This window comes from Streptomyces sp. URMC 129, from assembly GCF_051386415.1.
In the GTDB taxonomy this organism is placed as follows: domain Bacteria; phylum Actinomycetota; class Actinomycetes; order Streptomycetales; family Streptomycetaceae; genus Streptomyces.
Map to the genome: position 1 here is coordinate 1 of NZ_JBPQTQ010000043.1, position 41,337 is coordinate 41,337.

General features: G+C 73.0%; 38 protein-coding genes. 24 read left to right on the forward strand and 14 right to left on the reverse strand.

Annotation, left to right across the window (positions count from 1 at the left end; all coding sequences use genetic code 11):
- The first annotated feature begins 187 nt into the window (after positions 1-187).
- Both sucC and sucD read left to right on the forward strand, forming a co-directional pair.
- Positions 188-1,363, forward strand: coding sequence for an ADP-forming succinate--CoA ligase subunit beta (sucC, locus tag ACSNOC_RS11540; RefSeq protein ID WP_436747255.1), 1,176 nt, complete (start codon positions 188-190; stop codon positions 1,361-1,363).
- A 36-nt stretch (positions 1,364-1,399) separates the two neighbouring features.
- On the forward strand, positions 1,400-2,290 hold the full coding sequence (gene sucD / locus ACSNOC_RS11545) for a succinate--CoA ligase subunit alpha (RefSeq protein ID WP_436747256.1): 891 nt from the start codon (positions 1,400-1,402) through the stop codon (positions 2,288-2,290).
- A gap of 84 nt (positions 2,291-2,374) precedes the next feature.
- Here sucD and ACSNOC_RS11550 read toward each other — a convergent pair whose 3' ends face one another.
- On the reverse strand, positions 2,375-3,031 hold the full coding sequence (locus ACSNOC_RS11550; RefSeq protein WP_436747257.1) for a sigma factor-like helix-turn-helix DNA-binding protein: 657 nt from the start codon (positions 3,029-3,031) through the stop codon (positions 2,375-2,377).
- A gap of 109 nt (positions 3,032-3,140) precedes the next feature.
- Between ACSNOC_RS11550 and ACSNOC_RS11555 the strand changes: the two genes are divergently transcribed.
- Complete coding sequence (locus tag ACSNOC_RS11555; protein WP_436747258.1) at positions 3,141-4,583, forward strand: cell division protein PerM; 1,443 nt, start codon at positions 3,141-3,143, stop codon at positions 4,581-4,583.
- Between the two features lie 757 nt (positions 4,584-5,340).
- Here ACSNOC_RS11555 and ACSNOC_RS11560 read toward each other — a convergent pair.
- Both ACSNOC_RS11560 and ACSNOC_RS11565 read right to left on the reverse strand, forming a co-directional pair.
- Positions 5,341-5,481 carry a hypothetical protein gene (locus ACSNOC_RS11560; protein WP_436747259.1) on the reverse strand — a complete coding sequence of 47 codons (141 nt, stop codon included), beginning with the start codon at positions 5,479-5,481 and terminating at the stop codon, positions 5,341-5,343.
- 5 nt (positions 5,482-5,486) lie between these two features.
- Positions 5,487-5,975 (reverse strand): hypothetical protein, encoded by a 489-nt coding sequence (locus ACSNOC_RS11565; RefSeq protein ID WP_436747260.1) that lies wholly within the window; start codon positions 5,973-5,975, stop codon positions 5,487-5,489.
- Positions 5,976-6,107: 132 nt separating this feature from the next.
- On the opposite strand from ACSNOC_RS11565, the gene purN reads away from it, so the two are divergent.
- Together purN and purH are read left to right on the forward strand one after the other, a co-directional pair.
- The gene (purN, locus tag ACSNOC_RS11570) at positions 6,108-6,743 is read left to right on the forward strand and encodes a phosphoribosylglycinamide formyltransferase (RefSeq protein WP_436747261.1); all 636 of its coding nucleotides are present in this window, start codon (positions 6,108-6,110) and stop codon (positions 6,741-6,743) included.
- The gene (gene purH, locus ACSNOC_RS11575; protein ID WP_436747262.1) at positions 6,740-8,341 is read left to right on the forward strand and encodes a bifunctional phosphoribosylaminoimidazolecarboxamide formyltransferase/IMP cyclohydrolase; all 1,602 of its coding nucleotides are present in this window, start codon (positions 6,740-6,742) and stop codon (positions 8,339-8,341) included. Before purN ends, purH begins: the two co-directional genes overlap by 4 nt.
- On the opposite strand, the gene ACSNOC_RS11580 is transcribed toward purH, so the two are convergent.
- A complete protein-coding gene (locus ACSNOC_RS11580) occupies positions 8,313-8,624 on the reverse strand; it encodes a hypothetical protein (protein ID WP_436747263.1) in 312 nt (103 codons plus the stop codon). The two genes, purH and ACSNOC_RS11580, sit on opposite strands and share 29 nt — an antisense overlap.
- 100 nt (positions 8,625-8,724) lie before the next feature.
- Positions 8,725-9,462, reverse strand: a complete 738-nt coding sequence (locus tag ACSNOC_RS11585) for a DUF4234 domain-containing protein (protein WP_436747264.1) — start codon at positions 9,460-9,462, stop codon at positions 8,725-8,727.
- Positions 9,463-9,782: 320 nt separating this feature from the next.
- Between ACSNOC_RS11585 and ACSNOC_RS11590 the strand changes: the two genes are divergently transcribed.
- Together ACSNOC_RS11590 and ACSNOC_RS11595 are read left to right on the forward strand one after the other, a co-directional pair.
- A complete protein-coding gene (locus tag ACSNOC_RS11590; RefSeq protein ID WP_436747265.1) occupies positions 9,783-10,640 on the forward strand; it encodes a bifunctional methylenetetrahydrofolate dehydrogenase/methenyltetrahydrofolate cyclohydrolase in 858 nt (285 codons plus the stop codon).
- Between the two features lie 47 nt (positions 10,641-10,687).
- Positions 10,688-11,089 carry a DUF3017 domain-containing protein gene (locus ACSNOC_RS11595; RefSeq protein ID WP_436747266.1) on the forward strand — a complete coding sequence of 134 codons (402 nt, stop codon included), beginning with the start codon at positions 10,688-10,690 and terminating at the stop codon, positions 11,087-11,089.
- Between the two features lie 19 nt (positions 11,090-11,108).
- On the opposite strand, the gene ACSNOC_RS11600 is transcribed toward ACSNOC_RS11595, so the two are convergent.
- The 3 genes from ACSNOC_RS11600 to ACSNOC_RS11610 all read right to left on the reverse strand — a co-directional run bounded on the left by ACSNOC_RS11600 (position 11,109) and on the right by ACSNOC_RS11610 (position 14,495).
- A complete protein-coding gene (locus ACSNOC_RS11600; protein WP_436747267.1) occupies positions 11,109-12,008 on the reverse strand; it encodes a glycine betaine ABC transporter substrate-binding protein in 900 nt (299 codons plus the stop codon).
- A gap of 118 nt (positions 12,009-12,126) precedes the next feature.
- Entirely contained in the window at positions 12,127-13,116 is a 990-nt protein-coding gene (locus ACSNOC_RS11605) for a malate dehydrogenase (protein WP_436747268.1), read from the reverse strand.
- 158 nt (positions 13,117-13,274) lie between these two features.
- Positions 13,275-14,495 carry an NADP-dependent isocitrate dehydrogenase gene (locus tag ACSNOC_RS11610; RefSeq protein ID WP_436747269.1) on the reverse strand — a complete coding sequence of 407 codons (1,221 nt, stop codon included), beginning with the start codon at positions 14,493-14,495 and terminating at the stop codon, positions 13,275-13,277.
- 126 nt (positions 14,496-14,621) lie between these two features.
- Between ACSNOC_RS11610 and trpS the strand changes: the two genes are divergently transcribed.
- The 3 genes from trpS to ACSNOC_RS11625 all read left to right on the forward strand — a co-directional run bounded on the left by trpS (position 14,622) and on the right by ACSNOC_RS11625 (position 17,267).
- Positions 14,622-15,638, forward strand: a complete 1,017-nt coding sequence (gene trpS / locus ACSNOC_RS11615) for a tryptophan--tRNA ligase (protein WP_436747270.1) — start codon at positions 14,622-14,624, stop codon at positions 15,636-15,638.
- A gap of 43 nt (positions 15,639-15,681) precedes the next feature.
- Positions 15,682-16,257 (forward strand): 2'-5' RNA ligase family protein, encoded by a 576-nt coding sequence (locus ACSNOC_RS11620; protein WP_436747271.1) that lies wholly within the window; start codon positions 15,682-15,684, stop codon positions 16,255-16,257.
- 92 nt (positions 16,258-16,349) lie between these two features.
- Positions 16,350-17,267: a YihY/virulence factor BrkB family protein gene (locus ACSNOC_RS11625; RefSeq protein ID WP_436747272.1), complete on the forward strand. Its 918-nt coding sequence runs from the start codon at positions 16,350-16,352 to the stop codon at positions 17,265-17,267.
- Here ACSNOC_RS11625 and ACSNOC_RS11630 read toward each other — a convergent pair.
- Positions 17,161-18,381, reverse strand: coding sequence for a D-alanyl-D-alanine carboxypeptidase family protein (locus ACSNOC_RS11630; protein ID WP_436747273.1), 1,221 nt, complete (start codon positions 18,379-18,381; stop codon positions 17,161-17,163). The genes ACSNOC_RS11625 and ACSNOC_RS11630 overlap by 107 nt on opposite strands.
- A gap of 167 nt (positions 18,382-18,548) precedes the next feature.
- Here ACSNOC_RS11630 and ACSNOC_RS11635 point away from each other — a divergent pair, with 167 nt between their 5' ends.
- The 4 genes from ACSNOC_RS11635 (at position 18,549) to ACSNOC_RS11650 (ending at position 22,978) form a co-directional block, all read left to right on the forward strand.
- A complete protein-coding gene (locus ACSNOC_RS11635; protein WP_436747274.1) occupies positions 18,549-19,895 on the forward strand; it encodes a metallophosphoesterase in 1,347 nt (448 codons plus the stop codon).
- Between the two features lie 172 nt (positions 19,896-20,067).
- Positions 20,068-20,364 carry a carboxypeptidase-like regulatory domain-containing protein gene (locus ACSNOC_RS11640; protein WP_436747275.1) on the forward strand — a complete coding sequence of 99 codons (297 nt, stop codon included), beginning with the start codon at positions 20,068-20,070 and terminating at the stop codon, positions 20,362-20,364.
- A gap of 107 nt (positions 20,365-20,471) precedes the next feature.
- Positions 20,472-22,112 carry an ABC transporter substrate-binding protein gene (locus ACSNOC_RS11645; protein ID WP_436747276.1) on the forward strand — a complete coding sequence of 547 codons (1,641 nt, stop codon included), beginning with the start codon at positions 20,472-20,474 and terminating at the stop codon, positions 22,110-22,112.
- 23 nt (positions 22,113-22,135) lie between these two features.
- Positions 22,136-22,978, forward strand: coding sequence for a hypothetical protein (locus ACSNOC_RS11650; RefSeq protein ID WP_436747277.1), 843 nt, complete (start codon positions 22,136-22,138; stop codon positions 22,976-22,978).
- Between the two features lie 11 nt (positions 22,979-22,989).
- On the opposite strand, the gene ACSNOC_RS11655 is transcribed toward ACSNOC_RS11650, so the two are convergent.
- Positions 22,990-24,357 carry an FAD-binding oxidoreductase gene (locus ACSNOC_RS11655; protein ID WP_436747278.1) on the reverse strand — a complete coding sequence of 456 codons (1,368 nt, stop codon included), beginning with the start codon at positions 24,355-24,357 and terminating at the stop codon, positions 22,990-22,992.
- 96 nt (positions 24,358-24,453) lie between these two features.
- On the opposite strand from ACSNOC_RS11655, the gene ACSNOC_RS11660 reads away from it, so the two are divergent.
- Positions 24,454-25,221: an SAM-dependent methyltransferase gene (locus tag ACSNOC_RS11660; protein ID WP_436747279.1), complete on the forward strand. Its 768-nt coding sequence runs from the start codon at positions 24,454-24,456 to the stop codon at positions 25,219-25,221.
- On the opposite strand, the gene ACSNOC_RS11665 is transcribed toward ACSNOC_RS11660, so the two are convergent.
- Genes ACSNOC_RS11665 through sdhC form a run of 4 tightly spaced genes read right to left on the reverse strand, consistent with a single transcriptional unit; the run spans position 25,218 to position 28,630 of the window.
- On the reverse strand, positions 25,218-26,003 hold the full coding sequence (locus ACSNOC_RS11665; protein WP_436747280.1) for a succinate dehydrogenase iron-sulfur subunit: 786 nt from the start codon (positions 26,001-26,003) through the stop codon (positions 25,218-25,220). The genes ACSNOC_RS11660 and ACSNOC_RS11665 overlap by 4 nt on opposite strands.
- Positions 26,003-27,757 carry a succinate dehydrogenase flavoprotein subunit gene (gene sdhA / locus ACSNOC_RS11670; protein WP_436747281.1) on the reverse strand — a complete coding sequence of 585 codons (1,755 nt, stop codon included), beginning with the start codon at positions 27,755-27,757 and terminating at the stop codon, positions 26,003-26,005. The genes ACSNOC_RS11665 and sdhA overlap by 1 nt, the downstream gene beginning before the upstream one ends.
- Positions 27,758-27,782: 25 nt before the next feature.
- Positions 27,783-28,244 carry a succinate dehydrogenase hydrophobic membrane anchor subunit gene (locus ACSNOC_RS11675; protein ID WP_436747282.1) on the reverse strand — a complete coding sequence of 154 codons (462 nt, stop codon included), beginning with the start codon at positions 28,242-28,244 and terminating at the stop codon, positions 27,783-27,785.
- 5 nt (positions 28,245-28,249) lie between these two features.
- Complete coding sequence (sdhC, locus tag ACSNOC_RS11680) at positions 28,250-28,630, reverse strand: succinate dehydrogenase, cytochrome b556 subunit (protein WP_436747283.1); 381 nt, start codon at positions 28,628-28,630, stop codon at positions 28,250-28,252.
- 221 nt (positions 28,631-28,851) lie between these two features.
- Here sdhC and ACSNOC_RS11685 point away from each other — a divergent pair, with 221 nt between their 5' ends.
- The 9 genes from ACSNOC_RS11685 to ACSNOC_RS11725 all read left to right on the forward strand — a co-directional run bounded on the left by ACSNOC_RS11685 (position 28,852) and on the right by ACSNOC_RS11725 (position 40,614).
- A complete protein-coding gene (locus tag ACSNOC_RS11685; protein ID WP_436747284.1) occupies positions 28,852-30,444 on the forward strand; it encodes a beta-N-acetylhexosaminidase in 1,593 nt (530 codons plus the stop codon).
- 251 nt (positions 30,445-30,695) lie between these two features.
- On the forward strand, positions 30,696-31,265 hold the full coding sequence (locus ACSNOC_RS11690; RefSeq protein ID WP_436747285.1) for an RNA polymerase sigma factor: 570 nt from the start codon (positions 30,696-30,698) through the stop codon (positions 31,263-31,265).
- Between the two features lie 265 nt (positions 31,266-31,530).
- Positions 31,531-33,114 (forward strand): acyl-CoA mutase large subunit family protein, encoded by a 1,584-nt coding sequence (locus ACSNOC_RS11695; RefSeq protein WP_436747286.1) that lies wholly within the window; start codon positions 31,531-31,533, stop codon positions 33,112-33,114.
- A gap of 194 nt (positions 33,115-33,308) precedes the next feature.
- Positions 33,309-34,667, forward strand: a complete 1,359-nt coding sequence (locus ACSNOC_RS11700; RefSeq protein ID WP_436747287.1) for a DUF6716 putative glycosyltransferase — start codon at positions 33,309-33,311, stop codon at positions 34,665-34,667.
- 97 nt (positions 34,668-34,764) lie between these two features.
- Positions 34,765-35,970: a cytidylyltransferase domain-containing protein gene (locus ACSNOC_RS11705; RefSeq protein ID WP_436747288.1), complete on the forward strand. Its 1,206-nt coding sequence runs from the start codon at positions 34,765-34,767 to the stop codon at positions 35,968-35,970.
- Positions 35,967-36,899, forward strand: a complete 933-nt coding sequence (locus ACSNOC_RS11710) for an N-acetylneuraminate synthase family protein (protein WP_436747289.1) — start codon at positions 35,967-35,969, stop codon at positions 36,897-36,899. Before ACSNOC_RS11705 ends, ACSNOC_RS11710 begins: the two co-directional genes overlap by 4 nt.
- A gap of 46 nt (positions 36,900-36,945) precedes the next feature.
- Positions 36,946-38,001 carry a hypothetical protein gene (locus tag ACSNOC_RS11715; RefSeq protein WP_436747290.1) on the forward strand — a complete coding sequence of 352 codons (1,056 nt, stop codon included), beginning with the start codon at positions 36,946-36,948 and terminating at the stop codon, positions 37,999-38,001.
- Between the two features lie 198 nt (positions 38,002-38,199).
- Positions 38,200-39,405, forward strand: coding sequence for a M20 family metallopeptidase (locus tag ACSNOC_RS11720; RefSeq protein WP_436747291.1), 1,206 nt, complete (start codon positions 38,200-38,202; stop codon positions 39,403-39,405).
- Positions 39,406-39,564: 159 nt separating this feature from the next.
- A complete protein-coding gene (locus tag ACSNOC_RS11725; protein ID WP_436747292.1) occupies positions 39,565-40,614 on the forward strand; it encodes a BMP family lipoprotein in 1,050 nt (349 codons plus the stop codon).
- Positions 40,615-41,337 lie beyond the last annotated feature (723 nt).

Sequence of the window (41,337 nt, forward strand, 5' to 3'; positions counted from 1 at the left end):
GTGTCTGTGCGGGGCGGCGGGCGGGCGGGGACTGTGACGGGTCTCACCGTGCGGGTGTGACCCACGATTTATGACCCTTCCCGACCCCCCGATACGCTCGTCTCCGGACTTGCCGCGTGCGCGCGGCCTCGCGGCACGCCCACCGCTGTTAACGATCCGCGATACCACTGATGAGGGACGGACGCGCGTGGACCTGTTCGAGTACCAGGCGAGGGATCTCTTCGCCAAGCATGGCGTACCGGTGCTGGCCGGTGAAGTCATCGAAACCCCCGAGGCGGCGCGTGAGGTGACCGAGCGACTCGGTGGTCGCGCGGTCGTCAAGGCGCAGGTGAAGACCGGTGGGCGCGGCAAGGCCGGTGGTGTGAAGCTCGCCTCCGACCCCGAGGACGCCGTCGAGAAGGCACGGGCCATCCTCGGGATGGACATCAAGGGCCACACGGTCCACCGGGTGATGCTGGCCCAGACGGCCGACATCGCCGAGGAGTACTACGTCTCCTTCCTCCTCGACCGCACCAACCGCACCTTCCTCGCCATGGCCTCCGTCGAGGGCGGCATGGAGATCGAGGAGGTCGCGGCCAACAACCCCGAGGCGCTGGCCAAGATCCCCGTGGACGCCATCGACGGCGTCACCGAGGCCAAGGCCCGCGAGATCGTGGCGGCGGCCCGCTTCCCCGCCGAGATCGCCGACCAGGTGGTCGACGTCCTCCAGAAGCTGTGGACCGTCTTCATCGCCGAGGACGCGCTGCTGGTCGAGGTCAACCCGCTGGTCAAGACCGGCGACGGCCGGATCGTCGCCCTGGACGGCAAGGTGTCGCTGGACGCCAACGCCGAGTTCCGCCAGCCGGACCACGCGGCCCTGGAGGACAAGGCCGCGGCCAACCCGCTGGAGGCCGCCGCCAAGGAGCGCGGGCTGAACTACGTGAAGCTCGACGGCGGCTCGGTCGGCATCATCGGCAACGGCGCGGGCCTCGTGATGAGCACCCTGGATGTCGTCGCCTACGCGGGCGAGAAGCACAACGGCGTGAAGCCGGCCAACTTCCTGGACATCGGCGGCGGTGCCTCCGCCGAGGTGATGGCCAACGGCCTGGAGATCATCCTGGGCGACCCCGAGGTCAAGTCCGTCTTCGTGAACGTCTTCGGCGGCATCACCGCGTGCGACGCCGTGGCAAACGGCATCGTGCAGGCCCTGGAACTGCTGAAGTCCAAGGGCGAGAACGTCACCAAGCCCCTGGTCGTCCGGCTGGACGGCAACAACGCGGAGCTCGGCCGGAAGATCCTGACCGACGCCGCCCACCCGCTCGTCGAGCAGGTGGACACGATGGACGGAGCGGCCGACCGCGCCGCCGAGCTGGCTGCCAAGTAAGGCCGAGCAGGCCGAGTAAAGGAAACCCACACCACCATGGCTATCTTCCTCACCAAGGAAAGCAAGGTCATCGTCCAGGGGATGACCGGTTCCGAAGGCCAGAAGCACACCAGGCGCATGCTGGCGGCCGGCACCAACATCGTCGGCGGCGTGAACCCCCGCAAGGCGGGCCAGAAGGTCGACTTCGACGGCACCGAGGTGCCGGTCTTCGGCAGCGTGAAGGAGGCCGTCGAGGCCACCGGCGCCGACGTGACCGTGATCTTCGTCCCGGAGAAGTTCACCAAGGACGCGGTCATCGAGGCGATCGACGCCGAGATCCCGCTGGCCGTCGTGATCACCGAGGGCATCGCGGTCCACGACACCGCCAACTTCTGGGCGTACGCCGGGAAGAAGGGCAACAAGACCCGCATCATCGGCCCCAACTGCCCCGGCCTCATCACGCCGGGCCAGTCGAACGCGGGCATCATCCCGGCCGACATCACCAAGCCGGGCCGCATCGGTCTGGTCTCGAAGTCCGGCACGCTGACGTACCAGATGATGTACGAGCTGCGTGACCTCGGCTTCAGCTCCTGCGTCGGCATCGGCGGCGACCCGATCATCGGGACCACACACATCGACGCGCTGGCGGCGTTCGAGGCGGACCCGGACACCGACCTGATCGTGATGATCGGTGAGATCGGCGGCGACGCCGAGGAGCGTGCGGCCGACTTCATCAAGGCCAACGTCACCAAGCCGGTCGTCGGCTACGTGGCGGGCTTCACCGCGCCCGAGGGCAAGACGATGGGCCACGCCGGCGCGATCGTCTCCGGTTCGGCCGGTACGGCGCAGGCGAAGAAGGAGGCCCTGGAGGCCGCCGGGGTGAAGGTCGGCAAGACCCCCTCGGAGACGGCGCTCCTGGCCCGCGAGCTGCTGGCCGCCCAGGCCTGACGCGGTCCGCGCCCCGCGCGGCGCGTCCGCGTTCCGTGTCCGCCCGCTCTTCCCGGGTTCCCGGGGAGGGCGGGCGTCCGGCGTTCAGCGGGCCAGCAGCGGCGCCGCCGCCGTGGCGGCCAGGGCCAGCGCCGCCGCCCAGGCCGCCCAGGCGACCAGGGTCCAGCGGCGCATGGCGCGTTCGCCGCGGGCGCGGATCGCCCGCGCCGGGCGGGGGCGGACCGGCCGGGCCGCCGCCGGGCCGGTGAGGAGCCCGGCCACGACCGGGCCCCGCCCGTCGTCCCAGGGCGCCAGCGCCTCCCGCGCGTGCCGCACGCGGCTCGCGGCGGCGGGCGTGGTCGCCTCCGTCTCCGCCGCCGTCTCCGGCAGCGGCAGCCCGAGCCCGTCGTGCAGCAGCAGCGCGCGGCGGTAGCCGGGCGGCAGGCCGAGCAGGGCCTTCAGCGGCGGCCGGTCCTCCGGCGGGACCGCGCGCAGGCTCCCGCCGCGCCGCCCGGGGAGCAGCCCGTGCCACGGCGAGAGCGCGTACTCGTACGCCGCCGCCCGCACCCACCCCGCCGGGTCCGGGTCCACCGCGACCTCGGGCCACCGCTGCCAGGCGAGCAGGAACGCCCGGAGCACCGACCGCTCGGCGAGCCGGTGCCGTCCGCACAGCAGGAACGTCTGCCGGGTCAGCGACACGACGTGCGCGGCGTAGAGCCGGTCGAACGCCGCCGCCGGGTCGCGGGCCGGGTCCGGTCTCACCACCGCACCGTCGGACCGTAGGAGAAAAGGGACATAGTCCTATCATGGGCGACACAGCGGAGAAATCCCGTTACCCGCCGTGCTGGGGTGTTGTTGGCAGCATGGCGGCGTGCGACACCCTCTCCGATGGTTCCTGGAAGGGCTGCTGGCCGCCGGTCTCGGGCTCGGCGCGCTCGCCGCGCTCGTCCTGGTGCTGTGGACCCTCTCGCCCTACCCCGACAGCGGCGCGGGCGGCGCCCTCCGCATCGCCGCCGACCTCTGGCTCCTGGCCCACGGCACCGAACTGCTGCGCGCCGACACCCTCCACGGCACTCCCGCGCCGGTCGGGCTGACCCCGCTGCTGCTGTGCGCGCTGCCCGGCTGGCTGCTGCTGCGGGCCGTCCGGGTCGTCGACTGGGGAACGGAACCGGCCGGGGCCACGCGCGCCGCCCTGTGGATCACCGGGGGCTACCTGCTCGCCGGGGCGGTGGCCGTGCTGCATACCCTGCCCGCCCCGATCGACGCCCGGCCGCTGAGCGCCGCCTGGCACCTGCCGGTGTTCGCGCTCGCCTGCACGCTGGCCGGGGCCTGGTCGGCGGTCGGGCCGCCCGCGCTCCGCCTCCCGTTCCGGCCGCCGCCGGGGCTGCCGGCCGCCTTCGACCGCCGTCGCGTCCTGGCCGCCGCCCGCGTCGCCGCCGGCGGCACCGCCGCGTACTGCGCCGCCGGGGCGCTGCTGGTGGCGGGCGGGCTCGTGCTGCACGCCCACGCCGCCCAGGACGGCCTCGGGGAGCTCGGCGGCGAGTGGTCGGGCCGGCTCGCGGTGCTGCTGCTGACGCTGGCGCTGGTCCCCAACGCGGCGGTGTGGGCGGCGGCCTACGGCCTGGGCCCCGGCTTCACGCTGGGCGCGGGCAGCGCGGTCGCGCCGCTGGGCGTCGGCGGCGAGCCGGAGCTGCCGCCGTTCCCGCTCTTCGCCGTGCTGCCGTCGCAGACCCCGCAGGGTCCGTCGCTGTGGGCGGCGGCCCTCGTTCCCGCGGCCGGGGTGGCGGCGACCGCCTGGTGCGCCGCGCGGGCCGCCGTGCCCGTGCGCGGTGAACGGGTCACCGCGTCGGGCTGGCAGGGCACCGCGCTCACCGTGCTGCTCGCCGCCTGCGGCACCGGCGCGGCCCTCGGCTGCCTGGCCGCGCTGGCCGGCGGGCCGCTGGGCACGGGCGGACTGGCCGAGTTCGGCCCGGACGGCCTGCTGGTCGCCCCGGCCGCCGCCGGGTGGACGGCCGTTCTCGGCACGCCGCTCGCCCTCGCGCTGCGGGCCCGGCGGCTGCGCCGCCCCCGGTGGCTGCGGCAGTGGATCACGGCCCGCGCGACCCGGGCCGCCGCCCGCCTGCGCCCGCGCCCCCGCCGGACGGCCGCCCGGCGGACGGCGGAGGCGGGGCGGACGGATCCCTGGCACGCGACGGGCGCCCGCCGAACGCGCTGGGCGGCCCTGCGCAAGACCTCCGGCGCCCTCGTACCCGAGATCCCCCGGCCACCCGGCCACGGCCCCCCACCGGACGGGCCCCCCGGAGACCGGCCCTGAAGCGCGCTGCGGAAGCCGGGCGAGGCACCGTTCCGGCCATGCTCGAAGGCGGCGGCAGGCTGCCCGCGACGTCCCGCCGGAGCCGCGACGCCCCCGGGCCCGCAGGCCGGGCGGTGCCATCAGGCCCGCACGCTCGCCGGGGTGCCGGATCGCCCACGCAGGGGTGCGTAAGCGTGGCGATCGCCCGCACCGTGGGGGTCCCCCTCCCCGGCCCCTGGGCCCGGGGGAGCTGCGGCCCGGTCCGACGCGGCGTTCCGGACACAGCCCAGGGTTCCTCTTCCGGATCGTCGCAGGGCCACGACGCCCCTCGGCCCGGAGGCCGGGCAGTGCGCCGGGCGCGCATGCGTGGCGATCCGGCCCCTGGCCGGTCGCCCGCACCGTGGGGGTCCCTTCCGGGGGCCGGGCGGTGCCCCTGGGGGCGCACGCTCGCCGGGGTGCCGCATCGCCCGAGCCGGCCCCGGACGAGGACGATCCGGCGCCTGGCGGTCGCCCGCGTCCGGGGGAGCCGCGGGCGGCCGGACGCCCCCTGGAGGACAGGGCCCTGGGCCTGTCTTCCGGATCGTGGGGGCACCTCCCGGACGCCGGTCCGGGGGAGGATCAGGCCGCGGGGTCTGGCTCCCCCGGGTCCCTCGGGGGCCCGGGAGGTACCCCCCCATGCGCCGGCAAGGCGCCGGATCGCAGCTCGTACGGTGGGGGCACCTCCCGGACGCCGGGCTGGGGGAGCGTCGTGGCCCCGCGAAGATCCGGAAGAGAGGCCCTAGTCCTGCTCGCCCAGGACCCGGCGGAGCTGCTCGGGGAGCAGGGTTTCGCACGACTCCCGGGACGGCTCGGTCAACGCGTCGTTCACGCAGTCGAAGTAGTCCTTGTAGACGAGCTGCACGGCGTACGTCGTCGCCACGATCATCAGCGCCGCGGCGGCTTGCCCTCCAGGGCCTCCAGCCGGCGGTTCCTCGGCTCGCCCGCCGGCTTCGGGCCGCCGCGCAGCGCGCTTACGCCCCAGTACAGCGCCAGCGCGCCGAGCAACAGACCCAGCCACTCCCAGCCGAGCAGCCCGCCGAAGACGCCCCACATGCCCGCCAGCACCGCGTACCGCGCGTGCCGCTGCGCCGGGTCGGCCGGATCCCAGCGGCCCCGGCCGCCGGGGCCGCCGCCCTGGCCCGGGCCGTCGCCGTCCGGGTCGCGCCGCGGCTCGCCGAAGGCGCCGCCGTCGCGCTTGGGCTGGCGCCTGCTCCACTGGCTGCCCCACCGCTGGCGCTGGTCGTCCTGGTCGGACGGCTCCGGGTGACGCGGTCGCCACGGCCGGTCGGGCTCTCCCTCGGGCGGCGGCGCGAAGGGGTTGTCCTCCTCGCCCGGCCGCTCCTGCTGGCCGGAGGCACGGCGTCGGTCCGTCATCGTGGTCGTCGAATCTCCCTCATAGGTGCCGGTGACTTCGACCGTACCTGGCCCGCGCCGCCCCGCGGCACGGGGGGATCCGGGCATGCCGGTATCGTTGCCGCAGACCGTCCCCTTAAGGAAGACCCCATCGTGTCCGCTCCCGCCGAGCCTTCGTCCCCGGCACGCGTCGTCGTCCTCGTCTCAGGATCGGGGACCAATCTCCAGGCTCTGCTGGACGCCACGGCCGAGCGCGGCCCCGCGTACGGGGCCGAGGTGGTGGCGGTGGGCGCCGACCGGGACGGCATCGAGGGACTGCGCCGGGCCGAGCGGGCCGGGCTGCCGACGTTCGTCCGGCGGGTCAGGGACTACGGGTCGCGGCGCGAGTGGGACGTGGCGCTGGCCGACGCGGTCTCCGCGCACCGGCCGGACCTGGTGGTCTCGGCGGGCTTCATGAAGATCGTCGGCGAGGAGTTCCTGGCCAGGTTCGGCGGCCGGTTCGTCAACACCCACCCGGCCCTGCTGCCCAGCTTCCCGGGCGCGCACGGCGTGCGCGACGCGCTCGACTACGGCGCGAAGGTGACCGGCTGCACGGTCCACTTCGTCGACGCGGGCGTGGACACCGGCCCGATCATCGCGCAGGGCGTCGTGGAGATCCGCGACGAGGACGACGAGGCCACGCTCCACGAGCGCATCAAGGACGTGGAGCGCCGGCTCCTGGTCGACGTCGTGGGCCGGCTCGCCCGCGACGGATACAGCATCAAGGGACGAAAGGTGTATATCCCGTGACCGCCGAAGAGACCGCCCGCGAGGCGAAGCGGCCCATCCGCCGCGCTCTGGTCAGCGTCTACGACAAGACCGGCCTGGAGGAGCTGGCCCGGGGCCTGCACGCGGCGGGGGTGCGGATCGTGTCGACCGGCTCGACGGCCGGGAGGATCGCCGCCGCCGGGGTGCCGGTCACCCCGGTCGAGGAGCTGACCGGCTTCCCCGAGTGCCTCGACGGCCGGGTCAAGACGCTCCACCCGCGCGTGCACGCGGGCATCCTCGCCGACCTGCGCAAGCCCGAGCACGCCGCGCAGCTCGGCGAGCTGGGCGTCGAGCCGTTCGACCTGGTGGTGGTCAACCTCTACCCGTTCCAGCTCACCGTCGAGTCGGGCGCCTCGCCCGACGAGTGTGTGGAGCAGATCGACATCGGCGGCCCCTCGATGGTCCGCGCGGCGGCGAAGAACCACCCGTCCGTCGCGGTGGTCACCGACCCGGAGCGGTACCCGGACGTGCTGGCGGCCGTCGCGGACGGCGGCTTCACGCTGGCGGAGCGGCGGCGGCTGGCCGCCCGCGCGTTCCAGCACACGGCGGCGTACGACGCGGCGGTGGCCGGCTGGTTCGCGCAGCTCGACGCCGTGGAGGCGGCGGACGCGGAGGGAACGGCCGAGGGCGAGCTGTTCGTGGAGCAGGCCCGGCTGACGTTCGGCCTGGAGCGCGTGCTGCGCTACGGCGAGAACCCGCACCAGGCCGCCGCGCTCTACACCGACGGCAGCGGCACCGGCCTGGCGGCGGCCGAGCAGCTCCACGGCAAGGAGATGTCGTACAACAACTACGTGGACACCGAGGCCGCCCGCCGGGCCGCCTACGACCACGAGGCGCCGTGCGTGGCGATCATCAAGCACACCAACCCGTGCGGCATCGCGGTCGGCGCCGACGTCGCCGAGGCGCACCGCAAGGCGCACGCCTGCGACCCGCTGTCCGCGTTCGGCGGCGTCATCGCCGTCAACCGGCCGGTGTCGGTCGCCATGGCCGAGCAGGTCGCGGACATCTTCACCGAGGTCATCGTCGCCCCGGCCTACGAGGACGGCGCCGTGGAGGTGCTGGCCCGGAAGAAGAACATCCGGGTGCTGCGCTGCCCGGAGCGCCCCGAGGCGGTCACCGAGTACCGGCCGATCGACGGCGGGACGCTGGTGCAGGTCACCGACCGGCTGCAGGCCCCGGGCGACGACCCGGCCGCCTGGCGGCTGGTGACGGGCGAGGCGCTGGACGACGGCGGGCTGGCCGACCTGGCGTTCGCCTGGCGCGCCTGCCGCGCCGTGAAGTCGAACGCGATCCTGCTCGTCAAGGACGGCGCCACGGTCGGCGTCGGGATGGGCCAGGTCAACCGCGTGGACTCGGCCCGGCTCGCCGTCCAGCGGGCGGGCGCGGAGCGGGCGGCGGGGGCGTTCGCCGCGTCGGATGCCTTCTTCCCGTTCCCCGACGGTCTGGAGGTGCTGGCCGAGGCGGGCGTCAGGGCCGTGGCGCAGCCGGGCGGTTCGGTGCGGGACGAGCAGGTCGTGGAGGCGGCCCGGGCGGCGGGGATCTCTCTCTACCTCACCGGGACCCGGCACTTCTTCCACTGACCGAGGACGGGCCGCCGGTCCCGGAGGCCGGCTGGAGCGGGGGCCGGTGCAGGAGGTCGATCACCACCTCGTGCACCACCTCGTGGTCGCGCGGGTCGTACAGCGTGTACGGCCCGCCCTCCGGCGTGTACCACTCGTCGGCGCCCGCGTAACGGACGCGCAAGTGCAGCGCGCCGTCCGCCCCGGCGCTGGTGTGCAGCTCCAACTCGCCGGTGATCACGCCGACTTCCTTGGTCATCACGCCGCCGCGCGGCGCGGTGAAGACCGAGTACCTTTCGCTCATACCGGATATTCGACCACGGACGGGCCGTGATCGCCCCTCAACGCCGCGTCCGCGCGCCGGGCTTGGACCCGTGCGCGCGGACGGCGGCGGAGCGGTGCGGTCAGGCGGCCAGCGGCAGCTGGGTGCCCTCCGGCGGGTTCTGGTAGTGCGTGGTGATCTTGTTCAGCTCGGACTGGTAGTAGATCGCGTGGGTCCCGAGCAGGATGTACAGCAGGATGCCGAGGCCGCCGCTGCACGTCGACGGCAGACCGGCCGCGCGCTGGGCGGCCTGGATCCGGGTGGCGGTGTTGTAGACCGAGACGAACGGCGGGACCAGCAGGTACGCGCCGGGCAGGAACGCCAGCACGCTGACCCCCGGGTTGACCTTGATCCGCTGGTCGAAGAGGCCGATCTCCTTCTGGATCTTGAACCACCACACCAGGCCGTAGATGCCGAGGGTGATGAGCGTCAGGCCCCAGACGCCGAGCGGGTTGCGGATCTTCATCGCCAGGCCGAACCCGGCCGGCGCCACGGGCATGCCGGGCGGCACGGGGCCGGGCGTCGCCGGGTACGGGCCCGGCCGCGGGGCGCCCTGTGGCGGGTACGGACCGGCCGGCGGGCCCGGCTGCGGGCCGCCCTGCGACGGGTACGGGCCGGGACGGCCGCCCGGGTACGGGCCGGGCTGTCCGGGCTGACCCGGCTGTCCGGGCTGGCCCGCCGGGTACGGGCCGGGCTGGGCGCCCTTCTGCAGGCCGGGGCCGGGGACGCCCTGCGGCGGGTACGGGCCAGGCTGCTGCCCGCCCTGCGGCGGCACCGGTCCCTGCGGCGGCGGGCCGGGGGGCGTCTGGTAGTTGCTCACGTCTGTGGGCTCCTCGTGAATCGTGTGCTTCTGTCCGGGCCATGGGGGGACGGCCGGGGCCGCGGTCCGCGGCCGGGCTGTTGAGGGGCCTGGAAGGCGGGGCTGGGGACGTGTGCGTGACGACGCCGTACCGCGCGCGCTTTCCCCCCGGGTCGGCCCAGCGCGTCATTTGATCCTTTCGCCGGCCCCGCTGTCCACCCGGGCGGGAGGACTGTGGCGAACCTGCAACATGTCGCGACACGGGCCCCCGTGGCACGAGCGCCGGGGGGACGCCGGGGGCTGATTGGTGACCCGGGCCCGTCATCCGCGAGGATGGGGGCATGAGCGCCCAGATTCTCGACGGCAAGGCAACCGCCGCCGCGATCAAGTCCGATCTGTCCGTCCGGGTCGCCGCCCTCGCGGAGCGCGGCGTGGTCCCCGGTCTCGGCACGCTGCTCGTCGGGGACGACGTCGGCAGCCAGAAGTACGTGGCCGGCAAGCACCGCGACTGCGCGGCCGTCGGGATCGCCTCCATCCAGCGGGCGCTGCCCGCGACCGCCACGCAGGAGGAGATCGAGGCCGTCGTCCGCGAGCTGAACGAGGACCCGGCGTGCACCGGGTACCTGGTGCAGCTCCCGCTGCCGCGCGGCATCGACGTCAACCGCGTGCTGGAGCTCATCGACCCCGCCAAGGACGCCGACGGGCTGCACCCCACCAACCTGGGCCGCCTGGTGCTGGGCGAGCCCGCGCCGCTGCCCTGCACCCCGAACGGCATCATCCACCTGCTGCGCCACCACGGCGTGGAGCTGGCCGGCGCCCACGTGGTGGTGGTCGGCCGCGGCGTCACGGTGGGCCGCTCCATCCCGCTCCTGCTGACCCGGCGCACCGAGAACTCCACGGTGACCCAGGTCCACACCGGCACCCGCGACCTGTCCGCGCACCTGCGCCGGGCCGACATCGTCGTCGCGGCGGCCGGGGTGCCGCACCTGGTGAAGCCGGAGGACGTCAAGCCGGGCGCGGCCGTCCTGGACGTCGGCGTCAGCCGCGACGAGCACGGCAAGATCGTCGGCGACGTGCACCCGGGCGTCGCCGGGGTGGCCGGCTGGCTCTCCCCGAACCCTGGTGGCGTCGGGCCGATGACCCGGGCGATGCTGCTGCAGAACGTGGTGGAGGCCGCCGAGCGCGCGGCCGGCGGGTGACGGACGGGACCCGGGAGGAACCGGGGAAGGAAGGGGAGCGGCGGTCCATGGGGGCGAACGGCACGGCGTGGCGCAGGCGCAGGCAGTACCCCACCCGGTCCACGGCCAGGCCCGAGGGCGGCCGGCGCAGCGCCGGCGGCCACGCGCCGGCACCGATACGCCAGTGGCCCCTGCTCACCGTGCTGGGGGCCACCGTCGCCGGGCTGCTGATCACCCTGGCGGACTTCCGCGTCGGCCTGCTGACCGTGGGCGCCGCGCTGCTCGCGGGCGCGCTGCTGCGCGCCTGGCTGCCCGCGGTGGGCATGCTGGCGGTCCGCTCCCGCTTCACCGACGTGCTGACCTACGGGGTGCTGGGCTGCCTGATCGTGCTGCTCACGCTGATGGCCGAGCCGGAGCCGTGGTTCGAGGTGCCGTTCCTGAGCGACATCCTGCGCTTCTCGGCCGGTTAGGCGGCCGGGGCCGGGCCGGTCAGCCGGCGGGCCGGTCGTCCGCCAGCCAGGAGGCGACGGTGTCCGGGTGTGCGGCCACCCAGCGTTCGGCGGCGGCGGCCGGGGAGAGACCGTCGTGGGCGATCAGCCCGGCCACCGCGTTCTGGTCGTCGGCGGTCCACGAGAAGTTCCGCAGGAACGCGGCGGCCTCGCCGCCCTCGGCGGCGAAGTCCGCGTTGAGGTATTTCCGCAGCTCGATGCGCGGGTAGTAGCCGGGGAGCCGGACCTCCGCCAGTTCCACCTCGGTGGTCAGCCAGTGCGGCTGCCAGAAGTACGCCAGCAGGGGCGTGCCGCCGGTGCCCGCCTCGTATATCTCCTCGACCAGCGCGTCCTCGCTGCCCGCCGCCACCGGCCGCAGGTCGAGCCCCAGCTCCTCGATGACGGCCTCGTCCCGGGTGGCGAACTGCGGGTCGCCCTGGAGGATCCGGCCGCCGAGCAGGTCGGCGAAGTCGTTCAGGTGGCGCCACTGGAGGGCCCGCGGGTGCGCCCGGGCGAACTCCGCGGGGACGAACCAGCCCGCGTGCCCGGTGATCCCGAGCGCGCCGGCGTCCACCACGTCCGCGCGGAGTTCGACGTGCAGCTCCGTCTGCTCCGGCAGCGCTCCCCAGTCCTCCAGGATCGCCTGGATCGCGCCGTCCCCGATCGCGTCCCAGGCCGTCGCCTGGTCGGTCGGGTGGGTCACGGCCTCCACGCCCAGCTCCGTCTCCAGCACGTGGGCGGCGACGGCCGCGTTGGCCTGGCCGCCCGGCCAGTCCGGCATCGCGATGTGGACCGGAGCGGCCTCCGCGCCGCCCGTCACCCGCTCCGCGACGCCGCACGCGCTCGTCGCGACCAGGCACAGGGCGCCCACTCCGGCGAGGAGGGGGTGACGTCGGGACATGGCGGGGCTTTCCTTACGAAGTCCGGGCGGCGGGTGCCGGGCACGCGTGTGGCCCCGGCACGGGCGTGTGCGGGGCCACAGCAGTTTTCCAGATGATCCGGCTTTCCGGGGGAGAAGCTCAGATGAGCCCGAGACCGCGGACGGCGTCGCGCTCCTCGGCCAGCTCCCGCACCGAGGCGTCGATGCGGGTGCGGGAGAACTCGTTGATCTCCAGGCCCTGGACGATCCGGTACTCGCCGTCCGAGGTGGTCACCGGGAAGGAGGAGATCAGGCCCTCGGGCACGCCGTACGAGCCGTCGGACGGGATGGCCATCGAGGTCCAGTCGCCCTCCGGGGTGCCGTTGACCCAGGTGTGGACGTGGTCGATGGCGGCGTTCGCGGCCGAGGCGGCCGAGGACGCGCCGCGCGCCTCGATGATCGCGGCGCCGCGCTTGGCGACGGTCGGGATGAAGTCCTCCGCGAGCCACTTCTCGTCGGCCACGACCTCGGCGGCGTTCTTGCCCGCGACCTCGGCGTGGAAGATGTCCGGGTACTGGGTGGCGGAGTGGTTGCCCCAGATGGTCAGCTTCGTGATCCCGCTGACCGGGACGCCCGTCTTCTTGGAGAGCTGCGACAGCGCCCGGTTGTGGTCCAGGCGGGTCATCGCGGTGAAGCGGTCGGCCGGCACGTCGGGGGCGGCGGCCTGGGCGATCAGCGCGTTGGTGTTGGCCGGGTTGCCCACGACGAGGACCTTGACGTCGTCGGCGGCGTGGTCGTTGATGGCGCGGCCCTGCGGCTTGAAGATGCCGCCATTGGCCTCCAGCAGGTCACCGCGCTCCATGCCCTTGGTGCGGGGACGGGCGCCGACGAGCAGCGCCACGTTGGTCCCGTCGAAGGCGACGTTCGGGTCGTCGGTGATGTCGATGCCGGACAGCAGCGGGAAGGCGCAGTCGTCGAGCTCCATGGCGGTGCCCTCGGCGGCCGGCAGGGCCGGGGTGATCTCCAGCAGCCGGAGCTTCACCGGGGTGTCGGGGCCGAGCAGGTGCCCGGACGCGATGCGGAAGAGAAGCGCGTAGCCGATCTGGCCGGCGGCGCCGGTGACGGTGACGGTGACGGGGGTGCGGGGCATTGTGTCTCCGGATTCGCACGATGACGGCCGGGTCGCTCGGTCACGTGTCCGAGGTCCTCTCCACGGCGAGAGACCCGGGGGGCAGGCTGTCGGGTGCCGTCCCCGGCGCCCCGCCCGGTGGGGCGGGGACGCCCTTTCAGGGACGGCGCGGGGAGGGCTCAGGCGGCGGCGATCTTCTTCTTCAGGTTCTCGTCGAGCGCCGCGAGGAACTCCTCGGTGGTCAGCCAGGGCTGGTCCTTGCCGATGAGCAGCGCCAGGTCCTTGGTCATCTGGCCGCCCTCGACGGTCTCCACGCAGACCTGCTCCAGCTTCTCGGCGAAGCCGGTCACCTCGGGGGTGTTGTCGAGCTTGCCGCGGTGGGCCAGGCCACGGGTCCAGGCGAAGATCGACGCGATGGGGTTGGTCGAGGTGGACTTGCCCTGCTGGTGCTGCCGGTAGTGGCGGGTGACCGTGCCGTGCGCGGCCTCGGCCTCGACGGTGCGGCCGTCGGGGGTCATCAGCACGGAGGTCATCAGGCCCAGCGAGCCGAAGCCCTGCGCGACGATGTCGGACTGCACGTCGCCGTCGTAGTTCTTGCAGGCCCAGACGTAGCCGCCCTCCCACTTCAGCGCCGCGGCGACCATGTCGTCGATCAGGCGGTGCTCGTAGGTGAGGCCCTTGGCGTCGAACTCGGCCTTGAACTCGCTGTCGAAGATCTCCTGGAACAGGTCCTTGAAGCGGCCGTCGTAGGCCTTGAGGATCGTGTTCTTCGTCGACATGTAGACCGGGTAGTTCCGCTGGAGGCCGTAGCGGAACGAGGCGCGGGCGAAGTCGCGGATCGACTCGTCCAGGTTGTACATGGCCAGCGCGACGCCGGAGCCCGGGAAGTCGTAGACCTCCAGCTCGATCGGGTCCGAGCCGTCCTTGGGGGTGAAGGAGAGGGTCAGCGTGCCCTCGCCGGGGATCTTCAGGTCGGTCGCGCGGTACTGGTCGCCGAACGCGTGACGGCCGACGACGATCGGCTGCGTCCAGCCCGGCACCAGCCGCGGCACGTTGCTCATGATGATCGGCTCGCGGAAGATCACGCCGCCCAGAATGTTCCGGATCGTCCCGTTCGGGGAGCGGTACATCTTCTTCAGGCCGAACTCCTCGACCCGGGCCTCGTCCGGCGTGATGGTGGCGCACTTGACGCCGACGCCGTGCTCCTTGATCGCGTTCGCCGCGTCGACCGTGACCTGGTCGTCGGTCGCGTCGCGGTGCTCGATCCCGAGGTCGTAGTACCTCAGATCGACGTCGAGGTACGGAAGGATCAGCTTGTCCTTGATGAACTGCCAGATGATGCGCGTCATCTCGTCCCCGTCGAGCTCCACGACGGGGTTGGCTACCTTGATCTTGGCCATGAGTGCGGTCTGTCCCTCTCCAGCGGCTGGGTCCGGGCATCTCGATATCTCGCCATCAAGATACCCGGACCCAGGGTAGCCTCCCGGGGCGGCGGACCCCCACCGGGCACCTGAGACAATGGCCGCATGGCTGCTGAACGTCCTCGCGTGCTCTCCGGAATCCAGCCCACGGCCGGCTCGTTCCACCTCGGCAACTATCTGGGCGCGGTCCGCCAGTGGGTGGCGCTCCAGGAGACCCACGACACGTACTACGTGGTCGTCGACCTGCACGCGATCACCATCCCGCAGGACCCGCGCGCGCTGCGCGAGGCCACGCGGATGGCCGCCGCCCAGTTGCTGGGCGCCGGGCTCGACCCGGAGCGCTGCACCCTCTTCGTGCAGAGCCACGTGCCCGAGCACGCGCAGCTCGCCTGGGTGCTGAACTGCCTCACCGGCTTCGGCGAGGCGTCGCGGATGACGCAGTTCAAGGACAAGTCCGCCAAGCAGGGCGCCGAGGGCACCACCGTCGGCCTCTTCACCTACCCGGTGCTCCAGGCCGCCGACATCCTGCTCTACCAGCCGGACCTGGTGCCGGTCGGGGAGGACCAGCGGCAGCACATCGAGCTGACCCGGGACCTGGCCGAGCGGTTCAACGGGCGCCACGGGCAGACGTTCACCGTGCCGGGGCCGTACATCCTCAAGGAGGCCGCGAAGATCTACGACCTCCAGGACCCGGCGATCAAGATGAGCAAGTCGGCCTCCTCGCCCAAGGGCATCGTCTGGCTGATGGACGAGCCGAAGACGTCGGCCAAGAAGTTCCGCGGCGCCGTCACCGACACCGGCACCGTGATCCGGTACGACCCGGAGACCAAGCCCGGCGTGAGCAACCTGCTCACCATCTACGCGGCGCTGACCGGCATCGGCGTCGCGGAGCTGGAGGAGAAGTTCGCCGGGCAGCTCTACGGCCCGCTCAAGACCGAGCTGGGTGACGTCTTCGCGGAGTGGGTGGCGCCCTTCCGCGCCCGCACCCAGGAGTACCTGGACGACCCGGCCGAGCTGGACCGCCTGCTGGCCCGCGGCGCCGACAAGGCGCGCGCCGTCGCCGCCCGGACTCTGGCCGACGTGTACGAGAAGGTCGGTTTCCTGCCCGCGGGTGCACACTGAGACCAGGGACGACACCGGTCACGACCACAGGGAGATGGAGCACGTGGGGACCGTCACGCTCGGCGTGTCGATCGCGGTCCCGGAGCCGCACGGAAGCCTGCTTCAGCGCTGCCGTCTGGGCTTCGGGGATGCCGCCGCGGCCGGCATCTTCACCCATGTGACCCTGCTGCCGCCCACCGAGGTCGACGCGGCCTCCCGGGCGGTGATCGACGAGCACCTCGCGGGCATCGCGGCGGGCGCGCGCCCCTTCCGCATGCGGCTGTGCGGCACGGACACCTTCCGGCCGCTGTCGCCCGTGGTCTACCTGCGGGTCGTCGAGGGCGGCCCGGCCTGCGGGCGGCTCCAGGAGCGGATCCGCGAGCGCGGTGGTCCGCTCGCCCGCGAGCTGCAGTTCCCCTACCACCCGCACGTCACCGTCGCGCACGGCGTGGCCGAGGGCGCGATGGACATCGCGCAGGCCGAGCTGGCGGACTACGAGGCCGCCTGGACGGTCAGCGGCTTCTCGCTCTACGAGCAGGGGCCGGGCGGGATCTGGGCGCCGCGCCGGGAGTTCAGGTTCGCGCCCTACCCGCGGCAGCGCAGCCCCCTGCCCCGGCAGTGGGCGCCCGAGGCGGCGTGACCCCACGGGTCCGACCTCACCGGTAGGCTTATCACTCTTCACGGGTGTCAACGGAGGAAAACGGGGCAGATGCCCCTATCGTGGCCGACGTTATGCAGCGACTGACCCGGGTACCGAGGCTCGGACCCGCGGTGGCGTGGTTCTTCCGCAGCCGTGTGTGGCAGGTGTACCAGCACCTGGACGCGCGGCAGTGGACGAGGCTGGCCGCGGCCATCACGTTCACCAGCTTCGTCACCCTCTTCCCCGCCCTGGCGCTCGCGGCGGCCGTCGTCGCGGCGCTGCTGGACGAGGAGCGGCTGGACGACGTCGAGCGGTGGTTCGCCGACCAGGTCCCCGGCATCTCCGACCAGCTGGACCTGGCGGCCTTCTTCGACCACGCCGGGACCATCGGATTCGTCTCGGCGCTGCTGGTGCTCTCCACCGGCGCCAACTGGGTGGAGGCGCTGCGCGGCTGCCTGCGGACGCTGTGGGACCTGCCGGAGCCCGAGGAGAACTTCGTCCAGCGCCGGATCCGGGACGTCGGCGTGCTGGCCGGGCTCGGCGGGGTCACCGCCCTGTCGCTCGCGGCCTCCGGGCTCGGGATGAACGTCCTGCACCAGGTCGGCTCCGGGATCGTCCTCCAGATCGCCGCCTACCTGCTGGCGATCGTGGTCACCTGCCTGCTGCTGGCGTACATGCTCGTCTGGATGCCCGGCGTCCGGCCGCCCCGGCACGCGGTGATCACCGCGTGCCTGATGGGGGCGGTCGGCTTCGAACTGCTGAAGCTGCTGCTCGGCAGCTACCTGACCGATGTCGCCGGCCGGAACGTCTACGGCGCCTTCGGGGTGCCCATCGCCCTGCTGATCTGGATCAACCTCATGGCGAAGCTGCTGCTGGCGTGCTGCGCCTGGACGGCCACCGCCGTCAGTCCGGAGGAGCGGCCCTGCGCCGACGCGCTGGAAGCGGAAGAGGGTGACGACGATGGAACACATACGCACCGGCCGCCAGCAGTACCGCAGTCCCGGCCGTGACGCCGAGCACCAGGACGCCGCTCGCGGAGCCGCCGCCCTCCGATGAGGCCGTCGCGCCGTCGAGCGCGGACTCGTCGCCGGTGTTCTTGCCGCCGTCCACCTCGGTGGTGGCGGGCTCCTCCCCGGGCAGCTCGCTCAGCGGCGGGACCAGCTCCCCGACGGGCTCCACCGTGCCGGCCGCCTCGAAGCCCCAGTCCAGCAGGTCGGCGGCCTCGCGGTAGACGGCGAGGCTGTCGTCGTCCTCGGGGTTCATGACGGTGACCAGCAGCACCCGGCCGGACCGTTCCGCGATCCCGGTGAAGGTGTGGCCGGCGGAGGAGGTGTAGCCGTTCTTGACGCCGGCGATGCCCTCGTAGGGCTCCAGCCCGGGTGCGCCGACCAGGAGCCGGTTGGTGTTCGCGATCGGGTACGACTCGCGGTCCTCGCCCTCCCCGCCGCCGGGGAACTCGGCCTCGGGCGTGGCGGCGTACTCGCGGAAGTCGCTGTTCTGCATGCCGGACCTGGCGAAGAGGGTCAGGTCGTAGGCGGAGGACGTCTGGCCGCGCGCGTCGTAGCCGTCCGGGTTCACCACGTGGGTGTCGCCGGCCTGCAACTCCTCGGCGCGGGCGTTCATCTCGGCCACCGTGCGCTCCTTGCCGCCGTTCATGGCGGTGAGCGCGTACACGGCGTCGTTGCCGGAGACGAGGAAGACGCCGCGCCACAGGTCCTCGACGGTGTACGTCTGGTCGTCCGCGATGCCGACCGCGCTGCTGCCCTCGCCCATCTCCGTGAAGTGCTCCGGCCGGGCCCGGTACAGGTCCTCCCGGTCGAACTTGGGCAGCACCGTGTCCGCGAACAGCATCTTGAGGGTGCTGGCGGGGGCGAGAGGCCAGTGCGCGTTGCGGGCGGCCAGCACCTCGCCGCTCTCGGCGTCGGCGACGATCCACGACTTCGCCGTCAGATCGTCCGGCAGCTCCGGCACCCCGGGGCCCTCGTGGACCTGGGTCCCCGGTCTGCCCAGGAGTTCGCCGCCGACGGTCGACATCCGCCGGGGCGGATCGTCGGCCGCGAAGGCGGGCGCCAGCAGGGTGGGAGTGACGGCGACTATCGCGACAGCGAGCGCGCGAACGGACATCCGAAAAGAGGACGAGCGATTGAACGGCACACCGTGAACTTACCGTTGCCGCCCGGGACCAGGACCAGCGGAGCGGACCAAACCGGTGACCGGCCCGGATCAAACGGGGGACGCGCGTCACGGATACTTGCTGTGGGGGACGACCGACAGCACAAGAGGGGGTCTTCATGCTCATCGGCGCGGCCGTCGTCTTCGCCCTGTTGCTCGGGGGAACGCACTGGTATCTGTGGCGACGCCTGGTGCGCGACGTCTCGTCCCCCGGCGGCTGGTACCGCCGGATCGGCACCACCCTGGCCGTGGCCCTTCCCGCGCTGTCGCTCGTGGCGATCACCGGCCGCGAGACTGGCCTGCCGTTCGGGGCGCTCCAGGTGGTGTCCTGGCCGGGCTACTACTGGCTGGCGATGCTGCTGTACCTGATGCTGGCCCTGGTCCCGGCGGAGCTGCTCCGCTGGGCCCTGCTGCGCCGCGCCGCCGGGCGCCGGGCGCCTGACGCGGATTCAGCCGCCGCGGCGGGCGGGCCGGACACCGCGGACGGGGCCGTCGCCGCGCGGGAGCCCGTCGCGGTCGGTGCCGCCGCGGGGGAGGCCGCCGCGGGGGAGGCCGCGCCGCCGGCCCGGGCCGCGGGCGGTTCCGGGGCGGACGGGACGGTGCCGGCCGCCGCCGGGGACGCCGCGCCGCCGCCGGACGCGCTCAGCCGCCGGCTGCTCGTCTCGCGCGGCATCGCCCTGGGCGCCGGGGTCGTCGCGACCGGGGTCGTGGGGTACGGGGCGTACGCGGCGCGGCGGTTGACCACCAAGCGGGTGGGGGTCACCCTCGCCAAGCTGCCGCGCGCCGCCCACGGGTACCGCATCGCCGTCGTCAGCGACATCCACCTCGGGCCCATCATGGGCCGCGCCCACTGCCAGAACGTCGTGGACCACATCAACCGCACCCAGCCCGACCTGATCACCGTCGTCGGCGACCTGGTCGACGCCGAGGTGGACGACCTGCGGTCCGCCGTCGCGCCGCTGGCCGGGCTGCGCGCCAGGGACGGGGCGTACTTCGTGACCGGCAACCACGAGTACTACCTCGACACCGCCGCCTGGGTGGACCACGTGCGCGAGCTGGGCCTGATCCCGCTGGCCAACGCGCGGGACGAGCTGCCCTGGTTCGACCTCGCCGGGGTCAACGACGCCGACGGCGAGGGCAGCGCCTTCGGCGGGCCCGACTTCGAGGCGGCGCTCGGGGACCGGGACCGGCGGCGGGCCACCGTCCTCATGGCCCACCAGCCCGTGCAGATCCACGACGCCGTGGACTACGGCGTCGACCTCCAGCTCTCCGGCCACACCCACGGCGGCCAGCTCTGGCCGTTCACCTACGTCGCCGGGCTGGCCAACCCCACGCTGGCCGGTCTCGAACGCTACGGCGACACCCAGCTCTACGTCTCCCGCGGCGCCGGGGCCTGGGGGCCGCCCGTGCGGGTGGGCGCCGATCCCGACATCACGGTGATCGAGCTGGCGTCGGCCCAGGCGTGAACCGCCGGGCGGGATCCGCGCGACGCGGGGCGGACCGATCACCTGTCCGGATTTGGTCCCGCGCTTCCTTCCGGGTCAACTATTCGGGCCATTCTGGTGTCCTAGATAACGGCTGGAGAACAAACTGACAGCGTGACGGAAACGCGACCCCGGTGACGGAGGAGTGAGGGGCATGACGGACGAATCCGGGGCGGAAGCCCTCATCATCCGGGGCATGGTGCGCGACTCCCTCGGAGTCGCGCTGCCGCGCGCCGTGGTGACGCTCACGGGCGCGGCGGGGGGCCGGAGCCTGGTGAAGACGCGCAGCGCGGACGACGGCGGCTTCACGGTGACGGCGCCGGGGCACGGCGACTATCTGCTGGTCGCCTTCTTCCCGCAGCTCGGCAGTCAGAGCATCATGATCCGGCTGAACGGCCGCCCCGTCGAGGTGGAGTTCCGCATGGACGTTCCCGGCGCCGTAGTGGACTGATCACGCCACGAGTTGTGGCCGGTCCGTTGTCGCCGCGTCACACGGGGAACAGGGCCCTGTGGTTGGCTGGCCCCGCGACATAGGAGTGGGAGAAGGGCGCGGGGAGAGTGCGACGCATCCGGGCCGGAGCGGCCATAGGCATCGGACTGGCCGTCCTGCTGGTGGCCGGCGCGGTCGGCGGCTGGTGGTTCTTCCGCTCGGGCGACGGAGGCCAGGAGCCGATCGTCGTCGGCAGCACCTCGGCGCCCGCCCTGGTCGATCCGGGCGCGGCCTACGACGCGGGCTCCTGGGCGCTGATGAGCAACCTGTACCAGTCGCTGCTGACCTTCGTGCCCGGCCAGGAGAAGCCGGTGCCCGACGCGGCCGAGAGCTGCGGCTTCACCGACACCGAGCTGACCGTCTTCCGCTGCCGGCTCCGCGACGACCTCACCTTCAGCAATGGCGACCCGATCACCCCCGAGGACGTCGTGTTCTCCTACGAACGCGTCCTCGCCATGGCCGAGCGCGCCCGGCGCGAGGCCGGGGACGACAGCATCCCCGACGAGGACAAGTTCGTCTCCACCGGGCCGGCCGCGCTGCTGTCCACGCTGGAGGCGGTGCGGATCGACGACCGGGACATCGTCTTCGAGCTGAACCAGCCCGACGCCACCTTCCCCTTCATCGTCGCGGGCAGCGCCGGGGCCATCGTCGACCGCGACAGCTACGAGGAGCTGGAGCCGCGCACGGACGGCCAGGTCGTCGGCTCGGGGCCGTATCTGCTCACCGGCTTCGAGCCCGGCGTCCTCGCCGAGCTGGAGCCCAACCCCCGGTACCGCGGCGCCGCCGAGGTCCCCGCGTTCCCCATCACCGTCCGGTACTTCCAGCAGGCGGAGGACGGCACCCCGGCCGAGCGGCTGCTGGCCGAGGCGTGGCAGGCGGGGGAGCTGGACGTGAACGACGGCAGGATGCCGCCCCAGGTGATGGCCGAGATCAACACCAGCGACCCCGACTTCCGTGTCTCCGAGTCCGCCGACGGCACCGTCCGCCTGCTCGCCTTCAACACCCGCGAGGGCGCCCCCATGGCGAACGAGACGGCCCGCCAGGTCGCCGCCACCCTCATCGACCGGGAGGCCATCAGCCGCCACGTGCAGGAGGACACGGTCGAGCCGCTGTACTCCCTCATCCCCGTGGGCTTCACCGGCCATGGCACCCCGTACTACGACCAGTACCGCGACCGCGACCCCGACGAGCTGCGCGCGGAGCTGGAGGAGGCGGGGCTGGAGGTGCCGGTGGCCTTCCACCTCGCCTACTCGCGCGGCGCGGCCAGCAACGAGGAGGCCGATCTCATCGAGCGGCAGCTGGAGGCCGACGGCCTGTTCGAGGTCGAGGTCGAGTACTACGACTGGCACGAGTTCATCCCCACGGTCTACGGGCAGCGGCCGTTCGACGCGTACCTCATCGGCTGGAGTCCCGACTTCCCCGACCCGGCCACGTTCACCGACACGCTCCTCGGCCCCGGCGACACCCTCAACACCGGCTACCACAACGACGTGATCGACGAGCTCATCGCCCGGACGCAGGCCGAGCCCGACCGCGGGCGGGCCGCCGAGGACTTCAGGGTCATTCACGAGCACGCCGCCGACGAGGTCCCGATCATCCCGATCTGGCAGGAGAAGCACATCACCATCAGCCGCCCCGACATCACCGGCATCCAGCATCTGTCGACCAACAGCGGCGTGTGGCGCCTGTGGGAGCTGCGCCGCATCTGACCGGTACGGCAGGATGCGGGGGTATGGCACGACTACGGCACACGATCGTTCTCGAACCCGTCAGCCGCCGCCGCGTCGACGACGCCGTCGCCGTGGTGCACGACATCGCGGAGGGCCTGCTGGCGGGCGGTGAGGGCACCCTGATCGCCGAGGACGGCCGGCCCGTCGTCGAGGTGACGCTCACCGGCGGGGAGCACCTGCGGCCGGGCGCCCGGTACGGGTTCGCCGCCAGCGGCCCGCACCTCACCGAGCTGGAGCTGCTCACCTGGGACCGGGACCGGGAGACCGGCGTCCGCCTCGACGTCACCGAGCCGCCGCACGCGGTGCCGCGGGGCGGCGAGACCTCGGGCGCCCTGGTCTCCTCCGTGGTGCGGCTGCGCAGCGCGGAACGGCCCGAGCACGTCGAGGTGACGGTGGACGCGGCGCTGACCCGCCCGGACGGGCGGCGCAGGCGGCTGCGCTGGTTCACCCTGCACGGCGGGCTCGACCTGGCCCGCTGGTGGGCGGCCGTCGGCACGGACCCCGCCACCCGCGCGACCCGGGCCGTCCCGGGCGCGCCCGCGCTCACCGTGGACGTCCGGCACCCGATACTGCGGGCCGGCGTGCGGGCCGTGCCGCGCGCGGACGCGGCGGACGGCAGGTGGCGGCTCGACGTGGAGATCATGCTGCGCGGCCGGGGACTGGCCCGCCCGGTGGCGGCCGTCCCGCTGCTGGTGACCCGCCGGGTGCTGCACCGGGCCATCGGCCAGGCCCTGGACCGCCTCGCGGACGACTGGCGCGTGGTGCTCCTGCCCGAACTCGACCGGGACCCCGAGGACTTCAGGCGACGGCTGCTGGACGAGCTGTGCACGGGATCCGTGGACTGAGCAGGTGATCCTCAGAGCACCTTGCCGGGGTTGAGGATGCCCAGCGGGTCGAACACCTGCCGGACCGCGCGCTGGAGCTCCAGGCCGACCGGGCCCAGCTCGCGGGCCAGCCACGCGCGTTTGAGCAGCCCGACGCCGTGCTCGCCGGTGATGGTGCCGCCCAGCTCCAGGCCGAGGGCCATGATCTCGTCGAACGACTCCCTGGCGCGCCGCGCCTCGTCCGCGTCGGAGGCGTCGAAGCAGACCGTGGGGTGGGTGTTCCCGTCGCCCGCGTGCGCGCACACGCCGATGGTCAGGCCGTGCCGCCCGGCGATCCGCTCGACGCCCTCCAGCAGGGCGGCCAGCCGGTCGCGGGGCACGCAGACGTCGTCGATCATCGTGGTGCCCTTCACCCGTTCCAGCGCGGGCAGCGCGGCGCGCCGGGCGGCGAGCAGCAGCTCCGACTCGGCCGCGTCGTCGGCCGGGACCACCCCGGTGGCGCCGGCGTCCCGGCACAGCGCGGCCACCGCCGCCAGGTCGGCGCCCGGGTCCGGGGTGTCGAACGCGGCCAGCAGCAGCGCCCGCGTCGACTCCGGCAGGTCCATCCTGGTCATCCGGTTGACCGCCCGCACCGTGGTGGCGTCCATCAGCTCCAGCAGCGCGGGCGTGTGCCCGGCGGCCATGATCCGGCAGACGGCGTCCCCGGCCGCCGCCGCCGAGGGGAACTCGGCGGCCAGCGCCAGGCTCGGCGGCGGCGCCGGCCGGAGCGCGAGCACCGCCCGGACGACGACGCCGAGCGTGCCCTCGGAGCCCACGAAGAGGCGGGTCAGGTCGTACCCGGCGACGCCCTTGGCGGTGCGGCGCCCGGTGGACAGCAGCCGCCCGTCGGCCAGCACCACGTCCAGCCCCAGCACGTATTCGGCGGTCACCCCGTACTTCACGCAGCACAGGCCGCCGGAGCCGGTGCCGATGTTCCCGCCGATGGTGCACTGCTCCCAGCTCGACGGGTCCGGGGGATAGGCCAGCCCGTGCGCGGCCACCGCCTTCGACAGGTCGGCGTTGACGACGCCCGGCTCGACCACCGCGATCCGGTTCACCGGGTCGATCTCCAGGATCCGGTCCATGCGCAGGAGGGAGAGGACGACGCAGCCGTCCACGGCGTTGGCCGCCCCGGACAGCCCGGTCCGCGCGCCCTGCGGCACCACCGGCACCCGCAGCGCGCTCGCGGTCCGCAGCACGTGCCGCACCTGCTCCACCGTGCGCGGCAGCACCACGGCGGCGGGGGCGCCCGCCGGGCAGAATCCGGCCATGTCGTGGGCGTAGGAGGCCGTGACGTCCGGATCGGTGAGGACCGCCTCGGCCGGCAGCCCCTCGCGCAGCCGCGCGACAAGAGTGCTCATACCGTGAGCTTCGCACCCCGCCCGCGAAAAGCCCACGGCGCGAAACGGTGGGAAAACGCCTGGCGGGCGCCGCGCTGGGCGTGCGAGCCTGCTCCGGTGGATCCCTGGGAGCCCTATCGCCGCCACCTCATCACGCACGCCGAGCACCCCGTCGCCGCCCCGCTCCACGACGACGCGGTGGCCGCGCTGCTGGACGCCGCCCTGGCGCACGTGCCCGGCGGCGGCCGGCTGCTCGACCTCGGCTGCGGGGAGGCGCCCTGGCTGCTGCGGGCGCTGGCGACCAGACCCTCGGCGCGGGCGGTCGGCGTGGACCTGTCCGCCGACACGCTGGCCTCGGCGGCCGGGGCGGCCAAGCGGCTCGGCGTCGCCGGACGGCTGGAGCTGCGGCAGACGAGCGCCGGGGAGTACGCGCCGGGCGACCCGTTCGACGCCGTGCTGTGCGTGGGCGCCACGCACGCCTTCGGCGGGCTGCTCCCCGCGCTGGCGGCCGTCGGCCGCCATCTGGCGCCGGGCGGCTGCGCGGTGGTGGGGGAGGGCTTCTGGGAGCGCGGGCCGACCCCGGCCGCGCTGGCCGAACTCGACGCGGACCCCGACGACTACGCGGACCTGGCCACCACGGTGGACCGGGTCGTGGACGCCGGCTGGGCGCCCGTCCACGGCCACATCTCCTCGCTCGCCGAGTGGGACGCGTACGAGTGGCGCTGGACCGGCTCCCTCACCCGGTGGGCCCTGGACCGCCCCGGACACCCGGACGCCCCGGCGGCCCGGGAGACCGTCACCGCCCACCGGGCGGCATGGCTCCGGGGCTACCGGGGCGTGCTGGGCTTCGTGACGCTGGTGCTGCGCCGGGATGAGGCCCCCTAGAAGCGGCGGGTGATGAGGGCCTGCTTGACCTCCTGGATGGCCTTCGTCACCTCGATGCCGCGCGGGCAGGCGTCCGTGCAGTTGAACACCGTGCGGCAACGCCACACGCCGTCACGGTCGTTGAGGATCTCCAGCCGCTGCTCGCCGCCCTCGTCGCGGGAGTCGAAGATGAAGCGGTGGGCGTTGACGATCGCCGCCGGGCCGAAGTACTGACCGTCGCTCCAGAACACCGGGCAGGACGAGGTGCACGCCGCGCACAGGATGCACTTGGTGGTGTCGTCGAAACGCTCCCGGTCCGCGGCGGACTGGAGCCGCTCGCGGGTGGGCTCGTTGCCCTTGGTGATCAGGAACGGCATCACGTCCCGGTACGCCTGGAAGAACGGCTCCATGTCGACGACCAGGTCCTTCATGACCGTCAGACCCTTTATCGGCTCGACCAGGATCGGCTTGGTGCCCACGCCGTTCTTCAGGCTGGCGATGTCCTTGATCAGGGTCTTGCACGCCAGCCGGTTCTTGCCGTTGATCCGCATCGCGTCCGAGCCGCAGATGCCGTGGGCGCAACTGCGCCGGAACGTCAGCGAACCGTCCAGCTCCCACTTGATCTGGTGCAGCGCGTCCAGGACGCGCTCCTTGGGATCGATCCTGATCTCGAAGTCCTGCCAGAACGCCTCGGGCGCCTCCTCCGGGTTGAACCGGCGGATCCGGAAGGTGACCGTGACCAGGTAGTCGTCCGCCGCCGCGCCCGGGGCGCCGGCGGTCTTCTCCAGTGTCGGGGTAGCCATCAGTACTTACGCTCCATCGGCTGGTAGCGGGTCTGGACGACCGGCTTGTAGTCCAGCCGGATCGACTCGTTGCCGTCGGCGTCCACCTCGCGGTACGCCATGGTGTGCCGCATGAAGTTGACGTCGTCGCGGTTCGGGTAGTCCTCGCGGTAGTGACCGCCGCGCGACTCGTTGCGGGCCAGGGCGGAGACGACGAGCACCTCGGCCAGGTCCAGCAGGTTGCCCAGCTCCAGGGCCTCCAGCAGGTCGGTGTTGAACCGCTTGCCCTTGTCCTGGACCGACACGTTGCGGTAGCGGGCGCGCAGCTCCGCGATGTCCTCCAGGGCCTCCTTGAGCGTCTGCTCGGTGCGGAAGACCATGGCGTTCTTGTCCATCGTCTCCTGGAGCGCCTTGCGGATCATCGGGACCCGCTCCTCGCCCGTGGAGTTCCGCATCCGCTCGACCTCGGTGGCCACGAACTTCTCCGGCTCCGGCGGCAGTTCGACGTAGTCGGCGGTGGCCGCGTACTCGGCGGCGGCGATGCCGGCCCGGCGGCCGAAGACGTTGATGTCCAGCAGCGAGTTGGTGCCGAGGCGGTTGGCGCCGTGCACCGAGACGCAGGCGACCTCGCCGGCCGCGTACAGGCCGGGCACGATGTCGGTGTTGTTGGCCAGCACCTCGCCGCGCACGTTGGTGGGGATGCCGCCCATCGCGTAGTGCGCGGTCGGCTGGATCGGGATCGGGTCGGTGTACGGCTCGATGCCCAGGTAGGTGCGGGCGAACTCGGTGATGTCCGGCAGCTTCGCGTCGAGCTGCTCCGGCGGCAGGTGCGTCAGGTCGAGGTAGACGTGGTCGCCGTCGGGGCCGCAGCCGCGCCCCTCGCGGATCTCGGTGTAGATCGAGCGGGAGACCACGTCGCGGGAGGCGAGGTCCTTCATGACGGGCGCGTACTTCTCCATGAAGCGCTCGCCGTCCTTGTTCCGCAGGATGCCGCCCTCGCCGCGCGCGCCCTCGGTGAGCAGGATGCCCATCTTCCAGATGCCGGTCGGGTGGAACTGGAAGAACTCCATGTCCTCCAGCGGCAGCCCGCGCCGGAACGCCGCCGCCTGGCCGTCGCCGGTCAGGGTGTGGGCGTTGGAGGTCACCTTGTAGAACTTGCCGTTGCCGCCGGAGGCGAAGACCACGGCCTTGGCCTGGAAGACGTGCAGCTCACCGGTGGCCAGCTCGTACGCCACCACGCCGGCGGTGCGCTTGACGCCGTCGACCTCGTTCAGCAGCAGGTCCAGGACGTAGAACTCGTTGTAGAACTCCACGCCCTCCTTGACGCAGTTCTGGTACAGCGTCTGGAGGATCATGTGCCCGGTGCGGTCGGCCGCGTAGCAGGAGCGGCGCACGGGCGCCTCGCCGTGGTTGCGGCTGTGCCCGCCGAAGCGCCGCTGGTCGATGCGGCCCTCGGGGGTGCGGTTGAACGGCAGGCCCATCTTCTCCAGGTCGAGGACGGAGTCGATGGCCTCCTTCGCCAGGATCTCGGCCGCGTCCTGGTCGACCAGGTAGTCGCCGCCCTTGACGGTGTCGAAGGTGTGCCACTCCCAGTTGTCGTCCTCGACGTTGGCCAGGGCCGCGGCCATGCCGCCCTGGGCGGCGCCGGTGTGGGAGCGGGTGGGGTACAGCTTGGTCAGCACGGCGGTGCGGCTGCGCTTGGTGGCCTCGATGGCCGCGCGCATCCCGGCGCCGCCGGCGCCCACGATGACGGTGTCGTACTTGTGGATCTGCATGGGATTCTCGTCTGCCCCGCTGCCGCTAGCCGATGTTCGGGTCGAAGGTGAAGATCACCAGGGTGCCCAGCAGCACGGTGAAGACCGTGGCCGTGTACAGAAGCATCTTCAGCCAGAAGCGCGTGGTGTCGCGCTCCGCGTAGTCGTTGATGATCGTCCGCAGGCCGTTGCCGCCGTGCAGCATGGCGAGCCACAGCATGATCAGGTCCCACGCCTGCCAGAACGGCGAGGCCCAGCGGCCCGCGACGAAGGCGAAGCTGACCTTGCTGACGCCGCCGTCCAGCACGAGCTGGATCAGCAGGTGGGTGATCACCAGCACCACGAGCAGGATGCCGGACATCCGCATGAACACCCAGCCGTACAGCTCGTAGTTCGTACGGGTGGTGCGCGGGGACCTGCCGGTGCGGGCGCGGGGCGGTTCGATGACCGGCGCGGGGCGGCCGGGGCCGTAACCGGCGTCGGTGGGGTCGGTGGTTTCGATGGCCATGATCATCAGCTCCCGAACAGCTCACGGAAGGCGTGCCCCAGCACCGGGTACGCCGCCCCGGCCATGGTCAGGGCCCACAGGCCGACCACGGTCCACAGCATCTGCCGCTGGTATCGGGCGCCCTTGGCCCAGAAGTCGACCGTGATCACCCGCAGCCCGTTGAGGGCGTGGAAGAGGACGGCGGCGACGAGGCCGTACTCCATCACGGCGACGATCGGTGTCTTGTACACCGCGATCGTGTCGTCGTAGGCCTCGGGCGAGACACGGACCAGCGCGGTGTCCAGCACATGGACGAACAGGAAGAAGAAAACGGTGACACCGGTGACGCGGTGCGCCACCCATGACCACATGCCTTCCCGGCCGCGGTACAACGTTCCTGCCGGCACGGAAGAACCCTTCACAAGCGTCTCAGGAGGGCCGGCCGGCAGCTCCCGGATGCGATGGATGTCGGTCTGGCCCGGCCGGGTACGGTCCACCGGCCGCGCACATGGTATCGACGGGCCCCGGCCGCTTCAGCGCGGGGGCCTCGAGGTGTGAGCAATCAGGCATGCGCGTCATCCGTTTGCCCCGACTTGCCGCCTTGTCCGCGGCCGTTACCGTCGAAGGCATGCGAGGTGTGCCGTGGCGCGTGATCGCCCTGGCCGCGGCCCTGCTCGTCATCGCGGCGGCCGCGGTGGTCGCGGCCGTCGGCCGGACGGGCGGCGAGGCCGGGGCGGGGTCGTCGCCCGCCCCGAGCCCGGCCCCCTCGCCGCTGCCGACCGGACCCGCCGGGGAGCCGGCCACCATCCCCTCCGTCCGCTCCTTCGACGCCGAGCCGGGGCCGGGCTGGGCACCGGCCGCGACCACGCGCGTGGTCGCCGACGCGGACGGGCCGCTGGACGACGAGGCCGACCGGCTGGCCGGCGAGCTGAACGCCGCCCGCGCCTCCGGCGACGCCCGCGCCGGGGACGTCGAGCTCGTCCTCGACCCCGGCGCGGACACCGGCGACGAGGGCTACCGGCTGGTCACCGACGACCAGCGGGTCACCGTCACCGCCGAGACCGACGCGGGCGTCTTCTACGGCACCCGGACGGTGGTACAGGCGGTCAACGGGCGCGGCGGCCTGCCGCAGGGCACCGTCGAGGACCGTCCGGACCGGCCGCAGCGCGGCCTGTCGCTGGACATCGCGCGCAAGCACTTCCCGGCCGAGTGGATCGAGGACCGGCTGCGCGAGATGGCCGACCTCAAGCTCAACCAGCTCCAGCTCCACCTCAGCGACGACCAGGCGTTCCGGGTGGCGAGCGACAGCCATCCGGAGATCGTCTCCGCCCCGCACCTGACCAAGGACGAGGTGCGGGGCATCGTGGAGCTGGCCGCGTCGCTGCACATCGACGTCATCCCCGAGATCGACTCGCCGGGCCACCTCGACGCCGTCCTCGACGCCCACCCCGAGCTGCGCCTGACGCGCGCCGACGGCAGCGTGACCGAGGGCGCCATCGACATCGCGGACCCGGCGGCCGGCGAGCTGATCGACGACCTGCTGCGCGAGTACGACGAACTGTTCCCCAGCCGCCTGTGGCACCTGGGCGGCGACGAGTACGCGGCCCTGTTCAGCGCCGACCCCGAGGCCGCGTACCCCGGGCTGGCCGAGGCGGCGCGCGAGCGGTTCGGGCCGGACGCCACGGTCCGCGACCTGGCCACCGACTGGCTCAACGACCGCGCCGAGACCGTCAGGGAGCTGGGCCGGACCCCGCAGGTGTGGAACGACGGCATGCACCGCGGCGGGGTCGTCGCCCCGGACGCCGAACGGGAGGTCACGTACTGGACGGGCCGCGAGTACGGCGCCCGGGAGCCCGAGGAGTACCTGGAGGCCGGGTACCGGCTGATCAACCTCAACTCCGAGTACCTCTACTACGTCCTGGGCGAGGCCAACGACTTCGCCTACCCGACCGGCGAGCGGATCTACGAGGAGTGGACGCCCGACGTGCTGCGCGGCTCCGCGCCGGTGCCCGAGGAGTACGCAGGCGCCGCGCACGTGCCGGGCGGGCGGCTGGCCGTCTGGTGCGACCTGGCCGACGCCCAGACCACGGCGGAGGTGGCCGAGGGCATCCGGATGCCGCTGCGCGCGGTGGCGCAGAAGCTGTGGGACCCGGCGGACCCGGAACGGGACTGGGCGGCGTTCACCGCGCTCGCGGACGAGGTGGCGCCGAGCGCCGGGTAGACCGGGCGGGAGCCGGAGCAGCCGGGGCCGCCACCCCCCACAGGAGAGACCCCGGCTGCCGCGGGACGGAGCCTGACGGAGCTGCCGTCCGCATCCCCTACAGCGCCGTGGAACGGGTTTCTGTTACCGAGCGGATACGTCCGGATGCGCCATGGACTCAGCCGTTCAGAACGCGTAGCGTTCAGACGCCAGAGACTCACAGTCACCAGCCTTGGGAAGAATGCGGCGCGAGCCGCAAAGGGGGGCCGGGAGTGCAGGGGGCAGACATCGACCTGACCGCGGCGGTGCACGCGGCTCAGGAAGGGGACGAGACCGCGTTCCGGACGGTGTTCAGGGCCGTTCACCCGCGGCTGCTCGGGTATGTGCGCACCATCGTGGCCGAGCCGGACGCCGAGGACGTCACGGCCGAGGCGTGGCTGCACATATCGCGGGATCTGGGGAGATTCAGTGGCGACGCCGACCGTTTCCGTGGCTGGACGGCGAGGATCGCGCGGAACCGGGCGCTGGACCATCTGCGGGCGCGTGGCCGCCGGCCCCGGGAGTGCGGGACCGAGGAGGCCGGGCTCACCGACCTGGCGTCCCCGGCCGACACCGCGGAGGAGGCCATCGCCTCGCTGTCCACCTCGGAGGCGTTCGCGCTGGTCGCGAAGCTGCCGCAGGAGCAGGCGGAGGCCGTGGTGCTGCGCACGATGTTCGGCCTGGACGCCAAACGGGCCGCCACGCTCCTGGGCTGCCGGCCCGGCGCGGTGCGCACCGCGAACCACCGCGGGCTGCGCCGGCTGGCCGAGCTGGTCGAGCTGTGGGACGACGGGGCGCTGTAACGGAAATCGGGGCTACGGCGCAGTAAGAGTCAGGCCGACTGGTCATCGGCCGCGGGGCATTCCCGAGGTCCCCCCCGTACCTCAGGGAGCCCCAGGCGCGGGCGGGGTGGCTTTCCCCCTAGCCCCGCCCGCGCATCTCGCACCGTCCTGCCCGCGTTCCCGCACCCGGGTTGTGACGCTTCTCCCAGCCCGGCCCTCTCCCACCGGGCGGATGCTCCTCGCTACAGTCCGTTGCGGCAGGCGCGACGACGCGGGAGGCAGAACCATGGCGCGAGAGTCCGAATCCGGAAAGCCCATCGAGCCGGTGTACGGTCCGGAGGCGCTCAAGGGCTGGGACCCGCGGGAGAAGCTGGGTCAGCCGGGCGAGTATCCGTACACCCGGGGCGTCTACCCGTCGATGTACACGGGTCGTCCGTGGACGATGCGGCAGTACGCGGGCTTCGGCACGGCCGTGGAGTCCAACGCCCGGTACAAGCAGCTCATCGCGAACGGCACCATGGGCCTGTCCGTCGCGTTCGACCTCCCCACCCAGATGGGGCACGACTCGGACGCGCCGATCGCGCACGGCGAGGTCGGCAAGGTCGGCGTGGCGATCGACTCCGTGGACGACATGCGGGTCCTCTTCGACGGCATCCCGCTGGGCAAGGTGTCCACGTCGATGACGATCAACGCGCCCGCCGCGCTGCTGCTCCTGCTCTACCAGCTCGTCGCCGAGGAGCAGGGCGTGAGCCCGGACCAGCTCACCGGGACCATCCAGAACGACGTGCTGAAGGAGTACATCGCCCGCGGCACGTACATCTTCCCGCCCAAGCCGTCGCTGCGGCTGATCGCGGACATCTTCAAGTACTGCAAGGCCGAGCTGCCGAAGTGGAACACGATCTCGATCTCCGGCTACCACATGGCCGAGGCGGGCGCGACGCCCGCGCAGGAGATCGCGTTCACGCTGGCGGACGGCATCGAGTACGTGCGCACCGCCGTCGCGTCCGGAATGGACGTGGACGACTTCGCGCCCCGGCTGTCGTTCTTCTTCGTGGCCAGGACCACGCTGCTGGAGGAGATCGCCAAGTTCCGCGCGGCCCGGCGCATCTGGGCGCGCGTGATGCGCGACGAGTTCGGCGCGAAGAACCCCAAGTCGATGATGCTGCGCTTCCACACCCAGACCGCGGGCGTGCAGCTCACCGCGCAGCAGCCCGAGGTGAACCTGGTGCGCGTCGCCGTCCAGGCCCTGGGCGCGGTGCTCGGCGGCACCCAGTCGCTGCACACCAACTCCTACGACGAGGCCATAGCGCTGCCGACCGACAAGTCCGCCCGGCTGGCGCTGCGCACGCAGCAGGTCCTGGCGTACGAGACGGACGTCACGGCCACCGTCGACCCGTTCGCCGGCTCGTACGTCATCGAGACGATGACCGACGACCTGGAGACCGCGATAGTGGACCTGATGCGGCAGGTCGAGGACCGCGGCGGCGCGGTGAACGCGATCGAGCAGGGCTTCCAGAAGTCCGAGATCGAGCGCAGCGCGTACCGCGTGGCGCAGGAGACGGAGGCCGGCGACCGCGTGGTGGTCGGCGTCAACCGCTTCCAGCTCGACGAGGAGGAGCCGTACGAGCCGCTGCGGGTGGACCCGGCCATCGAGGCCCAGCAGGCCGAGCGGCTGGCGCGGCTGCGGGCCGAGCGGGACCAGGAGGCGGTGGACGCGGCGCTCGCCCGGCTGGCCGCCGCCGCGGCCGGCGACACGGAGAACGTGCTCTACCCGATGAAGGAGGCGCTGCGCCTGCGCGCCACGGTCGGTGAGGTCTGCAACGCGCTGCGTGAGGTGTGGGGGGCGTACGTCCCCTCGGAGACCTTCTGAGCCCGTCCGCCTTCAGCATCCCCCGGTAGATGAACAAAGGGTGTCTACCGGGGGATTCCTGTCTGAAATGCCCGTGGTTCCGGGGCTTCCGGGCGGCCGTCGTGAGGTGAGTTGGTTTTAACGTGTCATGCTGTTAACTGGTTGTTGTGACTGAGTTGGCCCGGCACTCGATACCGCTCCCTAGCGTTGAATCCGTGCCCGTTTCATCCCCCACCCCACTCCGTGTGGCCGTGCTGGCGGATTCCGATACCCGTTGGAAATGGGGCGCGCTGACCGCGCGCCGGATCGCCCCGGAATCGTCCGTCCATGGCTATCTGCTGTGGGGGCGTGCCACGCCGACCGAGCGGCAGCTGGCGGAGATCGGGGCCGAGGCGGACGTCCTGCACGAGGTCAGCGCGGTGGACTTCCTCACCGACCTCGGCGAGCGCGCCCACGGGGACAGCGGCAAGGACCCGATCGACGTCCTGATCCTGGCCTGCGTGGGGGGCACCATCCAGGCCATGCTGCACGGGCTCGCCCGCGCCTGGCGCACCGCCGACCGCCGGCCCGTCGTCGTCACCGGCTACGTCGGCGTCGTGTACGAGAAGCTGCCCGACGGGCTGCTGTTGCGGCACGGCGCGGACATGGTGCTGGCCAACAGCCCCTTCGACGCGCGCCGCTTCCGCATGCTGTACGACGGCGTCCGCGCCGACAGCTCGTCCGTCACCGAGTGCGCCCTGCCGTTCCTCGACGGACGCGCGTACGACCCGGGCCCCGCCCAGCGCGGCGAGCGGCCCTACCGGGTGGTCTTCGCCGTCCAGCCCTCGGTGCCCGACAGCCGCAAGGACCGGGTCTACCTGCTGGAGCGCGCCATGGAGCACGCCCGCAGGCACCCCGAGCGGGAGGTCGTGCTGAAGCTGCGCAGCAAGCCCAGCGAGCACACCACGCACATCGAGGAGCTGCCCTACCAGCGCCTCGCCGAGCGCGCCAAGGAGGAGCAGCCGCCCAACTTCCGCCTGGCCTACGGCAACATGGGCGAGGTCCTGGACGAGACCGACCTGCTGGTCACGGTCAGCTCCACCGCCGCCCTCGAATCGCTGCACCGGTCGATCCCGACCGCGGTCCTCACCGACCTCGGCGTCCGCGAGGCCCTCGGCAACCACTACTTCATCGGCTCCGGCTGCTTCGCCTCCTGGGACGAGCTGGACGCCGGCCACCTGCCCGAGCCCGACCCGGACTGGCTGGCCGACCAGGGCGTTGCCACCTCGCACGAGCAGGCGTTCGCCGTGGCGCGCGGCCGGCTCGACGGCCTGCTCGAAGCGCGGCGCGAGAAGGGGCTGCCGCCCCTGACCCCCTACTACACGGCCCGCACCGCCCCCGGATACCTGCCCGGCGTCCTGGCCCGGCACGGCCTCGACATCAAGGGCGAGCCCGTCGCCGGATCCCAGGCCCCCGTGGCCGAGGCGGGCATGCGCGCCGCCTCCCGCCGGCTGCTGCGCCGCACCGCGCGCGGCGCCTACCGGGCGGGCGTGCAGCGGGTGGCGCCGCTGATCCGGCGCTGGGGGCAGTTGTGAGCCGGCCGGTGAACGGATGTGCGCAACGTATGGCCGAAAGCGTGCGTCCTTGTGGTGAAGAAGCGATCGACAAGCACATGCGAGTGAAGGCGTGACCATGAGCACTGTTCTGGCTGTGATCCCCGCGCGCGGGGGCTCCAAGGGGGTGCCCGCCAAGAACCTCGCGCCCGTCGGGGACGCTCCTCTGGTCGCCCGTGCCGTCCGGGCCTGCCGGGCCGCCCACCTGCTGACCTCCGTCGTCGTCTCCACCGACGACCCCGGGATCGCCGCCGCCGGGCACGCCGCGGGCGCCGAGGTCGTCGAGCGCCCCACCGACATCGCCGGGGACACCGCCACCAGCGAGGCCGCGGTGCTGCACGCCATGGACGCCTACGAGCGGCGGCACGGCGTGACGGTCGACGTCGTGCTGCTCGTCCAGTGCACCAGCCCGTTCCTGACCCGCGAGGAGATCGACGGCGTCACCGCCGCCGTCCTCGACGGCGCCGACACCGCCCTGACGGTGGCCCCGTTCCACGGCTTCCTGTGGCGCGACGCCCCCGGCGCCGGCGGGCACGGCGTCAACCACGACAAGGCGTACCGGCCGCGCCGCCAGGACCGGCCGGAGGACCTGCTGGAGACCGGCGCCGCCTACGCGATGCGCGCCGACGGCTTCCGCGAGCAGCGGCACCGCTTCTTCGGCCGGACCGAGCTGATCCGCACCGACCCCGCGCGCGTGCTGGAGATCGACGACCCGCACGATCTCGCCCGCGCCCGCGCCCTCGCGCCGCTCTTCGACGGCGGCACGGAGAGCGCCTCCACCGGGCCCTTCCCCGATCACCTTCCGACCCGCGCCGACATCGACGCGGTCGTGCTCGACTTCGACGGCACGCAGACGGACGACCGTGTGCTCGTCGACTCCGACGGACGGGAGCTCGTGGCCGTGCACCGCGGCGACGGGCTCGGCATCGCCGCGCTGCGGCGTGCCGGTCTGCCCCTGCTGATCCTGTCCACGGAGGAGAATCCGGTCGTCGCCGCGCGGGCGCGCAAACTGCGCATCCCCGTGCTGCACGGCATCGACCGGAAGGACCTCGCCCTGAAGCAATGGTGCGAGGAACAGGGAATCGCGCCGGAGCGCGTGCTCTACGCGGGCAATGACGTCAACGACCTGCCGTGCTTCGACCTCGTCGGATGGCCGGTCGCCGTCGCCAGCGCCCATGACGTCGTACGCGGCGCCGCTCGCGCGGTCACCTCCGCGCCCGGTGGCGCAGGCGCGATCCGCGAGATCGCCTCGTGGATCCTCGGAAAGGAACTGACCACATCATGACCCCAGGCAACCGCCTTCGTAACTTCGGCGACCGTGTCGTGGGCCCGGGCCGCCCGGTGTACATCACCGGTGAGATCGGCATCAACCACAACGGCGATCTGGAGAACGCCTTCGCGCTGATCGACGCCGCTGTCGAGGCCGGCTGCGACGCGGTGAAGTTCCAGAAGCGGACGCCGGAGATCTGCACTCCGCGCGACCAGTGGGACATCGAGCGCGACACCCCGTGGGGCCGGATGACCTACATCGACTACCGGCACCGCGTCGAGTTCGGCGAGGACGAGTACCGGGCCATCGACGAGTACTGCAAGAAGCGCGGGATCCACTGGTTCGCCTCGCCCTGGGACACCGAGGCCGTCGCGTTCCTGGAGCGGTTCGACCTGCCGGCCCACAAGGTCGCGTCGGCCTCGCTCACCGACGACGAGCTGCTGCGCGCCCTGCGCGCCACCGGCCGCACCGTCATCCTGTCGACCGGCATGTCGACGCCCAAGCAGATCCGGCACGCGGTGGAGGTGCTCGGCAGCGAGAACATCCTGCTCTGCCACGCCACCAGCACCTACCCGGCCAAGGCCGAGGAGCTCAACCTGCGGGTGATCCACACGCTGCAGGCCGAGTACCCCAACGTGCCCATCGGGTACTCCGGCCACGAGACCGGCCTGCAGACCACGCTGGCCGCCGTCGCCCTCGGCGCCACCTTCATCGAGCGGCACATCACCCTCGACCGCGCCATGTGGGGCTCCGACCAGGCCGCCTCGGTCGAGCCGCAGGGCCTGTCCCGGCTGGTGCGCGACATCCGCATCATCGAGGAGTCCCTCGGTGACGGCGTCAAGCGCGTCTACGACAGCGAGCTGGGCCCGATGAAGAAGCTCCGCCGCGTCAAGGGCGTCGTCGCCCAGCAGGACAGCACCGAGCCCGCGACCGCCTCGGTCTGAGGCCGCCACCCGCAGCCGACACGGAAGGGAATGGGACGGGAGACGCATGAGCGATGACGCGTGTGCGCAGACGCTGGCGTTCGCCGAAAGCCCGGTCCAGTTGCTCAACACACTGGAGTGGGCCCACACCACCGGCCCCGGCGGTTTCACCGTGGTCATCCTCCCGCCCCATGACCCCACCAGCAGAGGCCAGTTGCGCCGCATGGCGCAACTGGCCCGGGACTCCGGCTGCCGCGTGCTGTGGCGCGAGGCCCGCGGCGGCGCCCTGACGCCGTCGCGGGCGCTGGCCGCCCTGGCCGGGCCGCTGCGCCGGGCCAGGAGGCTGGTGATCGGGGACCCGTTCTCCCACTACCTCCAGGTGCTGCTCTCCATGGCCCGGGACTGCGACATCGTGGTCGTGGACGACGGCACCGCCACCATGGAGTTCACCGCCCAGCTCGCGCGCGGCGAGCGGCTGGTGCGCTGGCACCGCCCGCAGGCCCGGGGGCCGCGCGCGATGCTCTTCGCGCCGGTCGCGCGGCGCGCGGTACGGCGGCTCACCCCGGCGGCCGGACGGTCGGTCGAGGTGTTCACCGTCATGCCCGTGCAGGCCATGGAGGGCATCACGGTCTCGGCCAACTCGTTCTCCTGGACCAGGTCCCGCTTCGGGCCGCCCCGGCTGACCGGCGGCGCCGACCTGGTGGGCACCTCGCTGGTGGAGACCGGCGTACTGCACGAGGACGGCTACACGGCCGCCGTCGCCGCGCTCGTCAGGGAGCACGGCATAACGCGGTACTTCGCGCACCGCAAGGAGAGCGGCGAGAAGCTGCGCCGGCTCAGCCGGGAGGCGCGCGTCGAGATAGTACGGCCGGACCTGCCGCTGGAGCTGGTGGCCCGGCGCGGCCCGATCGGGTCGAAGATCCTCAGCTTCCCCTCCACCGTCGTGCACACGCTGCCGCACGTGCTGTCGGACACGGACGTGGAGGTCGTCGTCTGCGACGTCGCCGAGTCGCTGTTCACCGAGCGGGTGACCGAGCGCGCCAGCGGCTTCCTCGCCACCGTCACCAGCACGGCACGCGGGGCACACGGCCTGGCGCCGCCGCGGTCGGCCGCGCCGCAGTGAGCGGGCCGCGGTGAGGAGCCGACGGTGAGTGGGCCGAGGTGAGTGCGCCGAAGTGAGTGAGGCACGCCACATCCGGGGCCGAAACAAGCAGTCATACCCAGTCACATATGGTCCCATGCGGGTCCCAGGTCGTCTCGGAGTATGAACTTTCCCCGAGGAACGCCCTGTTGACCCCTGTTCGGGGCTAGTCTCGATCACGTGAGTGATCTGCCGTCCCCGGAGCCCGCCCCGTCCCCGTCGCCCGACGCGGCACTGAGGGCCGAGCTCGTCGCGTTCCGCCGGGATCTGCACATGCATCCCGAGCTGGGCAACCAGGAAGTCCGCACCACCGCCGTCCTGAAGGAGCGCCTGGAGCGCGCCGGCCTGGCGCCCCGCGTGCTCGACAGCGGCACCGGACTCATGTGCGACGTACGGTCCCCGGGTGTGGACGGCCCGATCCTCGCGCTGCGCGCGGACATCGACGCGCTCCCCATCCCGGACACCAAGACCGTGCCGTACCGGTCGACCATTCCCGGCCGGGCCCACGCCTGCGGCCACGACGTGCACACCGCGGTCGTCCTCGGCGCCGGGCTCATGCTCGCCCGGCTGGCCGGGCGCGGCCTGCTGCCGCGCCCGGTCCGGCTGGTCTTCCAGCCCGCCGAGGAGGTGCTGCCCGGCGGCGCGACCGACGCCATCGAGTCCGGCGTGCTGGAGGGCGTCGCCCGCATCCTCGCCCTGCACTGCGACCCGCGCCTCGACGCGGGGCGCATCGGGGTGCGCACCGGCGCGATCACCTCCGCCTGCGACCGCATCGAGGTCAAGCTCGCCGGCCCCGGCGGCCACACCGCCCGCCCGCACCTGACGACCGACCTGGTCACGGCCGCCGCCAGGATCGCCACCGACGTCCCGGCGCTGATCGCCCGCCGCGTGGACACCCGCGCCGGGATGGCGGTCACCTGGGGCCGCCTGACCACCGGGCACGCCCCCAACGTGATCCCGCAGACCGCCGAGCTGTCCGGCACGATGCGCTGCCTGGACCTGGACGCCTGGCACGCCGCGCCCGATCTGGTGCTGGCCGCGGTGGACGAGGTGGCGACGATGTACCGGGCCAAGCCGGAGATCCAGTACGTGCGGGGGGTGCCGCCCGTGGTCAACGACGCCGCCTCGACCGCGCTGCTCGCCGAGGCGATGACGGCCCGGTTCGGCGCGGACGCGGTGACCGGCACCGAGCAGAGCCTGGGTGGCGAGGACTTCTCGTGGTACCTCCAGCAGGTGCCCGGCGCCATGGCCCGGCTCGGGGTCCGCCCGCCGGGCGACCCCTCGGCGACGCCGCGCGACATCCACCAGGGCGACTTCGACGTGGACGAGCGCGCGATCGCGGTCGGCGTGGAGCTGCTGACCCAGGCGGCGCTGCTGGAGGGGTGAGCCGCGCGGGCGTGTGCGGCTGGTGCCGATGTTGCGTGCAGGTTGCGTCCACACCGATCTGATAACAGGACGAACTGTGGGGTTCGCTCGCGTTCTACGCGCGTTACTATCTGCGCAACAGCGCCGTAAGAGGCGCTTTCGACCGAAGGGATAGCCCTCTTGCGCCGCGTATCCAGGTTCGCCGCCACGGTCGCCGCCACGGCGGCCCTCGCGCTCGCCGCCACCGCGTGTGGTGAGAGCTCCACCGAATCGAATCAGAACGACAACGAGACCAACGGCTCCTCGCACGGCGTCGGCATCGCCTTCGACGTCGGCGGCCGGAACGACCACTCGTTCAACGAGGCGGCCGCGCGCGGCGGCGACCAGGCCGAGGAGGAGCTCGGCGTCCACGTCGAGTACCAGACCGCCCGCAACGGCGAGACCGACGCGGACCGCATCCAGCGCCTGACCTCCCTGGCCCAGGAGGGCTACGACCCGGTGATCGGCGTCGGCTTCCTCTACGGCAACGCCATCGCCGAGGTCGCGCAGGACTTCCCCGACACGACGTTCGGCGTGGTCGACTCGGCGCCCGAGGGGGACAACGTCTACGGCATGGTCTTCGCCGAGCACGAGGGCTCATACCTCGCCGGTGTCGCCGCGGCCCTGAAGACCGAGTCCGGCCAGGTCGGCTTCATCGGCGGCGTGCAGAACCCGCTGATCCAGAAGTTCGAGGCGGGCTTCGTGCAGGGCGTCGAGGACACCGACCCGGACGTCGAGGTCGAGGTCAACTACCTGTACCGCGACGACGACCGCGGCTTCAGCGACCCGGCCCGCGCGGCCGAGCAGGCCAACGGCATGCTGGAGCGCGGCGTGGACGTGATCTACACCGCGGCCGGTTCCTCCGGCCAGGGCTCGATCGAGGAGGTCGCCGCGGTCGAGGGCGCCTGGGCGATCGGCGTCGACTCCGACCAGTACCAGCAGCCGGGCCTGGCCGAGTTCCAGGACTCGATCCTCACCTCGATGGTGAAGGGCGTGGACGTGGCGGTGTACGACCTGATCGAGGCGGTCGTGAACGGCGAGTCCCCGTCGGGCGTCCACGAGTACACCCTCGCGGAGGAGGGCGTCGCCCTCGCCACCTCGGGCGGCTTCATCGACGACATCCAGCCCGAGATCGAAGAGGCGACCCGCCGCATCGTGGACGGCGAGGTCACGGTGAACGACACCCCGTAGGACCGCCCCCGACGCCCCGCCGTCCGCCTCTCACGGGGCCGCGGCCCCCGGCCCGTCACGAGACCCACGACATCCGGCCGGCTGGTGGCCGGCGCCCGGCCGGGCCGTCGCGGGCCCCGTCCGGCCCCTCGGGGGCGGGCGGCTCTGGATTCGGGAGCCCCGGGCGTCCGCTTCTCGCCGGTGGGTGGGCGGCGGTCTCCCGGCGGTCCCGGCTTCGCCCGCCCCACCGCGCGGGTGGTGCGTGGTTCGGCCCGCCGGGCCGTCGCGAGACCCGCGACGTCCGGTCGGCCGGTGGCCGGGGTGTCCGTCCGGGCCGGAGGTCCGGGTATCGGCGTCCCGTCCGGGCCGTCCCGGGTCCCGCGCGGCTCGCTGTCCGGCTGTTCGGGGTCGGGAGGCTCTGGCTCGTTCCTGTCCGGGAGCGCTGGGCGTCCGCTTCTCGCCGGTGCGTGGGGGCGGTCGTCCTGGTGGTCCTGGCTAGCCGGTGTTCGTCATGGTCCTCCCCAGGACTGTGGGGTCTCCTGGCGGTCCCGGCTTCGCCCGCCCCACCGCGTGGGCGGTGCGTGGTTCGGCCCGCCGGGCCGTCGCGAGACCTGCGAGGTCCGGTCGGCCGGTGGCCGGGGTGTCCGTCCGGGCCGGGGGTCCGGGCGTCGGCGTCCGCGACGAACCGGCCCCGGTACATCACGCGGAGCGTGTCCGACAGGCCGATCAGCTCGTCCAGGTCCG

Coding starts and splice junctions, on each gene's coding strand:
- sucD (WP_436747256.1), top strand. CDS start 1,400: ATGGCTATCTTCCTCACCAAGGAAAGCAAGGTCATCGTCCAGGGGATG.
- ACSNOC_RS11565 (WP_436747260.1), bottom strand. CDS start 5,975: ATGACGGACCGACGCCGTGCCTCCGGCCAGCAGGAGCGGCCGGGCGAG.
- ACSNOC_RS11580 (WP_436747263.1), bottom strand. CDS start 8,624: ATGAGCGAAAGGTACTCGGTCTTCACCGCGCCGCGCGGCGGCGTGATG.
- ACSNOC_RS11590 (WP_436747265.1), top strand. CDS start 9,783: ATGAGCGCCCAGATTCTCGACGGCAAGGCAACCGCCGCCGCGATCAAG.
- ACSNOC_RS11595 (WP_436747266.1), top strand. CDS start 10,688: ATGGGGGCGAACGGCACGGCGTGGCGCAGGCGCAGGCAGTACCCCACC.
- ACSNOC_RS11600 (WP_436747267.1), bottom strand. CDS start 12,008: ATGTCCCGACGTCACCCCCTCCTCGCCGGAGTGGGCGCCCTGTGCCTG.
- ACSNOC_RS11605 (WP_436747268.1), bottom strand. CDS start 13,116: ATGCCCCGCACCCCCGTCACCGTCACCGTCACCGGCGCCGCCGGCCAG.
- ACSNOC_RS11610 (WP_436747269.1), bottom strand. CDS start 14,495: ATGGCCAAGATCAAGGTAGCCAACCCCGTCGTGGAGCTCGACGGGGAC.
- trpS (WP_436747270.1), top strand. CDS start 14,622: ATGGCTGCTGAACGTCCTCGCGTGCTCTCCGGAATCCAGCCCACGGCC.
- ACSNOC_RS11625 (WP_436747272.1), top strand. CDS start 16,350: ATGCAGCGACTGACCCGGGTACCGAGGCTCGGACCCGCGGTGGCGTGG.
- ACSNOC_RS11630 (WP_436747273.1), bottom strand. CDS start 18,381: ATGTCCGTTCGCGCGCTCGCTGTCGCGATAGTCGCCGTCACTCCCACC.
- ACSNOC_RS11635 (WP_436747274.1), top strand. CDS start 18,549: ATGCTCATCGGCGCGGCCGTCGTCTTCGCCCTGTTGCTCGGGGGAACG.
- ACSNOC_RS11640 (WP_436747275.1), top strand. CDS start 20,068: ATGACGGACGAATCCGGGGCGGAAGCCCTCATCATCCGGGGCATGGTG.
- ACSNOC_RS11650 (WP_436747277.1), top strand. CDS start 22,136: ATGGCACGACTACGGCACACGATCGTTCTCGAACCCGTCAGCCGCCGC.
- ACSNOC_RS11655 (WP_436747278.1), bottom strand. CDS start 24,357: ATGAGCACTCTTGTCGCGCGGCTGCGCGAGGGGCTGCCGGCCGAGGCG.
- ACSNOC_RS11665 (WP_436747280.1), bottom strand. CDS start 26,003: ATGGCTACCCCGACACTGGAGAAGACCGCCGGCGCCCCGGGCGCGGCG.
- sdhA (WP_436747281.1), bottom strand. CDS start 27,757: ATGCAGATCCACAAGTACGACACCGTCATCGTGGGCGCCGGCGGCGCC.
- ACSNOC_RS11675 (WP_436747282.1), bottom strand. CDS start 28,244: ATGGCCATCGAAACCACCGACCCCACCGACGCCGGTTACGGCCCCGGC.
- ACSNOC_RS11685 (WP_436747284.1), top strand. CDS start 28,852: ATGCGAGGTGTGCCGTGGCGCGTGATCGCCCTGGCCGCGGCCCTGCTC.
- ACSNOC_RS11695 (WP_436747286.1), top strand. CDS start 31,531: ATGGCGCGAGAGTCCGAATCCGGAAAGCCCATCGAGCCGGTGTACGGT.
- ACSNOC_RS11705 (WP_436747288.1), top strand. CDS start 34,765: ATGAGCACTGTTCTGGCTGTGATCCCCGCGCGCGGGGGCTCCAAGGGG.
- ACSNOC_RS11710 (WP_436747289.1), top strand. CDS start 35,967: ATGACCCCAGGCAACCGCCTTCGTAACTTCGGCGACCGTGTCGTGGGC.
- ACSNOC_RS11715 (WP_436747290.1), top strand. CDS start 36,946: ATGAGCGATGACGCGTGTGCGCAGACGCTGGCGTTCGCCGAAAGCCCG.